This is a genomic window from Aggregatibacter sp. (genome assembly GCF_057314075.1).
Window position 1 is genome coordinate 1 of the sequence record NZ_DBHLAR010000010.1, and the last position, 57,671, is coordinate 57,671.

Below are 57,671 nucleotides of genomic sequence, written 5' to 3' on the forward strand. Positions count from 1 at the left end.
CTTGCAACCCCTTTTTTACGTTTTTTTGAAAATATTTTTTAATTGATTATTTTTTAACTTTTCTTAGATACTAAAGTGCGGTCGAAAACCAACTTATTTCCGACCGCACTTTACTTGTTAAATCTGAGTTAATTTGATTATTTACCCACTTGGCTTCCGATTAAGCCGCCTAATGCCGCGCCACCTAGCGTTGCTCCGGTTGAGCCACCAATCATGTTACCGGCAACCCCGCCTACCGCCGCACCGATAGCCGTGTTTTTCTGGGTTTTACTTAAATTACTACAAGCACTTAATGCCACCGCTAGTGTCACAATGCCTAAAAATTTAACTGTCTCTTTCATATGTAACCTCATGAGTTATAAGTTAAACAAGTAATATCTTCACGATTAATCACAAGATTAGACGCATTTTTTTCTCGAAAGTTTTACTTTTTCCTTAACGAGACTTCGCCTGCATTAAAATATTGCACACCCTTTTCTGTCATGAGACATAAATGACCTTGTGCATTAATCCCCTGTTCAATACCTGAAATAGTGCTTTTTTCGCTTATCACATTCACTTCTGTGCCTAAATAGGCATCATATTCCAGCCATTGTTGTTGCATTTCCGCATCAATGCCGTGCTGTTCAAAACGCGCTAAATAACGATAAATAGTATTGACCATTTGTATAATCAGTCTCTCACGATCAATATGTGGGAAAAATTCCGCCAACTCTGCCCAGGGTTGATCGATTTGTTTTTCTTGTCCGAGAGAAACATTCATGCCAATGCCAACAACCAAATTGAGTTTACCGTTAGGGCGATTAACAATTTCCACCAAAATACCGGCAAGTTTTCGCTCATTGACCAAAATATCATTCGGCCATTTGACTTGAAATCCGTACATGTCCAATTCAACCAACGCCTGCACAATCGCCAAGCCAATCACGGTACTTAATCCATCTAAAGGTTTACGAGGATCCAATTGCCAGTAAAAACTCATGATAATTTGCCCGGCAAAAGGGGAAATCCATTGCCGCCCACGACGGCCACGCCCGGCGGTTTGATATTCAGCCAAGCAAAGGTCCCCTTTTTGAAGGTGAGCAACATTCTCTAATAAATATTGATTGGTTGAAGAAATGACCGGTTTAACCACCACATGATAAGGCTTTAACGCCTCCGCCAGACGTTTTTCATTTAATAAAGGTAATTCGGGGATCAAATAAAGATGATCATTTTCTAACGTAAAATACAGTCCTTGTTGCTCCATCTGGCGCACTTCTGCGAATAATTCCTCTTTGCTGCAAGCTAAAAGTGCGGTCAAATTTTCCAACGAATTTTCTACATCGCTTGTCAGTAATTCTAATAATTTCGCCATAAATTTTCCTGTTTTTCAGCGTTTAAACGGTGGTTATCATACGCTAAAAACGCAAATTTTTTATCATTTTTTCTTTTCAAAGACTGGATGGATCTGTATAATCCGCTCGCAATATTTTTTCATCATTTTAACTTAAAGAGAGATATTGCAATGGCATTACGCATCTTAAAAGAAGCCCTCACATTTGACGATGTTCTTCTTGTTCCAGCTCACTCCACTGTGTTACCGAACACAGCTAACCTTTCTACTCAATTAACCTCAACGATTCGCCTAAACATTCCTATGTTGTCAGCGGCAATGGATACGGTAACCGAAACGAAATTGGCTATTTCCCTTGCACAAGAAGGCGGTATTGGCTTTATTCATAAAAATATGTCCATTGAACGCCAAGTGGATCGTGTGCGTAAAGTGAAAAAATTTGAAAGTGGTGTGGTTTCCGATCCCATTACGGTAACACCCACATTAACCATCAGCGAATTAAAAGCCATTGCACAGAAAAATGGCTTTGCCGGCTATCCGGTTGTCGATGCTGAAGGTAATTTGGTCGGTATTATCACCGGTCGTGATACCCGCTTTGTTTCAGATTTAAACAAAACCGTTGCCGATTTCATGACACCGAAGTCTCGCCTTGTCACCGCCAAAGAAGGGGCAAAACGTGAAGAGATTTTCCAATTAATGCACGAACATCGCGTAGAGAAAGTGTTAATTGTTGATGATAACTTCAAATTAAAAGGCATGATTACCTTAAAGGACTATCAAAAATCGGAACAAAAACCGAATGCCTGTAAAGACGAATTCGGCCGTTTACGTGTAGGCGCAGCGGTTGGCGCAGGCCCAGGCAACGAAGAACGGATTGATGCCTTAGTCAAAGCGGGCGTCGATGTCTTATTAATCGACTCTTCTCACGGTCACTCCGAAGGCGTATTACAACGTGTACGTGAAACACGCGCAAAATACCCGAATCTACCGATTGTTGCCGGTAACGTCGCCACTGCAGAAGGCGCGCTCGCCTTGGCGGATGCCGGTGCTAGCGCAGTCAAAGTGGGGATTGGCCCCGGCTCTATTTGTACCACCCGTATTGTCACCGGCGTGGGCGTGCCACAAATTACCGCCATTTCTGATGCGGCTGAAGCCTTAAAAGATCGCGGTATTCCGGTCATTGCCGATGGCGGTATCCGTTACTCCGGCGACATCGCGAAAGCGCTTGCGGCAGGCGCAAGCTGCGTCATGGTCGGTTCTATGTTTGCCGGTACAGAAGAAGCGCCGGGCGAAATTGAATTGTATCAAGGTCGTGCGTTCAAATCTTACCGTGGCATGGGCTCACTTGGCGCCATGGCGAAAGGCTCAAGCGACCGTTATTTCCAATCTGATAATGCGGCCGACAAATTAGTGCCGGAAGGCATTGAAGGTCGTATTCCTTATAAAGGCTTGCTCAAAGAAATCATTCACCAACAAATGGGCGGATTGCGTTCTTGCATGGGCTTAACCGGCTGCGCCACCATTGATGACTTACGCACAAAAGCCCAGTTTGTGCGTATTAGTGGTGCAGGCATTAAAGAAAGCCATGTACATGATGTCACCATCACCAAAGAAGCCCCGAATTATCGTATGAGCTAATTGGGTTTCATCTTTAACAAGAAGTGCGGTCGATTTTAAAAACGTTTTGAAAATCGACCGCACTTTTTATTTTCTCTTCTACGCCTTTTAATAAACGTAAAATATTTTTCTCAACACAAAAGCAATCGTTTGCGCAACATCCTAAAATTCACTAAAATACCGCCCTCTTATTTTCCTAACCCCAGCGTATCTAAGGATCATTTTATGGAACACGCTCAACACCAAACAGAGGAAGCGGATTTAGTCTATCGTCTCGAAGATAAACCGCCCTTTTTCAACGCACTAATTAGTGCAATTACCCATTTATTGGCCATTTTTGTGCCGATGGTCACTCCTGCTCTGATTGTCGGGGGCGCACTCAATTTACCGGTACACATGACCGCCTACTTAGTGTCCATGGCGATGGTGGCATCCGGTATCGGGACCTATATTCAAGCACATCGTTTCGGTTTTATTGGCTCGGGCATGCTTTCCATTCAATCGGTCAATTTCTCTTTTGTCAGCGTCATGATTGCCGTAGGATTAAGCATGAAAGACAATGGCATTGACGAACACACCATGATTTCAACCTTGCTTGGTATTTCTTTCGTCGGTGCTTTTTTAGTTTGTGGTGCGGCTTGGATTTTGCCTTATTTAAAACGTGTCATTACTCCAACTGTGAGCGGTGTCGTGGTATTGCTTATCGGTTTAAGTTTGATCGATATCGGTATTACCGATTTTGGTGGCGGTTTTGGAGCTAAAGGTACGGAAGCTTTTGGTTCACTACAAAACATCGGTTTAGCCGGTTTAGTGCTGGTGGTTGTGTTAATTTTTAACTGTATGCGTAACCCGTTCTTACGCATGAGCGGCATTGCCGTCGGCTTAATTGCAGGCTATATCGTTGCATTATGCTTAGGCATGGTCGATTTTTCTCCATTAAAAGATGTGGACATTTTTACCATTCCGGTGCCATTTAAGTATGGTTTTGCTTTTGACTGGTCAGCATTTTGGGTCGCCGCCATCATCTATTTATTAAGTGTATTTGAAGCGGTGGGCGACTTAACGGCAACAGCAATGGTTTCCGGTCAACCTTATGAAGGTGAAGAATTCCGCCAACGTTTACGCGGCGGCGTGTTTGCTGATGGTTTGGTGTCTGTGATTGCCACTGCCTTAGGGTCTTTACCGCTCACCACCTTTGCCCAAAATAACGGCGTCATTCAAATGACCGGCGTGGCTTCCCGTCATGTTGGGAAATTTATCGCTGCCATTTTAGTGTTATTTGGTTTATTCCCAATTGTCGGACGCGCTTTCACCACGATTCCAAGCCCTGTACTCGGTGGGGCAATGGTCTTAATGTTCGGGTTAATTGCCATCGCCGGTGTGCGAATCATCATGACTCACGGAATCAATCGCCGTGAAGCGGTCATCGCGGCCACAGCGGTAGGCGTGGGTTTAGGTGTCGCTTTTGAGCCGGAAGTGTTCAAAATGCTGCCGGATGTTTTCCGCAACGCCATTGCGGCCGGCGGGATTACGGCTGTGGTATTAAACTTAATCTTGCCAAGAGATGCGCAAGATAAAAACATTTACTTAAGCGAAAAATAACAAGGATCGCAAGAAAAGGCGGTGTAAGAAAAACACCTGTAAAAAACACCGCACTTTTTATGATCAACCTCAAAATTTCAAATTAAAGCCGTTTACAACGGCTTTATTTTTTCGCTACATTCAAGCATCTATAAAATACAACCTAAGGAGATATTATGGATTTAATTATCGGTCTAGTCGCAATTATGCTCGTTGCATATTACATCGTGAAAGGCTATTCCGCCACGGGCGTGTTAATGTTTGGCGGTTTAGTGTTATTACTACTTTCCGTGCTAATGGGGCATTCCATTTTGCCGGAAAATGTAAAAAGCACGGGGTCAACCTATTTAGACATTATTGAATATGTAAAATACTTGCTGTCTAACCGTAGCGGCGGTTTAGGCTTAATGATCATGATCTTATGCGGTTTCTCCGCTTACATGACGCATTTGGGCGCAAACGATATGGTGGTGAAACTCGTTTCTAAACCACTTAAAAATGTGCGTTCCCCTTACATTTTAATGATCTTCGCTTACTTACTTGCTTGCTTAATGTCTTTTGCCGTGTCTTCTGCAACAGGCTTAGGTGTGCTATTAATGGCGACGTTGTTCCCTGTGATGGTAAACGTGGGTATTTCCCGCGGTGCCGCGGCAGCAATCTGCGCCTCGCCGATTTCTATTATTTTATCGCCGACATCGGGCGATGTGGTGTTGTCAGCGGAAATCTCCAAAATTCCACTGAGTGAATTTGCCTTCTCTACCAGCTTGCCGGTTTCCCTCTTTGCCATTTGCGGTATCGCCATTGCTCACTTCTTCTGGCAACGTTATTTAGATCGCAAAGAAGGCGTGGTAACCACCACATTAGATGTGGCCGACATCAAAACTGATGTGCCAACGTTCTATGCTATTTTACCTTTATTACCCATTATCGGCGTATTGCTCTTCGATGGCCAATGGGGCTTACCGAAATTACACATTGTCACCATTATTATTCTTTGTTTCCTAATTACCGCATTAATCGACTTTGCCCGTAATTTCAGCGCGAAAAAAACCTTTGATAACTTAATCGTGGCTTATCGTGGTATGGCAGATGCCTTTGCAGGTGTGGTGATGTTATTGGTAGCCGCTGGTGTCTTTGCCCAAAGCTTAAGCACAATCGGTTTCATCACGAACCTCATTGACTCTGCCCAAGCGTTCGGTGGCAGCGGATTAGTCATGATGTTGGTACTCGCTGTTATTACTATTTTAGCCACCATGGCAACAGGTTCCGGCAATGCAGCCTTCTACGCTTTTGCCGAATTAATCCCGAAACTTGCCACTCAAATGGGTGCGAACCCGGCTTACTTAACCATCCCGATGTTACAAGCATCCAACCTGGGTCGTGGTTTATCACCGGTCTCCGGTGTTGTGGTTGCCGTATCCGGCATGGCAAAAATTTCACCGTTTGAAATTGTAAAACGTATGTCTGTACCAATGATCGTCGGCTTTATTTGCGTCATCATTGCCACTGAATTCTTCATTCCTGCCGTTTAATACAGCATAAAGTGCGGTCAGTTTTCAACGCGTTTTAAAACGCAGAAAAAATCCACCGCACTTTATGTGGTAAGACAATCGCTATCGTTTACGTTAGAGGGGGGAAATGGTAGAATGCGCCACCAGTTTTAGCGCGCGATACAATTTATTGTCATGACAGTGCGACCGAAATTCAATCTATCCCAGCATACATAGAAATTGTTAGAGAAAACCATGACCAACATCCACAATCATAAAATCCTCATCCTCGACTTTGGTTCCCAATACACCCAACTTATCGCCCGTCGTGTGCGTGAAATCGGTGTTTATTGCGAACTTTGGGCGTGGGATGTCACCGAACAACAAATCCGTGATTTCAATCCAACCGGGATTATTCTTTCCGGTGGCCCGGAAAGTACCACGGAAGAAAACAGCCCGCGTGCGCCGGAATATGTTTTTAACGCGGGTGTGCCGGTACTGGGCATTTGCTACGGCATGCAAACCATGGCAATGCAACTTGGCGGTTTAACCGAAACCTCTGATCACCGCGAGTTCGGCTATGCTTCCGTTTTAATGGAAAATGCCACCGCACTTTTCGCCGATCTCAATGACGGCGATAACAAATTAGATGTGTGGATGAGCCATGGCGATAAAGTCACCCGCTTGCCACAAAACTTCCAAGTGACCGGTACAACACCAACTTGTCCGATTGCCGCAATGTCTGATGAAAGCCGCCATTTCTACGGTGTGCAATTCCACCCTGAAGTTACACACACTAAAAAAGGCTTGGAATTATTAACCAATTTCGTGGTGAAGATTTGCGGTTGCGAAACCAAATGGACTGCCGAAAACATCATTGAAGACGCCGTTGCCCGCATTAAAGAGCAAGTAGGCGATGACGAAGTGATTTTAGGTTTATCCGGCGGCGTGGATTCCTCTGTGGTTGCGTTATTATTACATCGCGCCATCGGCAAAAACTTACATTGCGTATTTGTCGATAACGGGTTATTGCGTTTAAACGAAGGCGATCAAGTGATGGAAATGTTCGGCAATAAATTCGGCTTAAACATCACGCGTGTCGATGCAGAAAGTCGTTTCTTAGGCGAACTTGCCGGCGTATCGGATCCGGAAGCAAAACGTAAAATTATCGGTAAAGTGTTCGTAGATGTTTTTGATGATGAGTCGAAAAAACTTACCAACGTCAAATGGTTGGCACAAGGTACCATTTACCCTGACGTGATCGAATCTGCTGCGAGCAAAACAGGCAAAGCGCATGTGATTAAATCCCACCACAACGTAGGCGGATTGCCGGATTATATGAAACTTGGCTTAGTCGAACCATTACGTGAATTGTTCAAAGATGAAGTGCGTAAAATCGGTCTAGCTTTAGGTTTACCGGCTGAAATGATCAACCGCCACCCATTCCCTGGCCCGGGTTTAGGCGTGCGTGTATTAGGTGAAGTGAAAAAAGAATACTGCGATTTATTACGTCGTGCGGATGCCATCTTTATCGAAGAATTACGCAACAGTGGTTGGTATGAAAAAACCAGCCAAGCCTTCAGCGTGTTCTTACCGGTGAAATCTGTCGGTGTGATGGGTGACGGACGTAAATATGACTGGGTGATTTCCTTGCGCGCCGTAGAAACCATTGATTTTATGACCGCACATTGGGCACATTTGCCTTATGATTTATTAGGCAAAGTCTCCAACCGTATCATCAACGAAGTGAACGGCATTTCCCGCGTCGTGTATGATATTAGCGGAAAACCCCCAGCAACGATTGAATGGGAGTAACTTAGCAAAGAAGCCTTGAATTTTCAGGGCTTTTTTTATTTCTATAAAATGCCTTTTTCAAGGATAGAAAAACAACTGCTCCAACATCTGTCAGAAAAAATATTAAATTAAAATTAAGTAGAAATGAAACTTAGAATTGGGTGGTGAACTAAGCAGAATTGGTCTTAACAGTAAGCGGTATACTGCGTCGCATCCCTGCGGGTTTCTACCTAGTCCACCATTGACTGATGATGGTTTGTAGTTTGCGACATAAAACTGATACTAAAAGCGTTTCATACCTTCAACCCGCTTATTTCAGGAGACCAATCCTGACTTTCAAACATCTTATCTTGAAAGTGACTATATAATAAAATCGTTTTAGCAGATTGTCAATTGGAGTATCAGTTGATATTTCAGTCATTTTTTTCATTTTTCGTTTCATGCGCAAAGGCAATAAATACTTTCATTACATAGTCTTAGCTGGTGTTACCAGATGAAATGGTATGACTTTTATGAAAAAAACGCATAGAATAGCGCGTTCGATTGCACCACTACCAAAATCTTGTTAAAGTGCGGTGCAAATTTTTCACAAAATTAGGAATCACACATGAGTCAAGAATACTTAGATTTTGAATTACCCATTGCTGAACTTGAAGCAAAAATCGAATCTTTGCGTGCTATAGCAAACCAAGACAATAACATTAATCTTGATGATGAAATTGCCCGTTTACAGAAAAAAAGCATCGAATTAACCGAAAAAACCTTTGCAAATTTAGATGCATGGCAAGTATCAAAAATGTCTCGTCACCCGAATCGTCCTTATACTCTTGACTACATCGAGCATATTTTCACCGAATTTGAAGAACTTGCCGGCGACCGCGCTTTTGCTGATGATAAAGCCATTGTTGGCGGATTGGCACGTTTAGACGGCAGACCTGTAATGGTGATTGGCCACCAAAAAGGCCGTACCGTCAAAGATAAAGTAAAACGCAACTTTGGTATGCCGGCACCGGAAGGCTACCGCAAAGCATTACGCCTCATGCAAATGGCAGAGCGTTTCAAATTGCCTATTATCACCTTCATTGACACTCCGGGCGCTTACCCGGGTGTAGGCGCTGAGGAGCGCGGTCAGTCAGAAGCTATCGCTCGTAACTTACGCGAAATGTCCCTCTTAAAAGTCCCGGTGATTTGTACCGTTATCGGTGAAGGCGGTTCCGGCGGTGCGTTGGCTATCGGTGTAGGTGACAAAGTCAACATGTTGCAATACTCCACCTACTCCGTTATTTCGCCGGAAGGTTGTGCATCTATTTTGTGGAAAAGCGCCGATAAAGCCTCTACCGCAGCAGAAGTCATGGGGTTAACCGCCAATCGTTTAAAAGAGCTTGGCTTGATTGACAACATCGTGCGTGAGCCGTTAGGCGGTGCACATCGTAATTACGCTGAAATGGCGAAAAATTTGAAAAAACGTTTACTTGAAGACTTAGCTGATTTAGACGTGTTAAATCAAGAAAATCTGTTGGATCGCCGTTATCAACGCTTAATGAGCTACGGTTACGCATAGAAAAGAAAAACAAATAAAAATCCCACCGCACTTTCCGGCGTAGTCAAAAGAGAAGAAAAGGAGAAAAGGCAATGAAACACGTACTTTCAATTCAATCTCATGTGGTTTATGGCTACGCCGGCAACAAGTCGGCAACCTTCCCAATGCAATTGCACGGTATTGACGTTTGGGCGTTAAATACCGTGCAATTTTCTAATCACACCCAATATGGCAAATGGACAGGCATTGTCATTCCCAAAGAACAAATCGGTGAAATCGTACGCGGCATTGATGAAATTGGTGCCTTGAAAAAATGTGATGCGGTGGTTTCCGGTTATTTGGGTTCTGCCGAGCAAATTGACGAAATTATCAATGCAGTTCATAAAATCAAAGCCATCAATCCTCGTGCGCTTTATTTGTGCGATCCTGTAATGGGACACCCAGACAAAGGCTGTATCGTGGCAGACGGTGTGCGTGAAGGTCTGATTAACATTGTTTCAGAAGCGGATATTATTACACCGAACTTGGTAGAACTCCGTGAATTAAGCGGCTTACCCGTCGAGAATTTTGAGCAAGCACTGACTGCCGTACAAGCGATTTTGGCAAAAGGGCCGAAAAAAGTCTTGGTCAAACATTTAAGCAAAGTAGGCAAAGATGCGACACAATTTGAAATGTTGTTGGCAACCGAACAAGGCATGTGGCACCTATCCCGTCCGTTGCACCCGTTTGATCGCGAACCGGTCGGCGTAGGTGATTTAACCGCCGGTTTATTCCTCGCCAATCTACTCAATGGCAAATCGGATGTAGAAGCGTTTGAACACATGGCAAACGCCGTCAATGATGTCATGCAAACGACGTTAGAACGGAGCGAATATGAATTACAAATCATTGCCGCCCGAGATCTCATCATCCATCCGCGCAGCCACTATAAAGCACAAAAAATTGCATAACTCTCAACTTCCTCCCGTCCAACGGGAGGAAATTTTATCCGCCTATGCTTCTTGAACAATTTTCACAGCAACTCCGCCAACTTGCGCCAAACCAAACTCACTTTCTTATCGGGTTTAGCGGTGGTTTGGATTCCACCGCGCTGCTCGCTTTATTTGCAAAACTTCGTGAAAAACAACCGCACTTTCAGCTGCGCGCCATTCATATTCATCACGGATTAAGCGCCAATGCCGATGCTTGGTCAGCCCATTGCCAACAAATGTGTCGTCAATTCCATATTCCGTTACAAATTCAGCACGTGAACGTCAGCACAGAAAATGGCATCGAGGCGGGGGCCCGCCAAGCCCGTTATGAAGCCATTGCACAGCAGATTTTACCGACTGAATGGCTCGCCACAGCACATCATCAACAAGACCAAACGGAAACCTTTTTCCTTGCCCTAAAACGTGGTAGTGGCGTGCAAGGCTTAGGCGCTATGCCGTGGAAAAGCAACGTTTACGGCGTACCTATTTTTCGCCCCTTATTGAATTTTAGCCGCCAACAATTGCTGGCGTTTGTACAACAGGAAGGGCTGAGTTGGATTGAGGATGAAAGCAACGAAGATAATCAATACGATCGCAATTTCCTGCGTAACATCGTGTTGCCTGAATTGCGTCAACGCTGGGCGCATTTTGATTCGGCAGTACAACGTTCCGCGCAACATTGTTATGAACAACAGCAACTGCTTAACGAGCTGTTAGCGGAAGAATATCAAAAAAACATCGTCAAAAATGACCGCACTTTTCAGCTACAACATTTCGCCAACTATTCGCCCGTGAAACAACGAGCTTTGTTACGCTTATGGTTGCAAGATTGGGGCGTTACCCTCCCCTCTCTCGTGCAACTAGAACAAATCATTTCAGATGTTATTTTCGCGAAAGCCGATGCACAACCACAATTTCGCCTACACGATAAAATTGTCCGCCGCTATCAAAACCGTTTATTTCTCACATCGATGTTTACCGATATTTCACAGGAATATGTTGAGGCGAAATTTAATCACCCCATTTCCTTGCCGGATCATTTAGGCACCTTGTTACTGAAAAAAACACGCGAAAAAATGACCGCACTTTGGCAAGACGAAAATGGGCAAACACATCAAGAAGCGTTAAGTTTACCCTTAGTGGGAACGAAAGTTTGGATTCGATTTCGTTATTCGGGCAAGGTGAAATTAACACCAAACGGCGTAAATAAAGACATTAAAAAAGTGTGGCAACAGTTGAATGTCGCCCCTTGGCAACGACAACGCATTCCGCTCATTTTCTATGATGACAAGTTACAAAGTGCGGTGGGATTTTTCACTGTTTTTCAAGATTAAGGTAAACAAAAAGGCGCATTTTCATGCGCCTTAGTTGTCTTTATCGACTGAATTAAATCGCCCAACCGCAAGCGTAGAACGCCACTAAAACAACAGCAATCACAACGGTGCCGATATTTAAGCGTTTGAAATCACCACTCACCACACGGCCAATCACCAACGCAGCAAAGCCCAACATAATGCCGGTCACGATATTCGCCGTTAACACGATAAATACTGCGCAAATCAAGCCACTCATGGCGCCAACGAAATCATCAAAATCGAGTTTGCTGACGTTCCTTAACATCAATAATCCCACGTACATCAACGCCGGTGCTGTCGCATAGTTCGGCACCAAGAAAGCTAATGGTTGGAAGAACAGCATCAACAGGAACAATACGCCAACAACGATGGCGGTGATACCGGTTTTGCCGCCGGCAGCAGTCCCTGCGGCAGACTCGATATACACGGCTGCCGGTGCTGTGCCGAAAATACCGGAGAATAAACTACTCACGGAATCGGACGTTAACGCTTTGCCGCCGTTAATGATTTGACCGTCTTTGTCCAATAAATCCGCTTGCCCTGCCACGGCACGGATAGTACCTGTAGCATCAAATACCGCGGTCATCACTAACGCAAACACCACCGGTAAAATCGCCGGTTGCAATGCGCCCATGATGTCTAATTGCAAGAATAAAGACTCTTCACCGAAACTTGGCATTTTGAAAACTTGACCGTTAAAGGTGACATTGGGATCGAAAATTAAGCCTACAATGGTAATCGCGATAATCACCCATAAAATGCCGCCTTTCACTTGCATTTTTTCTAAGCCAATAATTAACGCCAAACCAATTAATGACATCATCACCGGAAACGCGGTGAACTCACCCAATTTTACAGGCAAACCCGCTTGGTTACTCACCACAAGCCCTACTCCGTTTGCAGCGATTAAAAGCAGGAATAAACCGATACCGATACCTGCACCGTGTGCGATACCCACCGGTAAATTACGCAAAATCCACGCGCGAATGCCTGTGGCAGAAATAAGGGTGAAGAAAACCCCCATTAAAAAGACCGCACCTAAGGCGACCGGAATACTCACTTTTTGTCCGATAACCAAGCTAAATGCCGTAAATGCCGTTAAAGAAATGGCACAGCCGATTGCCATGGGCGCATTCGCCCAAAAGCCAATTAAAATCGAGCCTAAACCAGCCACTAAACAGGTGGCAATAAACACTGACTCCGCCGGAAAACCCGCCGCACTTAACATATTCGGCACCACGATAACGGAATACACCATCGCGAGGAAAGTGGTTAAACCGGCCACAATTTCTTTGCGCACGGTAGAACCGCGTTTAGTCAACTCAAAGCGTTGTTCTAAAGCGGAGGATTGAGAAGATGACATGAAATTACCTTTTAATTTGTCTTTGAAAAAAGAGGGCGGTATTTTACCGCAATGCCAAAAGAAGTAAACGTTTGCGCAAGAAATTACTGAAAATATCCTTATTCTGTTTACACCGATTAAACACTAAAAGTCCTCTAGTTTTAACAACATAGAAATCTCGACGAAAACAATTCTCTAAAAGGAAATAACTTATTAATAAAGCTCATTTTTTGATGAAACAATCGGTGCTATACTAGCGCCAAATTTATTTTATAAATTAAGGAGAAACCCAATGACCATTTTAGTCACCGGCGGAGCGGGCTACATCGGTTCCCATACTGTCGTCGAATTATTAAATGCAGGCAAAGATGTGGTGGTATTAGACAATCTTTGCAATTCCTCACCAAAATCCTTAGAACGCGTAAAACAAATCACTGGCAAAAGCGTAAAATTTTATGAAGGCGATGTGTTAGATCGCGACTTGTTACAAAAAATCTTTGCTGAAAACAGCATTCATTCCGTCATTCACTTCGCCGGGTTAAAGGCTGTTGGCGAAAGCGTGCAAAAACCTGCTGAATACTATATGAACAACGTCACCGGCTCATTGGTTTTATTACAAGAAATGAAAAAAGCCGGCGTGTGGAATTTCGTCTTCAGTTCGTCCGCCACCGTTTACGGTGATCCTGAAATCATTCCAATTACCGAAAATTGCAAAGTAGGCGGCACTACCAATCCGTACGGCACCTCTAAATTTATGGTGGAACAAATCCTGCGCGACATCGCCAAAGCCGAACCGAAATTCAGCATGACCATTTTGCGCTATTTCAACCCGGTCGGTGCCCATGAAAGCGGTTTGATCGGGGAAGATCCGAATGGTATTCCAAACAACTTATTGCCTTACATCAGCCAAGTGGCCATTGGCAAATTGCCACGACTTTCCGTATTCGGTAGCGATTACGACACCCATGATGGCACCGGCGTGCGTGATTATATTCATGTGGTTGATTTGGCGATTGGTCACTTAAAAGCGTTAAATCGCCATCAAGATGATGCCGGCTTGCACATTTATAATTTAGGCACCGGCGTGGGCTATTCCGTCTTAGACATGGTGAAAGCCTTTGAACAAGCAAATGGCATTCAAATTCCTTATAAATTAGTGGATCGTCGTCCGGGCGACATCGCCACCTGTTATTCCGACCCAAGCCTTGCCGCCAAAGAATTAGGCTGGAAAGCTGAACGTGGTTTAGCCCGAATGATGAAAGACACCTGGAATTGGCAAAAAAATAATCCGAAAGGCTATAGAGATTAAGTGTCATGCACGAACTCGCTTTGTGTCAAAACATCATTGAAATTGTTGAGCAGCAATGCAAACAACACAATGTCAACAAAGTCACCGATCTCTGGTTGGAGGTCGGTGCCCTTTCATGCATTGAACCCAGTGCATTAGCATTTGGTTTCGAAATGGCCGCCAAAGGTACGCCGGCGGAAAATTGCAAGCTTCATTTAATGCCTATTCCCGCTAAAGCCTGGTGTTGGGATTGCAAACAATCCGTTGAAATTCAAGCCAATAACAGCACGTGCCCCCATTGCGGCAGCGTGCATTTACAACGCCAAAGCGGCGATGAACTTCGCATTAAAGAGATTGCCGTTGAATAAAATTGCCCTGAAATCATGATGACAGAACAACCGATTAAGCCCTCTCTCGCCACCCAAATTTTCAGTCGCAATATGCTGATTTGTGTCTTTACCGGTTTCAGCTCCGGTTTGCCACTTTTCGTGCTGCTGCAAATGTTGCCGATTTGGTTGTCGGATAACGGTATTAGTGTGCAAACCATTGGCGCATTTACCTTAGTCACGCTGCCCTACACGCTCAAATTTTTGTGGGCGCCCTTGCTGGATCGCTATTTTCCTCGATTTCTCGGTCGCCGTCGCAGTTGGCTTGCCATTTCCCAACTTTTGCTTCTGCTGAGTCTTTACCTGATCGGTTTATACGATCCGAAAGAACAAATGCAAATGGTCATTTTTCTTGCAACGTTCATCGCCTTTATGTCCGCCACCCAAGACATTGTATTGGATGCTTATCGACGGGAAATTTTGCGTGATAACGAATTGGGTTTGGGCAATACCATTCACATTAATGCCTACCGAATTGCCGGGTTGATTCCGGGCGGACTGTCATTGTATCTCGCCACGTTCCTGCCATGGAAAACGGTGTTTTTATTGACCGCACTTTTCATGCTGTGTGGTCTGTTTATGACCTTCTTTTTAAGTCGCGAACCACAAATTCAAATTCATCAAAACAAGCAACCGTTCTATCAAGCTTTTACCATTCCGCTACAAGAATTTTTCCGGCGTAAAGGCGTTTATACCGGTCTCGGCTTTATCGCGTTTCTGTTTCTATATAAATTCGGTGATGCCCTCGCCACGACGTTACAAAGTAAATTCATCGTGGACATGGGCTTTAGCAAAACAGACATTGCCTTAGTGGTAAAAAGTACAGCATTGTGGTCGAGCATTATTGCCGGCATGGCAGGCGGCATTATGATGTTACGCCTCGGCATTAATCGCGCCCTTTGGGTCTTTGGTTTTATTCAACTGATTACTATCGGCGGGTTTATTTGGCTTGCCGGATTTGATTATTTCCACGTTGTCGATAACGCTGCGCGCTTAAAACTTGGCATTGTGATTTGTGGCGAATATATTGGCGTGGGGCTTGGTACCGCAGCGTTTGTTGCCTTTATGGCTCGGGAAACCAACCCGCTTTACACCGCCACTCAACTGGCGTTGTTTACCAGCCTTGCCGCCTTACCGAGCAAAGGGCTCGGTGCGCTTTCAGGCGAAATCGTTGCCGCAGTGGGCTACTACCATTTCTTCTGGATTTGCTTATTTTTAGCCATCCCGGGCATGCTCTGTTTATGCTGGGTCGCCCCCTGGAATGAAAAAGTCCCTGCCCCGAATGCTGGCAATTGACATTTTTAGGGAATTAAGCAACCATACGCCACGATTAATAAAACATTTTCAAAACAGACCGCACTTTCTTCCCGAAATAGGAAAAGTGCGGTGGTTTTTTCAGTTATTTTTCATTTAAAAAAGAGGACAACATGAAAATTATTCTATTAGGCGCACCGGGCGCAGGAAAAGGCACACAAGCACAATTCATCATGAATAAATTTGCCATCCCACAAATTTCCACGGGCGACATGTTACGCTCTGCGATCAAAGCCGGCACCGAATTAGGCAAACAAGCCAAAACCTTAATGGACGCCGGTCAATTAGTGCCGGATGATTTAATTATTTCCTTAGTGAAAGAACGCGTAGCCCAACCTGACTGTGCCAAAGGTTTCTTACTTGACGGTTTCCCACGTACCATTCCACAAGCTGACGCATTGAAATCTGCCGGCATCGCCATTGATTATGTGTTGGAATTTGATGTACCGGATGAAGTGATCGTAGAACGCATGAGCGGTCGTCGTGTACACCAACCTTCCGGCCGTTCTTACCACATCGTTTATAACCCACCGAAAGTGGAAGGCAAAGATGATGTGACCGGCGAAGATTTGATTATCCGTGCCGATGACAAACCGGAAACCGTGTTAGACCGCTTAAAAGTGTATCACAACACCACCAAACCATTAGTAGATTACTACCAAGCAGAAGCCAAAGCCGGCAACACGCAATATTTCCGCTTAGACGGCACTCAAAAAGTAGAAGATGTCAGCAAAGCATTAGATAAAATCTTAGGGTAATTACCCATAACAACAAAAAAGCCATTCTATTTCAGAATGGCTTTTTTATTATGTTCCGATTAACTCGGGATTAACGGTTTATTACCATTGGTAAAGCGCGCCGGCACCAACACCGTAATTACCACGGCTATTGGTAGAAACGCTGGCTTTAAACACCCAGTTTTCATTAGGGGTAACACCGGACACACCAAGAGAAACTGCAGATTGACCACCATAGAAACCGGTGCCCACACCCACACCGATTGCGCCGGCTTTCGTGGATTGAGGAACAGATGCGTGAGCAATCGCACTCGCAACGCCACCTCTCAAGTCTTTATTTAAGAGATTTACATTGCCACGCAATTCATTGATGGAATTGTTATTAGCCGCTAATTGAGTGTTAATCGCCGCAATATTATTCGCGTTGGTCTGAATGTTAGCTGTGTTAGCCGTAATCTTACCCGTGTTAGCCGTAATATTAGCTGTATTAGCCGTAATCTTACCCGTGTTAGCAGCAATATTAGCTGTATTAGTCGCAATATTACCCGTGTTAGTCGCAATATTGGTTTTGTTGGTTGCGATATCGGCTTTATTAGTTGCAATATCGGTTTTGTTTTTCTCAACTTTACCGTCTAAAGATTTCAATTGAGCCACGTTCACTGCATCAGTATCTTTTGTACCCGCAGCAACGCTGGTGATTTGACGGGTGATATTGTTGTCAACGTCACCAACAGAAACCGCAGCATGTGAAGCTTTCCAAGCTGCACTTGTCTCAGTTGTAGCAGCTTGAGTTGACGGATCATATCCTACAACCTCTTTATTAACAGTCGCTTTAGAATATGAACCTAATGCAACGCCATTTTCTACATCAGCGCCTGAATATGCCCCGACAGATACAGTAAAATTTTTAGTTGCTCCAGTACCCGCTGTAGATGCCAAACCAATACCTACAGCCCCTACGCCTGTAGCTTTAGCATTTGAACCTACAGCAACAGAATAAGCGCCTGTTGCTTGGGTGGATACCCCAACAGCAGTTGTAGCTAGCCCTGTAGCATTAGCTTGATTACCAAGAGCCGAAGCATTAGCTCCATTAGAACTAGCTCCATAACCGAGTGAGGTAGCACCATTGCCTTTTGCAACCGTGTCAACACCTACTGAAGTAGCTCCACCAACTGAAACATCAGTATTATTTTCATTAGCTCTAGCATTGAGACCAACAGCAATATCTTTTGAGAGACCTGTCTTAGCCGCTTCAGTTCCAGAACTAGAACTAATAAAAACATCTGCTGCATTAGCAAGCGTAGAAACACCCAATGCAGAAAGAAGTACGACCGCTGCCGTAGATAATTTCATGCTTGTATTTTTATTTAACTTACTTACATTTTTCATAATAGGTACCATAAAGTTAAAAAATAGACTAGTTATCATCAATGATAAGAAATGCACCTTTGCACTTCGCTTAAAATTTTAGCATAAAAATTAAACTTTTTTACTCCATTTGATATTTTATGCATATTAAATTTATGCTTCTCATTGCAATTAAAAGAAGTAAAAATGGCACAAAAAGAAGACGGTCTTTTCAATAGCGCTCATTTTCAGAATGAGGCATGTATTAGAAAATATGCTCCAAGAGTAACCGCAACTCGCTAAAATGGATAAAAGAAAAGTGCGGTCAAAATCCACCGCACTTTTGCTTCTAAAACTCAGAAATCACGTTCAAAATCCGCCTCTCCGACACCTGATACTTCGTCCCTAACTGCTGAGCAAACAAACTCACCCGCAGTTCCTCAATCATATAACGAATCTCCGCTACTTCATCCGAAATCGGTTTGGATTTCGGGAGTTTGGCAAGAAGTTGTTGGTAGGCTTGTTGCACTTGTTCCACGCGTAACATGGCGGCGCGATCGCGATTCACATCTTGAGCGAGTTTATCCATGCGTTTGTCGATGGCTTGCAGATAGCGGAGTAAATCCGGCAGACGGGCGTAGCCGCTTTTTTGCACGAAACCTTGATAAATCAAACCGGCAATTTGGCTTTTTATATCGGACAGGGCAAATGCCATGGTGAAATCCATCTTGCCTTTAAGGCGTTGGTTGAGCTGGTGTGTGAGCGTGAGGATCTGCTCCACTTTTTGTGCAATATCCACGGTGACTTCATTAACGTTTTCACGTACAAAATCCCGTAGCTTATCAAAGTCTTCTTGATTCCACACAAAGCCGCCGAAATCGGCAATGAGTTTATCCACAGCACAGGCAATGCAGTCGTCAATCAAATCCAACACGCGCCCAAACGGCGTAAAATATAGCCCCAATTTGGCTTTATTCGGCAATTTTTCATGCAAATATTTAATCGGTGACGGCACGTTAAGCAACAACAAGCGACGCAGACCTTGTTGCATTGCCACCGCTTGTTCAAATTCCGTTTCAAACAGTTTAATGCCCACCGCGTCTTTTTCATCCACAATGGCAGGAAAGGCTTTCACACTGAAACCGCGCTGTTTTTGTTCGTAACATTGCGGCAGCTCGGCGAAACTCCAAATGTGCAGTCCGCTTTGTTCAATGCCATCGTCCGCCACGGCGGAAATGCTTTCTTGCACACGATCTTTTAAGCTAAATTTCAGCTCATCCAAATTCATGGATTCAGCGATTTTCTTGCCATTTTCATCCACCACGCGGAAGGTAATTTTCAAATGACTCGGGATTTGTTCCCAATGCCAATGTTCCGCTTCTACGGTGACACCCGTCATGCGACGCAATTCATAAATCAACGTATCCAACAACGGCTTTTCTAACGGCACGGCGCGCCCTAAAAAGGCTTGCGCATAATTGGGTGCAGGCACGAAATTACGGCGATAGGATTTAGGCAGAGACTTAATCAGCGCAATCACCAGTTCTTCCCGTAAGCCCGGGATTTGCCAATCAAAGCCCGTCATTTCCACTTGGTTGAGCAACGGCAACGGAATATGCACGGTCACACCGTCTGCATCGGTGCCCGGTTCAAATTGATAAGTTAATTTGAGTTTTAAATTGCCTTGATGCCAGAAATTTGGGAAATCCAGCTTGCTCACCTGCTCCGCATCATCGTTAATCAGAAATGAGCGTTCAAAATTAAGTAGTTCGGGATTTTGTTTTTCCGCCTTTTTCCACCAAGTATCAAAATGTTTTTGGGAGACGACTTCCGTGCCGATACGCTGATCGTAAAACTCAAATAAGGTTCGCTCGTCCACCAAAATATCGCGGCGACGGCTTTTGTGTTCCAATTCTTCAACTTCACGAATCAGCTGCTGATTTTGCTTGAAGAATTTATGTTTGGTGTTCCAATCCCCTTCCACCAAGGCGGATTGAATAAAGATTTCACGGCTCACCCTTGGGTCAATAGCGCCATAATTTACCGGTCTTGCTGCCACAATCGGCACGCCATACAGGCTCACTTTTTCATCGGCAATCACCGCTCCGCGAGATTTCGACCAACGTGGCTCGGAATAAGATTTTTTCGTTAAGTGTTCGGCAAGCGGCTCAATCCATTCCGGCTCTATTTCCGCCACCATACGCCCCCAAAGTTTGGAGGTCTCGACAAGCTCCGCCGCCATCACCCATTTCGATTGTTTTTTGAAAAGCACGGAATTAGGGAAAATCGCAAAATGCGCATTGCGGGCACCGAGATATTGTTGTTTTTCCGCTTCTTTTAAGCCGATATGCGACAACAAACCGCTTAAAAGTGCGGTGTGAATTTGCTGATATTCAGCTTTTTCCGAATTAATCGGCAAACCCATTTCACGCACGGCAAGGCGAATTTGTTGATAAATATCCTGCCATTCGCGAATGCGCAAATAATTTAAAAAATCTTTTTGGCACTGGCGACGGAATTGGTTTTTCGTCAATGCCTTTTGCTGTTCTTGCACATAATGCCAAAGATTTAAGAATGCCAAGAAGTCCGATTTTTTATCGACAAAGCGACGATGTTTTTCATCGGAAGCCTGTTGTTTTTCGGTTGGGCGCTCACGCGGATCTTGAATGGATAACGCTGAGACAATAATCATCACCTCATAAACGCTGTCAAACTCAACCGCACTTAGAAGCATTTTGGCAAGGCGCGGATCGACAGGGAGTTGGGCTAGTTGGCGACCGATTGGGGTGAGTTCCCAACCTTGTTTTTTCTCTGTCGATTCGATGGCGCACGTTTCATAACGTGTGCCGTTTTTATTCGCTGAAACATCCTTGGCACGCGTTGGGAAACGCGCGCCATCATGTTTATACGATTTAATTTTCTTAGGTTGAATCGCACCCAACTCTTCCAATAACTTCACGCCATCTTGAATATGCCGTTTATCCGGCGCATCGACAAAAGGGAACGCTTCAATGTCGTCCAACCCCAACGCGGTCATTTGCAAAATGACGGAAGCCAAATTGGTGCGCAAGATTTCCGGATCGGTAAACTCCGGGCGATTGTTAAAATCCTCTTCCGAATAAAGGCGAATACAAATGCCTTCGCTCACCCGTCCGCAACGCCCTTTCCGCTGATTAGCAGAGGCCTGTGAAATCGGCTCAATCGGCAAGCGTTGCACTTTGGTGCGATAACTATAACGAGAAATACGCGCGGTGCCGGGGTCAATCACATATTTAATGCCCGGCACGGTAAGCGAGGTTTCCGCCACGTTGGTGGCTAACACAATGCGATTTAATCCGCTCGGATGGAAAATTTTATTTTGTTCTTGCGCAGAAAGACGGGCAAAGAGCGGTAGGATTTCCGTGTGTTTTAAATTTTGTTTTTGCAAGGCTTCGGCGGTGTCGCGAATTTCCCGTTCACCGTTCATAAAGATCAAAATATCGCCACGACCTTCCGCTTGCAGCTCATCCACGGCATTGAGAATGCCTTGTAGCTGATCTTGATCGTCTTCTTCCGCAACAGGGCGATAACGCACTTCTACGGGATACGTTCTGCCCGAGACTTCGATAATCGGCGCATTGTTGAAATGTTTGGAAAAACGTTCCACATCAATGGTGGCCGAGGTGATAATGACTTTTAAGTCCGGACGGCGTGGCAGCAGCTGTTTCAAATAACCGAGAATAAAATCGTTGTTCAAGCTACGTTCGTGTGCTTCATCAATAATCAGGCAGGAATATTGATTGAGGAAACGATCCGTTTGAATTTCCGCCAACAAAATCCCGTCCGTCATCAACTTGATTTGGGTGTTATCGCTAATCTGATCGTTAAAACGAACTTTATACCCCACTAAATCGCCAAGTTCTGTTTGTAATTCTTCCGCGATTCGAGCCGCTACCGAACGGGCGGCAATGCGGCGTGGTTGGGTGTGTCCGATGGTACCAAGATGACCTAATCCGAGTTCCAAACACATTTTCGGCAACTGGGTGGTTTTCCCCGAACCGGTTTCCCCCGCGACCACAATGACCTGATGTTCAGAAAGGAGTTTTTCAATTTCTGCTTTGCGTTGGCTCACCGGCAGGCTTTCCGCAAAAACGATCGGATTTTTGACCGCACTTTTACGGCTTTCTACACGTAATCTTGCTTGTTCAATTTGCTGTTCGATTTCCTCAGCAACGGCTTGCTGCGCTTCTTGGTTTTTAATTTTTCCGATGCCATGAATGCGGGCGGATAAACGGCGTTTATCCACCAACATGATGTCAATTAATTGAGAAAAAAGGGATTGTTGTAGCGGAGTTAATTCGTGTTTTACAGTTTTGTTCTTCATACCGATTTACTTTTAAAACTACCGTAAGCCAAGCAAAGCCAGCCGATTAAAAAGAGTGTGCCGCCAACGGGCGTAATCCAGACTAAAAATTTACCGGCGCCGAAAGCAAGGGCGTATAAGCTGCCACTGAATAATAAAATCCCCAATGACCATGCACGCATCGCGAATTGTGCAAATTTCGCCTCATGCCAAAGGGATAAAGCAATCACCAGAACAGCAAGCGTATGGAAGATTTGATATTTTAAGCCGGTATCCATCCAGGCGAGGGCTTTCTCGTCTAAAACATGACTTAACCCATGGGCGGCAAACGCACCAAGAGCCACACAGAAAAAACCGCTCAAGGCGGCAATCAATAACCATTTGTTTTTCATTTAAAATTTTCCTATTAATACGGCTAAAATACCGGCGGCGATAAGCGGCCCAACAGGGATACCTCCCAGAAAAGAGACACCGATAATAGTACCGATGACCAAGCCTGTCACTAAGACAGGTTGTTCCCCCATCAGCGGAACGCCTTTGCCTGCAAGCCACGCGACCAATACACCCACCGCAATGGCAACAAACATTTTCCAACTGACAAACGCCGATAAGCCCGGGAGCTGAATTTTGCCGGAAACCAACGGGCTTAAAACGCCAATGGTTAAAATCACGATACCAACGTGCAAGCCGTATTTTTCCAAATAAGGAATATATTGAGCGAGAAACGTTTGCTGCATGATTAGTAACACAGCGGCGGAAATGGTGATGGCGCTATTGTGACTTAAAATGCCGAGCAAAATTAACACCACCAAAAGTAACGCAATCATATTGAATTGAAGCGACATATTGATCCTAAAGTGCGGTAAGAATTTGCGGAGAATTATAGCATAAGCCATCAAGCTTGCCCTGAGGCAGACAACAAAAAACCGCACCCGGGAGAACCAAAGTGCGGTTGTATTGAAAAACGTTTTTACGCTTGCGGATGTCTTGCAGCGACTTCTTCTAATAAGGTTTTAAGCTCACCTTGTTGGAACATTTCCAATACGATGTCACAACCACCGACAAGTTCGCCTTCTACCCATAATTGTGGGAATGTCGGCCAATTGGCGTAAGCCGGTAACTCGGCACGAATATCCGGATGTTGCAAAATATCTACATAACCGAAGGGGACGCCACAGTTAATTAAGGCTTCCACCGCACGCGCAGAGAAACCGCAAGAAGGGAATTTTGGCGAGCCTTTCATATAAATCAGAATTGGGTTTTCGCTAATCTGTTTTTTGATTTTATCTAACGTTTCCATAATGTTCCTTGTATTCATTGAATGAGAAAACGCACGCATTGTATCACAAACCCAAGTTGCTACAAATAAAAGGCGAATGTTTTCACTGCGTTATTTACCAGCTTCCGCCGGCACCACCGCCGTCAAAACCACCTCCACCGAATCCGCCACCGGAACCACCGCCGAAACCACCTCCGCCAAAGCCACTACCGAAACCACCGTCATCTCTGCCGTTACGATGACGATCTGACATGGATTTTCGCAAGACATCATTCAGCACATGATTATTGGTTGGCGAGACATAAGGTCGGCGACTGTTTATTTCCGCCATCACGACAATCAAAATAAACAGCGTGAGTATGATAAAGGGCACAACATCCCCGAAATCATTCTCTTCTTCCACTTGTGCCGCAAATTCGCCTTTGGTGGCAGCAATAATGTAATCCAAACCGTTATCAATGCCTTGGGCATATTGCTCGTTGCGGAAATAAGGGCGAATTTGGTTACGAATAATTTGTGATGCAAGGGCATCGGTCAACACGCCTTGCAACCCTTGTCCCACCGCAATGAACAATTTGCGATCCTCTTTGGCGATAAGCAACAACACACCGTTATTCAGATTTTTCCGCCCGATCCCCCATTTATCGCCCAATTCAAAGGCATATTGAGAAACCTCATATTCACCGGTCGTTGGCACAATCACCACCGCAATTTGCGAACTGGTTTCTTTGCCATAGGCTGCTAACTTCGCTTCTAATGCGTCCAACTCTTTTGCTGATAACGTTTTCGTGTAGTCATTCACATAACGGAAAGGCTTTGGAGAATCGGGGAAGGTAACAGCAGAAACTGCCGTTGCCATAAAAATACCGAGAAAAATGACCGCACTTTTTAAGCTCAATAAACCCAATACGCGCTTAATCATGAATGATCACCTCGTTATCCAGTTCATTTTGATCGTCTGGTTGAACCGGAAAATGCCGAATCAACTGCTCACCGATTTGCTGCATTGAAACCAAAATACCTTCCGTATATTGCTTTTGTTTAAAATGCGTAATCATGCGGGCACATTCTGTTTGCCAAAAGTCATCACCCACATACTGGTGAATACCGAGGTCCCCGATAATCGCGCATTGACGATCATCATAGGCAATATAAATCAACACGCCATTACGCGCCTCTGTTTGGTGCATTTCAAGTTGTGAAAAAACGACTAAAGCACGTTGGTAAGCAGAAAGTGCGGTCGGTTTTGATGGTATTTTTCGTTCGATAAAAATCCGAAACTCGGCGGAGGTTTGTCGCTCAAGGCGGGTAATCGCCGCCTCGAGCTGTTTTTTATCTATCGGGATTTTTGCAAATAATGGCATGGCGCCACCTTGTTGTCCGTTTAGTTAAAATTCACTGTCGGCGCATTTTCAGCACCAGCAACAGATTTGAAATAAGGTTTTTCTTTGAAACCCAAAATCATCGCCACCACTTTGGTTGGGAAAGTACGAATTTTTTGGTTGTATTCACGCGCTGCTTCATTGAATTTATTACGCGCGACGTTAATGCGATTTTCGGTGCCTTCTAATTGTGCTTGTAAGTTCATAAAGCCTTCGTTTGCACGCAATTCAGGATAATTCTCTACGCTGACCAATAAACGAGACAAGGCTGAACCTACTTCATTTTGGCTTTGTTGGAATTGGGTTAATTGTTCTTCCGTTAAATTAGACGGATCTATTTTGGTTTGCGTTGCTTTGGCACGCGCTTCAACAACACCGGTCAAGGTTTCTTTTTCAAAGTTTGCCTGGCCTTTTACGGTATTCACTAAATTCGGGATCAAATCAGAACGACGTTGATAAGTCGATTCTACATTTGCCCACACAGAATTAATTTGTTCTTCCGCGGCAACCAAGCCGTTATAACTTGGAATTAAGGTCATGGCCGCAACAACGGCAACAATAATCAGAACAAGCCATTTTTTCATTTTTTTCCCTTACAATCATTAAACTTAGCTAAAAAACAAAAGACCTAAACATAGGTTTAGGTCTTTTTTATCTTTATCTGAAAATAATTAACAAAATGCTAATTATTTAGTACCGCTAACTGCGATTTCTACGCGACGGTCATCAGCTAAGCAAGCGATAAGCGCTTTACGGCCTTTAACTGCGTCACATTTGTTACCAGTAACCGGGTTTGCTTTACCGTAACCGGTTGCAGAAATAGCGTTTTGAGAAACACCTTTAGCAACTAAGTAGTTAGCTACAGTTTCAGCACGTTTTTGAGATAATTTTTGGTTGTAAGCGTCAGAACCGATACGGTCTGTGTAACCTGCAACTTTAACGTTTGCACCTTTAACTTGTGCGATTTCGCCGTAGATACCATCTAACACGCCTTGTGCTTGTGGTTTTAAGTCAGCTTTGCCGAATGCGAAAGTTACATCAGAGTTTAAGTTGAAAGTTTTGTTTACAACTTCAGGCGCGACAACTGGTGCACCTTGACCGAAACGGTAAGATAAACCTAAAGATACAGAGCCGATATCTGGAGAGTAACGAACATCTGAGTCAACACCAGCTTTTCTTTGAGCTTTGCCTAAATTACCTACACGGCTCACCCATTGATATTCAGCACGTAATGCTAATTCAGGAAGAATTGCATACTCAACACCTGCTGCGAATACCGGAGATACTTTTAAGTTGTGGTATTTCTCAACATCATTACCAGCGCCAAGTTTATAATCGCTACGGATTAATGCTGCACCAACACGACCATATACATCTAAGTCTGCTAATACCGGGTAGCTACCTTTAAGTGCTAAAGTAGTTCCGTGTGCAGTGTGTCTAAAATCTTGTTCACCGTTGGTTTTAGCTTTAGCACGACCGAAATATTCGTAACCCGCTTCAACAGCTAAGTTATCAGTGATTTGATAACCACCGAACACACCGTAAGCTTCAGAATTACGGCTAACTGTTTGACCTGGTTCATCTTTAAATTGGTTAAGACCGTGATGTACAGATGCCCAACCAGCTTTTGCGCCGGCATAGAAAGTGTCAGCTTGTGGAGCTGCTTGTGCTACTGTTGCTGCTGCTAAACCAGCGATAGCTAATGCGATTGCAGTTTTTTTCATTTTGATGATCCTCTTTAATTTAGTCATCTATTTTAAAACAAGTATCAGCTGATATAGCTGAAAACCGACACAAGAACTTGTGTCACCTTCATCTTAAACCGTTTACCTCTAAAAGTGAAATTTTTTACAATTTCCAGCTTAAGATGTTGTTTCAAATAGGATTGAAGTTTTCCTATTTCTTTTGATGAGAAATATCCAACTCCCCTCAAAAGTTGCGGCATTATCCTACTGAAATAACATAAAATCAAACAAATAGACTTCTTTTTGCTTAAATTTTAAGCAATTAAACATTCTTTTTGTCTATTTTGCAACCCCATCTCAGTATTTCTTCAATAAATTTAATATTTATCAAATGATTTTCTATGTTAAACTTTGGCTACTTTTTACTCCACCTAATCCCAAACAAACATTAACCAATATAGAGTGGTGCAACATGCTACCCCGCTTAACAAAAATCCCTCAACTTTCTCCATTAGTCAGTGATTATTTAGATGCGCTCCGATTGCAACATTTTGAAGGGGACATTGCCTCAAACTATGCTGATCGTCTTAGCCTCGCCACCGACAACAGCGTTTACCAACAGCTTCCGCAAGCGATTTTATTTCCGAAAAGCATTGCCGATGTGGTTCGTCTAACAAAACTCGCACAACAGGAAAAATACATTTCGCTGACGTTTACACCACGTGGTGGCGGCACCGGTACGAACGGGCAATCCATTAATAACAACATTATTGTTGATCTCTCTCGCCACATGACAAAGATTTTAGAACTCAACGTAAAAGAACGTTGGGTGCGCGTGCAAGCCGGCGTGGTGAAAGATCAGCTTAATCAATTTCTAAAGCCGCACGGTTTATTTTTCTCGCCGGAGCTCTCCACCAGTAACCGCGCCACCTTAGGCGGGATGATCAATACCGATGCATCTGGACAAGGATCTTTACAATACGGGAAAACCTCCGACCACGTGCTCGGTTTACGCGCCGTACTCATCAATGGCGAAATTTTAGAGACAAGTGCGGTCAAATCTGACGACGTTTTTCGCTATACAGAAGAAAGCTCTCTCTCTGCCAACGTGAAAAAAATCCATCAAGCGATTTTTCAACGTTGCAAAGACAACCGCGCACAAATTCTGAATGATTTACCCCAATTGAACCGTTTTCTGACCGGTTACGATTTAAAAAACGTGTTTAACGATGATTTAAGCGAATTCAATTTAACCCGCATTTTGACAGGTTCTGAAGGCTCACTTGCTTTTATTTGCGAAGCCACGTTGGATTTAATGCCGCTGCCACAACATCGCACATTAATTAACATTAAATACAATTCTTTTGATGCGGCATTGCGCAACGCGCCTTTTATGGTTAAAGCCAATGCACTTTCCGTAGAAACCGTGGATTCCAAAGTGCTGAATTTGGCTAAACAAGACATTATTTGGCACTCTGTCAAAGAACTGTTAACAGAAGACGCACAACATCCGATTCTTGGCTTAAATATTGTGGAATATGCCGGCAATAATCAGGCATTAATTGAAAAACAAGTGGCGCAGTTATGTGCACAATTGGATCAAAAAATTGCCGAAGGTAAAGATCATATTATCGGTTATCAAGTTTGCGATCATTTGCCGTCCATTGAACGTATTTATGCCATGCGGAAAAAAGCCGTAGGGTTACTTGGCAATGCAAAAGGCGCAGCAAAACCGATTCCTTTTGTGGAAGACACTTGTGTGCCGCCAGAAAATTTGGCGGATTACATTACCGAGTTTCGCGCTTTATTAGACAGCCATCATCTGCAATACGGCATGTTCGGCCATGTGGACGCAGGCGTGTTGCATGTTCGTCCTGCGTTGGATTTATGCGATCAAGCGCAAGTGAAATTATTCAAACAGATTTCCGACGAGGTGGCAGAACTCACCCGCAAATACGGCGGTTTAATTTGGGGGGAACATGGCAAAGGAATGCGTTCGCAATACGGCGAAAAATTCTTTACCCCCGAATTATGGCGTGAATTACGTTACATCAAATTCTTATTTGACCCACAAAATCGCCTCAATCCTGGGAAAATCTGCACGCCATTAAACAGCGAACAAGAACTTTATTCTATTTTATCGCCAATGCGAGCCGACCTCGATCGCCAAATTCCCGTTCAAATGAAAGAAGAATTTATCGGCGCCATGAATTGTAACGGTAACGGGCTATGCTTTAACTTTGATGTCCACAGCACCATGTGTCCGTCAATGAAAGTGAGTAAAAATCGCGTTTTTTCACCGAAAGGCCGCGCTGCCATGGTGCGTGAATGGTTGCGTTTATTAGCGAACGAGCAAGTTACCCCGGCGCAATTGGATTTCAAACAGTCCACGGTAAAACTCACGGATATTGTGCATAAAATCCAAAACAGCTATCAAAAACGCCGTGGCGAATACGATTTTTCCCATGAAGTGAAAGCGGCAATGGATACTTGTCTGGCGTGTAAAGCTTGCGCCAGCCAATGCCCGATTAAAATCGACGTGCCGAGCTTCCGCGCGAAGTTCTTCCATTTTTACCACCAGCGTTATCTGCGCCCGATCAAAGATTATGTGGTGTCCAATGTGGAATACGTTGCGCCGCTAATGGCGAAACAAGCGAAGCTCTTCAATTATTTTACCGCGACTAAATTTAGTCAAAAAGTGGCAGAAAAATGTTTGGGCATGACGGATTTACCGTTACTCTCGACACCCAATCTGCAACAACAACTCATTCAACTTGGTCATCAAAACGCCTCATTAGCGCAATTAGAAAGTTTAAGTGCGGTGGAAAAACAACGTGTTTTGCTTATCGTACAAGATCCATTCACTTCTTATTATGATGCCAAAGTCGTTGCCGATTTTGTGGCGTTAACCCAAAAACTGGGCTTTAAGCCGGTAGTATTGCCATTTAAACCGAACGGCAAAGCACAACACATTAAGGGCTTTTTAACCCGTTTTGCAAAAACCGCAAAAAATCAGGCGGACTTCCTTAATCGTATAGCAAAACTGGGAATGCCTTTGGTCGGTGTGGATCCCGCCATTGTGTTGTCTTATCGAGATGAATATCAAGAAATTCTCGGTGCCGAACGCGGTGATTTCCACGTCCTCACAGCACACGAATGGCTGAAACAACAGCTGGATAACGGCACCTTGCTATTCGCGCAAAACACCGAAAAAAACGACCGCACTTTTGAGCCACATCAATGGTATTTATTCCCGCATTGTACGGAAATGACTGCGATGCCGAACAGCGCCAAAGAATGGCAACATATTTTTGCTGCCTTCGCCCAGCAGTTACACGTTGAAAGCGTAGGTTGTTGCGGAATGGCCGGGACATTCGGACATGAAACCCAGCATATCGATATGTCAAAAGCCATTTATGAAGCCTCATGGGAGAAGAAGTTGCAACATAAAGATCCGAACTTCTGCTTAGCCACCGGTTATTCCTGTCGTAGCCAAGTGAAGCGTTTTGCCCATTATCAGCCGAAACACCCTGTACAAGCCTTATTAACTTTATTGAAATAACAACACCATGAGCATTTGGAAAAAACACCTCACGCTACAACAACTAAATGACTTCTGCCAACACTGTGCCGTGGCACATTTAGGCATAGAATTTACCGCACAGGGCGATGATTGGCTGGAAGCCCGTATGCCGGTGGATCACCGCACTACTCAACCCATGGGATTTTTACACGGCGGCATTTCCGCAGCCCTTGCGGAAACCGTTGCTTCCACTGCCGGTTTTTGCTGTGTAGAAGAAAATCAGGCTGTCGTTGGTTTAGAGATCAATGCGAGCCATTTACGCCCGGTAAAACAAGGCTATGTTTGCGCTAAATCAAGCCCAATTCGTTTAGGCAAAAACGTTCAAGTTTGGCAAATTGACATTCGGGACGAGCAAGATAAACTATGCTGCGTTTCACGTTTAACTCTTTCTATTATTACACATGACTAATTTAAAAATCGGCGTCATTCTTGCCAATTTAGGTACGCCGGACTCACCAAGTCCTAAGGATATTTCCCGTTATTTGTGGCAATTTTTAACCGATCCCCGCGTGGTCGATTTGCCACGTTATAAATGGTATCCGTTGCTTAAAGCCATTATTTTGCCGTTACGTTCTAAACGCGTCGCCAAAAATTACCGTTCCATTTGGACCGAACAAGGTTCTCCGTTAATGATGTACACCGAACAACAAAAACAGGGCTTAATCGACTTTTTCCGACAACAGCAACTGGATGTGGAAATTGAAATCGGTATGACTTATGGCAATCCGTCCATGCCAAGTGCGGTGCAAAAATTAATAGATAAAAAAGTGGATCATATCATCGTACTCCCGCTCTATCCGCAATACAGCAGCAGTACAACCGGTGCCGTCTTCGATGCTTTTGCCGAGGCATTAAAACAACAACGCGGCATTGTGCCCTTTGATTTTATTCATTCTTATCCGCTCAACCAGCATTACATTTCCGCGCTGATTGATTCTTGCAAAGCACGGTTAAGCGAAGATGAGTTTTTACTGTTCTCCTTTCACGGCATTCCGTTGCGTTATGAAAACACCGGTGATTACTACCGCACTCATTGCCAACAAACTGCAGCGGCAGTGGCACAAGGGCTAGGCTTAAATGAAAAACAATGGGGCTTAACCTTCCAATCCCGTTTTGGTAAAGAAGAATGGTTACAGCCTTATACCGATGAGTTTTTGTCTAATGCTGCAGCACAGGGCATTAAGAAAGTGGCGGTGATTTGCCCAGGCTTTGCCGTGGATTGTTTAGAAACCTTGGAAGAAATTGCTGAGGAAAATAAAGACTATTTCATCACTAACGGTGGTGAAAGTTATCAATACATTCCGGCACTGAACGCTTCTCCGGCACATATCGAAACTTTAGGCAGATTAGTGATCAATCAAATGGCGAAAATGAAATGCAACAACTGCACTTCACCAAACATTGCCATTATTCCAACCATTACGGTGCCAACGTCAAACAACCTTAGCAGCCGTTGTCATTAAAAGAAAAAAGTGCGGTGGATTTTTGAGGTGTTAAAAACACTTGGAAAAACCACCGCACTTTTATTTTCAGGGCATTTGATGGCGCACGCTTCACAGCATGTGCCGATAATCCGTTGATATAAAAAGGCGAGCGTTAGGAAACGCGCGCCATCAAAAAAAACATGGTGAGCTTGACGAGTATCAAAATCGCACAGGGCGTTATTTATAAAATGCTGTCCTACCCATTAGACAACAAGCTCATACCTGATTAATTCGCTTTCCACTCGCCGTTCACAACGGTACCAATGACGTGGTAATCGCTCGTGAAGACCGCAAGGTTAGCGACCTTGCCTGCTTCAACGGAACCCAAACGGTCATCGACACCGATGGCGCGTGCCGGATAAAGGTTACTCATACGAATCGCTTCGGCAAGTGGAATCTCAACATATTCCACTGCATTTTTGATGGATTCCATCATGGTGATAGACGCCCCTGCGATGGTGCCGTTGCCGTCATAGCAACGTCCTTCTTTCACATAAATGGTTTTACCCACGAAGGTGAACGTTTCTAATTCAGGACCTGCGCCGGCTGCGGCGAGGGAGTCGGTAACGATACAAAGTTTGTCGCCTTTCACTTTTTTATCCAAACGCACATTGCCGAAATTCACATGCACGCCGTCCACGATAATGCCGGTGTAAACGTCAGAATCCAACACGGCACCAACCACGCCCATGGCGCGTCCAGAGCTAATGGGCGACATAGCATTGTGTAAGTGCGTGGCAAAAGTGGCACCTTTGTGGAAAGCTGCTTTTGCTACTTCATAACTGGCGTTTGAATGGCCGACTGACACAACAATGCCACTTTTCACAAAATCAGGCGTGTAGTTGATGGTCGGGTTTTCCGCGGCAATAGTGAGTTTCGTGATCACATCGGCGTTTTCACACAAGAAATCTTTCATTTCAGGTGAAATTTCACGGATATATTCCGGACGGTGTACGCCTTTTTTCTCTATGCTCAAATACGGCCCTTCAATATGCAAACCCAATGCTTGGTTTTTATGCTTATTCAAATAGTCACGCATAATTTTCACCGCACTTTTAATGCCCTCATCCGGCGCCGTAATAAAGGTTGGCAAAAAGCTGGTACAGCCGGATTTCAGGTTAGTCGCTTGCATGATTTCTAAGGTTTCTACACTGGTTTGGTCGTTGAACATCACGCCACCACAGCCGTTTAATTGCAAGTCAATAAAACCGGCAGTGAGGTTATGCCCTTGTAAATCAAGGGTCTTAATACCACTTTCCAATTCGCTTTGTGGAATCACTGCTTCAATGGTTTCGCCGTTAATCACCACGGCATAATCCCGTAGGATTTCGTATTTTGTGTAAATAACACAATTAATTAATGCATATTTCATTATCGTACCTTAAAAAAATAATCTAAAAATTCACCGCACTTTTGCGCTAAACATTACAACACGCTGTGAATGGCGTGACTTTCCAAGTCGGTGAAATATTTCACGGTTTTTACTTTCAGTTCTTGCAATGCCGGCTCATCACACACCAACACAAAATGGCGATGTAATTGCAAGGCGCTCACTGTCCACATGTGATTCACAGCCCCTTCAACCGCGGCTTGTACGGCTAACGCTTTCCCATGACCGGTGGCTAAAATCATCACTTCTTCTGCGTCTAATAACGTGCCGACACCAATGGTTAAAGCATATTTCGGCACTTTATTGACATCATTATCAAAAAAGCGGGAATTGGCGATGATCGTATCCGGTGTTAAGGTTTTAATACGAGTACGGGAGCTTAATGAAGACGCCGGTTCGTTGAAGGCAATATGTCCATCTACGCCAACGCCGCCCATAAATAAATGAATTTTGCCGTAGGATTGGATTTTTTCTTCGTAACGACGACATTCTGCATCATGATCGTCCGTATTGCCGTCTAAAATATTGATGTTTTGCGGCTGAATATCAATGTGATTGAAAAAATTGTTGTGCATGAAGCTGTGATAGCTTTCCGGATGTTCTTTCGGAAGCCCCACATATTCATCCATGTTGAATGTGACCACATGTTTAAAACTCACTTCACCGGCTTGGTTTAAGCGGATCAGTTCTTGGTAAGTTTTAAGTGGTGTTCCGCCGGTAGGTAAACCCAATACAAACGGGCGTTCTGCGGTGGGATGAAAACGATTGATTCTGTCGACAATATGACGTGCAGCCCAACGGCTAACTTGTTGTTCGTTATGTAGAGGGATGAGGCGCATAATAAACTTCCTTTAGGGCGACCGCACTTTACAATCATTTTGTCGAGGCAGGCATTATGCCTGTCCCATTTATGTCATAAAGCGCATTTAGGACAGGCATAACGCCTGTCCCTACACCAGAAAAGTGCGGTCTCTTTTTCCATTAAATTAGAGATATTTCGCTTTTAATTCTTTTGCTTTGGCTAATTGTGCTTCGGTCGCTTTTGCCGTCATGGGTTCACGACAATAACCGGCATCCACACCTTCCAATTTCAACAATTCTTTAATGGTTAAATACAAGCCATTTGCTAAGATACCTTCGATTAAATCATTGGTCACATGTTGAATTTCACGCGCTTCAGCCAGTTTGCCTTGTTTAGTCAAGTCAAAGATTTGTCTTGCACGAACACCGTTCACGTTAAATGTACTGCCGATAGCACCATCCACACCTAAAGCCACCGCCGGCAGCATCATTTCATCGAAGCCCGCCCAAATTAAGTGGTTTGGATAGGCTTTTTGTAAACGTTCTAATAAATAGAAATCACCTGCTGTGAATTTCACGCCAAGCACTTTCGGGTTTTTGTAAAGTTCACCGAATTGTTCCACGCCCATATTCACACCGGTTAAAAACGGAATGGAGTACACGATCATGTTATTGCCGGTTTCCGCAATGATGGTGTCATAGTAGTGTTTGATTTCAGGGAAGCTGAATTTGTAGTAGAACGGGGTGACCGCAGAAAGACAGTCATAGCCTAATTCGGTGGCGTATTTACCTAATTCCACCGCTTCGTGTAAATTCACGCTACCCACTTGGGCGATTAACGCCACTTGGTCTTTCGCTTCATCTTTTGCAATACGGAAGATTTGTTTTTTCTCTTCGGTAGAAAGCATGAAGTTTTCACCGGTGGATCCGCCGACATACAAACCATTAACTTTCATTTTGTCGATATTGTGGCGAATAATTTGGCGTAAGCCTTTTTCATTAATAGAGCCATCTTCGTTAAATGACACTAATAACGCACTGAAAATACCTTTTAAATCACGCATTGTTATCTCCTGTTTAGTATTTAATACGCTGTTCTAAAATCACATTAAGGGTTTTCTCTTTGGTCTTGATCGCTTTATCTTGCTCTGCTTGCACCAACAACGCATAAATTAAATCAAGAACGAATAATTGGGCAGTCTTGGTTCCGATTGAATCCCCTTGTAACTTACCTTGTTTATTGCCGTTGACCAACACAAAATCGGCATGTTCAGTCAAAGGCGAACGCATGCTGTGAGTCAATGCCACGGTGATTGCACCATTCTCTTTGGCAATTTTTAAGGCATGCGCGGTTTCTTGCGAATAGCCGGAATGGCTGATGCCAATCGCCACATCATTGCGTTGTAACAATGCTGCTTGCATATACATAAAGTGATTGTTACCGCTGGCATCGACCGGAATGCCGATGCGCATAAATTTATTTTTAGCATCTTCTGCTGTTACACCAGAGGTGCCAACGCCGAAGATAAAAACGCGATTCGCACGTCGAATGAAACTTACCACTAACTCCAGCTGATTTAGATCCAGCAAATCAATGGTTTCATCCATCACTGTATTAATCACAGACTGCAATTTACGGGCAATTTTCACCGGATCATCATCTGCTGTGACTTCCGTATCCAATAAGCTGTTATCTTTGCCTCCTTGCGTTTTCGCAACCTCAATAGAAAACGCTAATTTAAAATCGCTAAACCCACGAAAGCCTAAAGTACGACAAAAACGCACGAAGGTGGCCTCACCCACATCTAAGTAAGAAGCCAGTTCAGCCAAAGAGTGTCGCATGACGATATCCGGCGAGCGATTAATGGCGTCTGCGATTTTCTTCTCCGTTTTCGTTAAACTCTGGTACAAAGAGCTAATGGTATTCAGTACACTGCCGTTTTTTGCCATAAATGCTCCTAACAATTAATTTGAGTAAGTGCCCATGCGGCTGCGCCGATCAGTCCGGCATCTTGCCCTAATTGTGCAGCCCCTAGCGGACAACGGTAAATTTCCGGCATTTGCGCCAAATACTGTTTCACCAAAGGCAAATAGCCCTCAGCCAACCCAACGCTACCGCCAATGACCACCTGTTGCACGTCCATACCAATCACCAAATCCGCCACTAAATTGGCAATCGCGTTGGCTGAACGAGACACAAGTGCGGTGGCTTTTTCATCCATTTTTCTAAAACGGGCAAACGCTTCTTTGGGATCGCAAGGATCGTCCCATTGTTTGGAAACCGCTTCAATAGCGCGCCCTGAGGCAATGGCTTCCACGCAACCGATGCGACCACAACCGCACACCGGGCCATTGGGATCGGCGACAGTATGCCCAATATGACCGGCAATGCCGTTTGGTTCAGTGAGTAATTGACGGTTTAAAATTAATCCGCCACCAACACCGGTCGAGACAGTGATAAACGCAAAGTTTTGCAGATGCTTTTTATCTTGCCGTTGATATTCCGCATATGTCGCGGCTTGCGCATCATTTAATAAATACACGGGCTTTGAGGTATGCTGAGAAAGGCTTTGTTTTAAGGGGAAATACGCCAGTCCACCTAAATTTTTCGGATTAAGTGCGGTCAATATTCCTTTATTGATGATGCCTGTAGAGGCAACCGCAACATAATCAAATTGCCCCGCATAATCCGAAAGTAATTTTGCGAACGTTTGATGCATTGCCTCCGCCACATTTTGTTGTGGTGTGTGGATTTGTTGTCGTTGCGTCACTTGAGTGCCTGACACAATGGCTGAGGCGATTTTCGTTCCACCAATATCTAAGGCTAAACAACGCATCATTTTTTCCTCTTGATTATTTATTCGCAGATTTGACCGCACTTGAGAACCAGCTCACAATATGTTCTAAACGCGTTAAGGCTGAACCGACCGTCACAAAATCCGCACCGATTTCAATGGCTTTTCTCGCTAATTCCGGTGTGTTGTAACGGCCTTCTGCCATCACTTTGCAGCCTGCCGCTTTTAAATCTTTCACTAATTGATAGTCCGGTTCCTCCGGTACAGTGCCACCTGTGTAGCCTGACATGGTGCTGCCCACAATATCAAAGCCAAGTTTTTGGCAATACAGCCCTTCTTCTAAGTTAGAGCAATCCGCCATGGCAAGGCAGCCCATTTCATGAATTTTTTTGACCGCACTTTCAATGTCAACAGGACGCGGACGCTGTGTGCCATCCACGGCAATAATATCCGCACCGGCATGCGCTAAATCTTCAATGTCTTGTAAAAACGGCGTGATACGCACCGGACTGTCCGGCAAATCGCGTTTTACAATACCGATAATCGGTACATTAACGGTCGGTCGCGTGGCTTTCAAGTTATCCACGCCTTCAATACGCAGTCCAGCCGCCCCACCGATAACAGAAGCCTGCGCCATCGCAGCAACGATTTCCGGCTTATCCATCGGGCCATCATCAACCGGTTGGCAGGACGCAATCAAGCCATTTTGAATTTGGGCAAAAACCGCTTGGTGGGATAATTTGTGTTGAGTGAATGACATAAAAACTCCTCTTAATTTGCGGCTGCATTTGGCAGTCATTCTTGTCGCTAGGCATTATATGATAACAACACTTCATTTTAAAATATCTTTTTGAAGTGTTTTTCCAATGATGTGATCTACCTCTCATTTCTGAAATAAAACTTCAGAATCTATTTGAAAATGATTTTTTTACTTTAGAATGGAATCAAGTTGTAATCTAACTAGGTGTTTAACATCAATTAACTGACCATGACAGGAGTGTAACTTATGAAACTCGCTAAACTTTTTCTCGCCACCGCCATTGCACTAGGTGTCACGTCTGCTGCTCACGCCGCAGAGTACGATTTAAAATTCGGTATGAACGCCGGCACATCATCTAATGAATACAAAGCCGCTGAAATGTTTGCCAAAGAAGTGAAAGAAAAATCTAACGGCAAAATTGAAATTTCTCTTTATCCAAGTTCACAATTGGGTGACGACCGCGCCATGTTAAAACAACTCAAAGACGGTGCGTTAGACTTCACGTTTGCGGAATCCGCCCGTTTCCAATTGTTCTATCCTGAAGCCGCGGTATTTGCGTTACCTTACGTCATCAGTGACTACAGCGTGGCACAAAAAGCCTTATTCGACACCGCATTTGGTAAAGACTTAATCCAAAAAATGAATAAAGAATTAGGCTTAACATTATTGTCCCAAGCCTATAACGGTACACGCCAAACCACCTCTAACCGTGCCATCAACAGCATTGCTGACATGAAGGGCTTAAAATTACGCGTACCAAACGCGGCAACTAACTTGGCGTACGCAAAATATGTGGGTGCCGCTCCAACACCAATGGCATTCTCCGAAGTGTATTTAGCATTACAAACCAATTCCGTTGACGGTCAAGAAAACCCGTTGGCAACGGTTCAAGCACAAAAATTCTATGAAGTGCAAAAATACTTGGCAATGACCAACCACATTTTGAATGACCAACTTTATTTGGTGAGTAACGAAACCTTTGCAGACTTGCCGGCTGACTTACAAAAAGTCGTCAAAGATGCGGCTCAAAAAGCAGCAGAATACCACACCAAATTATTCGTTGACGGTGAAAAAGACTTAGTCGCTTTCTTTGAAAAACAAGGTGTCACCGTGACCCATCCGGATCTTGCGCCATTCAAAGAAGCCATGAAACCTTTCTATGCTGACTTTGTAAAACAAACCGGTGCAAAAGGCGAAGAAGCCCTCAAACAAATTCAAGCTATCAGCAAATAATACGCTTATTCGTGTGCCTGTTTCGGCAGGCACGCTTTTTCTCTCCTTTATTATTCAACGGAGTTGAATATGAAAATCTTTAATAAACTCGAAGAATGGATCGGTGGGGCATTATTCCTCGTGATATTCTGCATTCTTGTTTTGCAAATTCTGTTCAGACAAGCTTTCCACTCTCCACTCATTTGGAGTGAAGAACTTGCCAAATTGCTGTTCGTTTATGTCGGTATGCTCGGCATTAGCGTTGCCGTCAGAAAACAAGAGCACGTTTATATCGACTTCTTGACTAACTTAATGCCACCGGCAGTCAAAAAAATCACCAACACATTCGTACAAATCGTGATTTTCCTTGGGGTGATTTTCTTTATCCACTTTGGTATCAAAACCTATTTAGGTGCCAGCTTCCCGATTGATGCGTTAGGCGGTATTTCTGAAAAATGGATCTATGCCTCCTTACCAATCATTGCCGTATTAATGCTCGTTCGCTTCTTCCAAGCGCAAGCAGACAACTTCAAACAAAACAAAAGTTATTTGCCGGCAACCTTCTTTATCGTAAGTGCGGTCATTTTATTGGGCATTTTATTTGTTGCCCCTGACTGGTACAAAGTCTTCCGCGTTACCGACTATGTCAAGTTAGGCGCAAATGCCGTTTATGTAGCATTGCTTTTCTGGTTAGTGATCATGTTCTTGGGCGTACCGGTGGGCTGGTCATTATTTATCACGACCCTACTTTACTTCTCCATGACCCGTTGGAATGTGGTCAATGCAGCTTCTGATAAACTCACCATGAGTTTAAATAGCTTCCCGCTCCTTGCTGTGCCGTTCTATATTCTCACCGGCATTCTAATGAATACCGGCGGTATCACCGAACGTATCTTTAACTTCGCCAAAGCCTTACTTGGCCACTACACCGGCGGTATGGGGCACGTTAACATCGGTGCCAGCTTGTTATTCTCCGGGATGTCCGGTTCTGCACTTGCCGATGCAGGTGGATTAGGTCAATTAGAAATCAAAGCTATGCGTGATGCCGGCTATGATGATGACATCTGCGGCGGTATTACGGCAGCGTCTTGTATCATCGGCCCGTTAGTTCCGCCAAGCATTGCTATGATCATTTACGGTGTTATCGCCAATGAATCTATTGCAAAACTCTTTATTGCCGGCTTTGTGCCGGGCGTGTTGGTCACCATCGCCTTAATGGCAATGAACTACTATGTTTCCAAAAAACGAGGCTATCCAAGAACACCAAAAGCTTCTCGTGAAGAACTTTGCTCTTCATTCAAAAAAGCATTCTGGGCAATTTTAACCCCAATATTGATTATCGGTGGGATCTTCTCCGGTTTATTCAGCCCGACAGAATCTGCGGTGGTTGCTGCAACTTATTCTGTGATTATCGGTAAATTCGTCTATAAAGAATTAACCTTGAAAATGCTATTCAACAGCTGCGTAGAAGCCATGTCCATTACCGGTGTTGTGGCATTAATGATTATGACCGTCACCTTCTTTGGCGACATGATCGCCCGCGAACAAGTAGCAATGCGTATTGCCGATGTCTTCGTTGCGGTGGCGGATTCTCCATTAATGGTATTAGTCATGATCAATGCCTTGTTATTGTTCCTCGGTATGTTCATTGATGCCTTGGCATTGCAGTTCTTGGTATTGCCAATGCTCATTCCAATCGCGATGCAATTTGGGATCGATCTTGTGTTCTTCGGCGTTATGACAACCTTGAACATGATGATCGGCATCTTAACCCCACCGATGGGAATGGCGTTATTCGTGGTCGCACGTGTGGGTAACATGTCCGTGTCCACCGTGACGAAAGGTGTATTGCCGTTCTTAATCCCGATTTTCGTGACCTTGATGTTAATTACCATCTTCCCAAGTATCATCACATTCATCCCGAATTTGTTAATACCTTAGGACACTAAAAGTGCGGTTGCAAAACGCAGTAAATTTGAACCGCACTTTCTTACCCTACACATAAAAGACCTATTCTGCCGTTGACGAATAGCCCAAATCACTCCAAACGAGGTTTATTATGAGATTTCAAAAAACAACATTCGCCACCCTCTTCTTGGCGGCAACCACTTTTGCGGTAACCGCGCACGCTGCCGCTTACCCTAATTTACCGGTGGGCATTAAAAGCGGTGCCGGTGCGTTAATTGGCGATACTGTTTATGTCGGCTTAGGTACAGGCGGCGATAAATTCTATGCATTAGATTTAAAAACCCCGAACGCCCAATGGAAAGAAATCGCTACATTCCCGGGTGGCGACCGTAACCAACCGGTGGCAGCGGCCGTTGACGGCAAATTGTATGTCTTCGGCGGATTACAAAAAAATGAAAAAGGCGAATTGCAGTTAGTCAACGATGCCTACAGCTATAACCCGGCTGATAATACTTGGAGCAAATTACCCACCCGCTCACCGCGCGGTTTAGTCGGTTCAAGTGGCGCATCACACGGTGATAAAGTATATATCGTGGGCGGTTCTAACTTGTCTATTTTCAACGGTTTCTTCCAAGACACTGTTTCAGCAGGGGAAGACAAAGCGAAAAAAGACGAAATCACCAAAGCGTATTTTGAACAACGTCCGGAAGACTATTTCTTCACAACCGAATTGTTAAGCTATGAGCCATCTACCAATAAATGGCGCAACGAAGGTCGCTTACCCTTCTCCGGTCGCGCCGGTGCAGCATTCACTATTCAAGGCAATGATTTAGTTGTCGTGAATGGGGAAATCAAACCGGGCTTGCGTACGGCAGAAACTCACGTCGGTACATTCACTAACAACGGCGTGCAATGGAAAAACCTGCCTGATTTACCGGCTCCAAAAGGTCAAAGCCAAGATGGTTTGGCGGGAGCAATGGCAGGTTATAGCCACGGTCATTACTTAGTCACCGGTGGTGCGAACTTCCCGGGTTCCGTCAAACAATTTAAAGAAGGAAAACTTCACGCTCACCAAGGCTTAAGCAAAGCATGGCATAAAGATATTTATACGTTAAACAACGGCAAATGGAACATCATTGGCGAATTGCCGGCAGGCATTGGTTACGGTGTTGCCGTGTCTTATGACAACAAAGTATTGCTCATTGGTGGGGAAACCGATGGTGGCAAAGCCTTAACCTCTGTTCAAAGCATGAGCTATGACGGCAAACAATTAAAAGTAGAATAATCTTCTTTGGGTTTCAAATTAACGGATTAAGCGTGCTTGATCCGTTATTTTGTTTTTAAGTTAAGCATCGTGCCAACAGATTCGTGATAGCTCTCACAAATACGAAAGTTTTCATTTGAAAAGCGAAATCCTCTCGCGCTATGCTACGCAGACCCTAAAAATTATTTTATGAATCAAAAAATTAAAGGAGTTCTTATGAGTATTCTCAGTTATGCCCAAAAAATCGGGCAAGCCTTAATGGTGCCGGTGGCCGTATTGCCGGCCGCCGCCGTACTAATGGGGATCGGCTATTGGCTAGACCCGGACGGTTGGGGGGCGAATAGCCAACTTGCAGCCTTGCTCATCAAATCCGGTGCTGCCATCATCGACAACATGGGCTTATTATTTGCCGTGGGCGTGGCTTTCGGTTTATCCAAAGATAAACACGGTTCAGCCGCCCTTTCCGGTTTGGTGGGTTACTATGTTGTAACCACCCTACTCGCACCGGGTGGCGTGGCTCAATTACAACATATCGATCCAAGCCAAGTGCCTGCCGCTTTCGGTAAAATCAATAACCAATTTATCGGGATCTTAATCGGTGTGCTTTCTGCCGAACTTTACAACCGTTTCTATCAAGTAGAGTTGCCAAAAGCCCTGTCCTTCTTCAGCGGAAAACGTTTAGTCCCAATCGTGGTCTCTTTCGCCATGATTGCGCTTTCTTTCATTCTGCTTTACGTATGGCCTTATATCTTCAACGCATTAGTTTCTTTCGGTGAATCCATCAAAGATTTAGGCGCTGTGGGAGCGGGTATTTACGGTTTCTTCAATCGTCTATTAATTCCGGTTGGCTTACACCACGCGTTAAACTCTGTATTCTGGTTTGACGTTGCCGGCATTAACGATATTCCGAATTTCTTAGGTGGCGCAAAATCCATCGCTGAAGGCACGGCTACGGTAGGTGTCACCGGTATGTACCAAGCCGGTTTCTTCCCTGTCATGATGTTCGGTTTACCGGGTGCTGCATTGGCGATTTACCAATGTGCAAAACCAAGCCAAAAAGTAAAAGTTGCTTCCATCATGTTGGCGGGTGCATTTGCTTCCTTCTTCACCGGTATCACCGAACCGCTTGAATTCTCCTTCATGTTCGTGGCACCGATTCTTTATGTGTTACACGCATTATTAACCGGTATTTCCGTGTTTATCGCAGCGAGCATGCACTGGATTGCGGGCTTCGGCTTCAGCGCAGGTTTAGTGGATATGGCGTTGTCCTCACGCAACCCATTAGCCGTTGACTGGTACATGTTATTGGTACAAGGCTTAGTCTTCTTCACCATTTACTACATCGTTTTCCGCTTTGCTATCCAAGCCTTCAACTTAAAAACCATCGGTCGTACCGAAGAAGCTGAAGAGCCAAAAGAAGAACAAAGCGAACACAATCACTCTCGTGAAGAAAGAGCGGTTAAATTTATCGATGCTTTAGGCGGTGCCGATAACCTAAAAACCGTTGACGCTTGTATCACTCGCTTACGTTTAACCTTATCGGATCGTAGCAAAATTGACGAAGCACAACTTAAATCCCTTGGCTCCAAAGGCAACGTCAAACTCGGCAACGACGGGTTACAAGTTATCCTTGGCCCAGAGGCAGAATTCGTTGCTGAGGCAATTAAAGGACAATTGAAGTAATTTCAAATACCACAAAAATCCGTAAACACAAAAAAGCCACTTTGGAGTCAAAGTGGCTTTTTTATATGTTTCAATTAACCATTAACGCAACTGTTTGTTCTCTTCCGTTTCCGGTTCTAAATCGAGTTTTTCCATCAATAAACGGTCGCCGTCTTCTTCCGGGTTGCCGGTGACGAGCAGCTTGTCGCCGTAGAAAATCGAGTTAGCCCCCGCCATGAAACACATTGCTTGCATTTCTTCGCTCATGCCTTGGCGGCCGGCGGATAGGCGGACGTAACTGTTTGGCATGGTAATACGTGCTACGGCAATGGTGCGCACAAATTCTGTCCAATCTAGTTCTTCTGCATCGGCAAGCGGTGTGCCTTCGATTTTCACTAATTGGTTGATAGGCACAGATTCCGGTTGAGGATCCAAATTCGCCAGGCTGGCGATGAGTCCTGCGCGTTCTTTGCGGGTTTCATTCATGCCCACAATCCCGCCACAACACACTTTCAAGCCGGCTTTGCGCACTTTACCTAAGGTACTGATACGATCGTCAAAACGGCGTGTACCAATCACTTCGCTGTAATGTTCCGGTGCAGTGTCTAAGTTGTGATTGTAGTAATCCAAGCCCGCGTCTTTTAATTCTTCTGCCATGCCATCTTGTAATAAACCGAAAGTACCGCAAGTTTCCATACCGAGAGATTTCACCGCTTTGATAATTTCTGTCACTTTTGCGATGTCTTTCGGTTTTGGCCCGCGCCATGCGGCGCCCATACAGAAACGACCAGCACCACGCGCTTTGGCGATTTTGGCTTTTGCCACGATGTCTTCCACGTTTAACAATTCTTGATTTTGCACGCCCGTTTGATAACGCGCTGATTGCGGACAATACCCACAATCCTCCGGACAACCACCGGTTTTAATCGACATTAAAGTAGAAAGCTGAATCGCGCGTGGATTGAAATTTTTGCGATGGATTTGTGCCGCGCGATAAACTAAATCTAAAAAGGGCGTTTCAAATAGGGCTTCTACTTTGCACACCGACCAATATTCTGCGGTTGGGTGCGGTGTGATGGAGTAAATTTGTAAGGTACTAGTTGACATAGGTCTCCTTAAGTAAAACAAAGTAAATAAAAAGTGCGGTGCATTTTAAGCGCATTTTTCTTGCTGGCTTATCCGACCATTTTCAATACGAAGCATACGATCCACTTTGCCCGTCAGCTCTGACGGTTGATGGGTCACAAGCAACAATGTTAGGTTTTTACTGTGGCAAAGCTCATCAATCAAATTGAGCATGTCCATTCTCAATTCAGGATCGAGCGCAGAAAACGGTTCGTCCAACAATAAAATCGGTTTATCACGCAACAAACAACGCGCCAATGCGACCCGTTGTTTTTGTCCGCCCGACAAACTGTTTGGCAGACGGGATAAAAAGGAGGTTAATCCTACCGCATCAGCAACCTGTTCGATCTGATCTTGCTCAAGTGCGGTCAATTTTAAGCTTGTTTTTAAGCCCAATGCCAAATTTTGTTGCACGGTTAAATGCGGAAATAAATTGTTCTCTTGAAACAACATGGACACAGGTCGCTCATACGGCGCGCTACGGGTATGGTTTTCACCGTTTAACCAAATATTGCCTTGTGTCGGCAATACGAAACCGGCAATTAAATTGAACAACGTACTTTTACCCGCACCGCTTGGACCAATAATGGCAATACGCTCCCCTTCTGCCACCTGCAAGTCAAATGTCATTGGCAGGGTATCATCCGCTAAAAATACGTTATCTAAGCGAATCATGTTGTTCCTTTTGATTTTCAATTAAGGCGAAAATAGCGCCGCATAATAACAGCAAAATACCGGCAGTGACAGCGGCTTCTTGGTAACGATAACTGCCTAATTGTTGATATAACAAATGGGGCAATGAGGTGAATTCTTGGTTGCCGAACAACGCAATCGCCGTGAAATCCCCCAAGGAAAGCGCAAATGCCAAGGCAAGTGCATAGTTTATCGGTGTACGAAGTGTATGCCATTCAATCAGACGAAAACGTTGCCAGCCGACAATCCCAAGGGAATTACACAAACGTTCGTAATACAACATATTGTTGTTGAATGGCTCAGTCAAAATGCGCAGTACGAAAGGCATAGCACTCAAGGCGTTACAGGCAACGACAATGGCAAATAAATGGGCATTGCTAAAATCCACGTCACGCAACAATAAAAATAATCCCATCGCCAACACCAAAATGGGAATCGCTAAAATCACCATGCCGGCATTGAGAATAAATTGCGCTGTTTTTACATAATACAGCCATTGCAAACGGCGTGAGAGTAACAACAATGCCACCGCCATGAGCAACGCCAGTAAAGCGGACGCAGGCGCAATAGTTAAAGAGTAGATTAAGGCTTTCCACAGTTGCGGATTGTGCCACGCCGTCAGCCATTTTCCGGATGTCAGTGCGCTAAACAAAATATTTAACAACGGCGACAACATAAAACACACAAAAACACCGAGCAAAAAAACATGGAAAAATTTGACCGCACTTTTCGATGGGCTCAGCCAACGATACGGGCTACTTAACGTGGTTTGTGAAGTGTTATTGAACAGACTGCTAAACGTAAATAGCAACAAACAAAACATAAACTGCAACAAGGCAAACACTGCCGCTTTCGGCAAATCAAATTCAAATAAAATCGCCTGATAAATCGCCGTTTCTAGCGTGGTATATTGCGGCCCACCACCTAAGGTGAGCACCACCGTAAAACTGGTAAAACAGAGCATAAAAATCAAGCTGAAAGTCGGCAACATCTGGCGACGCAGTGCATGCCATTCCACCAATCGCACAAAACGCCAACCACGAATATTCAGTTGTGCCGCCAACTGATGCTGTTCATAAGGAATGCTTTCCAAACTTTGTAAAAACAGTTTGGTTGCCAGCGGAATGTTAAAAAAAAGATGCGCAATTAAAATCCCTGACAAGCCGTAAATGCTGCCCGTCCAAGTGCGGTCAAAAAAATGCAAGATTTGTGCAATCCAACCGGAGGCACCATAAATGCCAATTAAGCCGAAAATCGCCACCAACACCGGCAACACAAAAGTGAGTGACATGATTTTCAGCAAAAAGGATTTGCCGACAAATTCCACATAATAAAAAGCACGAGCGAGTAGCACACCGAAGAACAGGGATAACAACGCAGAAAGTAACGCTTGCCCGAAGCTAAACGCAATAACGTGATGCAAATAGCGATCGGCAAAGAACTGTTGCCACTGAAATTCAGTGCCCTGCGCCAACACGGCATGCATGGCAAAGCCATAAAGCAACGAAATCAGCAAAATAACGCTAACTCCGCCCACATAATGACGCGGGCGGAATTGCGGGCTAGAAAAAAATAAGCGGGTAAACAATGAACGAGACAACCAAAACATCGTTCAACTTATTTAGTTAATGTGGTTTGCCATTGATTAATCCAACTCCGCAACGTTTCTGGGCTAATATTGGAGGTATTCAAAAAAGACTGCTTCAACACAGTTTCTTTTAGGGCATCAAAGTGCGGTTCAACCGGCGCTTGGATCACCGGGAACATCACGTTTGCCGTGACAATCGGCTTTTGCGCTTCCGGTGTCAGTAAAAAATCCATGAAATGATCAGCACATTGATTTTTATGCTCTGCGATTCGCGCTGCCAATTCTACTTGCATCACATTGCCTTCAGCAAACGTGGTTGCCGCATAATTCTCTTTATTTTCAAATAATTGATGGTATAACGGCGAAGTGGTGTAACTTAATACGACATCTGCCTCCCCTTTCAAGAATGCGCCGTAAGTGTCAGACCAGCCCTTGCCCACCGTAACTGTGTGTTTGGCAAGTTGTTGCCAGGCTTGCGCCACTTGGTCTGCCGGATAAACCGTATTCATCCACACTAACAACCCCCGTCCCACGCTGCTGGTGCGCGGATCTTGATAGATCACACGTAAATCTTCACGCTCTACCAATTCTTTTAGGCTTTTCGGTGGATTTTTCACTTTATTTTTGTCATAGACAAAGGCGTATGTGCCGAAATCGTAAGGCAAGAACGTGTTATCCGTCCATTGATTTGGCAAAGAAAGTTGGCTTAAGTCGATGCTATTTGAATCAAATAATTGGCTTTTTTTCGCTTCATCCAATACAAAATTATCCAAGCCTAACACGATATCCGCTTTGGTTTTATGCCCTTCCAGACGCACGCGGTTAAACAACGTGCCGCCGCTTTCAAATGGCATATAATTCACCTTGCAAAGTGGGAATTGCTGTTCAAATGCTTGTTTTATTTTCGGGCCGGCGCCCCAATCAGACGTAAAAGAATCGTAAGTATAAATATTCACGGTTTCTTCATAATGATTCGCCAATGCGGTGCCGGCGCATAAAGAAAGTGCGGTCAAAATTAACGTTGTTTTTTTCATGTGTCTGTTCCTCAGTCTAAATTACATTTTATTTTGATAAGCCCAATGATTAGTTGGCCCATGTCCATGACCGATATTTAACGGATGGCTGATTGCCGCCGTAATGTAGTCTTTTGCGGTTTTAATCGCCTGTTCCACGGAAACGCCTTTGGCAAGCTCCGCCGTCATACAAGCGGAGAACGTGCAACCCGTACCATGGGTTTGCGCTGTCGCATAACGTGGACTTTCTAAAGTAAATTGCACATCAGGGGTAAAAACCCAATCGCGACATACCGCACTTTGTGAATGCGCGCTGTGTCCGCCTTTAATCACCACCGTTTTCACACCTCGTTCCTGTAAAATTTTCGCCGCGTGTTGCGCCGTTTGATCGTCCATGACCTCCACGCCTGTCAGAGCCTTGGCTTCCGGCAAGTTCGGCGTAATCACATCTGCTAACGGCAATAAAAATGTATTCAAAGAATCGACCGCACTTTGTTGCAACAACGGCGCACCGCCTTTGGCGATCATAACAGGATCTAACACCAACGTACCGAAGTGATACTGATTTAATGCCTCAGCGACACATTCGATAATCTCTGCTGTGCCTAACATACCGATTTTAAAGGCGCTAATCGTGAAATCATCAGCAATCGCTTTCAGCTGGCTTTGAATAGTTTGAAGGGGGATGGCGTGAATATCAAAGACGCCTAAGGTGTTTTGCGCCGTGACGGCCGTAATCACCGAAGTACCAAACACACCTCGCATTTGAAATGTTTTTAAATCTGCCTGAATTCCGGCGCCACCACCGCTATCTGACCCAGCAATGGTCAACGCTTGCGCGACTTTACTCATAACGTCCTCCGCCATTTACCGGCACAGAACGACAAAACTCATATTGCATCATTGTTCCTTTTTTAATGAAAAAAGATAATCAGCAATAATGACGAATGAAGAAGATGTGGAGAAAAAGAAAGGAAGTATGATTTTCTCGTTAGTTTCCTACGTCAGTATTAACTGTATCAGGTTCACGGGTATGATCTCAGCACAAAGCACCCCGACTAATAACGAGATTCAGTCTATCTATTTTGCTGAGGAAGGGCAAGGAGATTGTAATATATCGACACATAGTCGTCCGAAGTTGGCTGTTTCTCCCCTGAAATTTCCCCTATTTCATGCTAAAGTTTATGCACCATTTTTCATAAGGATTCACTATGTCTTTTGTTGCTCAATTTGCCGATAAACTCCGTTCTCTCGCCGAGGTTTTAATTCACTCTTTTCCGGAAAAATTCGATTCCACCTTGTTTGAACAAATCGAACAACAAAGAGAAGATCCCACAACGAATATCGGGCAAATGGCGGTGGCGGTGGCGATGTCGGATTTTGTGGCGGAGGCGTGGCAGAAACAGCCTGCGTTTTTAGCAAAATGTTGGGAAAAACTACCGCACTTTGAGGACTGTGACCAGTACGCCGAGCGGTTGGACGAGGTGTTACAGCATGTGCAAACGGAAGAACAGTTTTATCGAGAATTACGTCTGTTTCGCGCCCGTGAAATGGTGAAGCTGAGTGTTTGCCAAAGTCTCAATTTTGCCACGGTGGAACAGGTTTTTATTCGCTTGTCACAACTGGCGGAAAGTCTGATTATTGGTGCGCGCGATTGGCTTTATGTGCGGGCTTGTGAAGAAATGGGTACACCGATGGATGCGCAGGGCAACGCGCAGCAGTTATATATTCTCGGCATGGGTAAACTGGGCGGTTTTGAACTGAATTTTTCTTCCGACATTGATTTGATTTTTACTTATCCAAGCCAAGGGGAAACCGTGGGGGCGCGCCGAAGCGTAGATAATGCGAAGTTTTTCACCCGTTTGGGGCAACGCTTGATTAACGCGTTGGATCAATACACTGCCGATGGCTTTGTGTACCGCACGGATATGCGTTTACGTCCCTTTGGCGACAGCGGCGCGCTGGCACTCAGTTTTAACGCCATGGAACAGTATTATCAGGATCAAGGACGCGATTGGGAACGTTACGCCATGATCAAAGGTCGCATTTTAGGTGCGCAATCAACGGATCCGAATGTTGCCGTTTTACAGAATTTATTGCGCCCATTTGTGTATCGTCGCTACATTGATTTCAGTGTAATTCACGCGTTGCGTGAGATGAAACAAAAAATCGAACGCGAAGTGCGCCGCCGTAACCTCACAGATAACATCAAATTGGGCGCGGGTGGCATTCGTGAAATTGAGTTTATCGTGCAGGTTTTCCAGTTAATTCGCGGTGGGCGGGAAATTGCCTTGCAGCAGCACGAATTGCTGAATTTATTGCCGGAACTGAGCAGGCTGAATTTGATTTCCATCGAACAGGAATCCGATTTGCGCCATGCCTATTTATTTCTACGTCGCGCGGAAAATGTGCTGCAAGCCATCAAAGATCAACAAACCCAACAACTGCCCGAGAATGAATGGGATCGTCTACGTTTAATCTTCGCCTGCGCGGAATTTACCCAATGGGGTGCGCAACAAAAAAGTGTTTCCGTCACCTACCCGATTCACGATTGGGCGAGTTTTCTCACCGTGTTACAAGAACATCAGCGCAAAGTGCGGTCGGTTTTTCAGTCATTAATTGGCGATGAGCAAGAAGAAAATACGTCGGAAAATGCGTGGGAAGACTTCCTCGAAACGGATTTTGACGAACAAGAATTGCTCGGCATTTTGCAACAAAACGGCGTGCCGGAGACGGAACAAGATGCAGTGTTGGATCGCCTGTTGCAATTCCGCAACGAACTGCCTCGTTATGCCATTGGTGTGCGCGGGCGGGCAGTGCTAAATCGCTTAATGCCAAACCTGTTACAACAAGTTTTACACACGCCCAACAGCCCTGTTTTACTGCCACGAATTTTGACGATTATTGAAAAAATCCTCACGCGTACCACTTACCTCGAGCTATTAGCAGAAAATCCGCAAGCCTTGACGCAGCTTATCGAACTTTGCGCCCAATCAAAATTTATTGCGGAACAAGTGGCGTGCCATCCGATTTTGCTCGATGAATTGCTCGATCAAAAATCCCTGCGAAATCCACCGCACTTTACCGAGTATGCCTCCGAATTACAGCAATATTTATTGCGCCTGCCGCAAGATGACGAAGAACAATTTATCGACGGCTTGCGCCAGTTTAAGCACGCTGCCCTGCTCCGCATTGCCGCGGCCGATATTCTCGGCGTGTTGCCGGTGATGAAAGTGAGCGATCATCTCACCTATTTGGCTGAGGCGATTATCGGCGCGGTGGTCAATTTGGCGTGGCAACAAATCGCCGTGCGTTTTGGGGTGCCCGAACATTTGGCAGAAGGAGAGAAAAACTTCCTCGTGGTAGGCTACGGCAAATTGGGCGGCATTGAATTAGGCTATAAATCGGACTTAGATCTCGTCTTCCTATACGATCCCGCTAGCAACAGTCAAACCGTTGGCGGCAAAAAAGTCATCGACAGCAACCAATTTTATTTACGTTTAGCCCAAAAAATCGTCAGTATTTTCAGCATGAATACCAGCGCCGGGATTTTATATGACGTGGATATGCGCCTACGCCCATCCGGTGATGCCGGGTTGCTTGGTTGCTCTTTCGCCGCCTTTGAAAACTATCAACTAAACGAAGCCTGGACCTGGGAAAAACAAGCCTTGGTGCGTAGCCGTGCAGTGTTCGGTGAACAGAAACTCCGAGACGAATTTGAAACCATTCGCCACAACGTGCTTTCTGCCCCGCGTGACGTAGTTCAACTGAAACAGGATGTCAGCGAAATGCGGGAAAAAATGTATGAACATTTGGCAAAACATGATGACGCCCAATTCAACATTAAAACCGACCAAGGCGGCATCACGGACATTGAATTTATCGCACAATATTTGGTGTTGGCGCATTCGCCGCAACAGCCCGCACTCACCCGTTGGTCAGACAATGTGCGGATTTTTGAGATCATGGCGGAATACGGCGTAATTTCTGACGCCGACAGCGAACGCTTAAAACAATGTTATGTCGATCTGCGCAACCGTATTCACCATTTGAATTTACTCGGTTTACCCTCTGTGGTGGATGCGTCAGAATTTTGCGCAGAACGGGCGTTTGTGCGGGAGATGTGGGCGCGCTTGTTCCATTAAAGTGCGGTTATTTTTGACTGAATTTTTCATGAGTTAAAAACGTGAATTTCTTGCGAAAATAAAAAAATTCACGTTTTCGCCTTTTCATACTGAAAATATTTTTTCATTTCTCCTATTTTCTGCTATGTTGACTACCTTTTTTCACTACTCGTACTTTTAATTTTAAGGATTTTTTATGCACGCATTGCTTAAATTTACCCAATTTGTCAGTAAAACTTTTGCTCTTTGGGTACTACTTTTCGCTCTTCTCGCCTTTCTCTCGCCGGAAACCTTCTTATGGCTCCGCCAATATATTCCTTACTTGCTCGGTATTGTGATGTTTGGCATGGGGATTACGCTCACTTTCAATGATTTCAGTGAAGTTGCAAAACATCCGAAAGCCGTCATTGTCGGTGTCGTCGGACAATTTGTAATCATGCCATCCATTGCATTTGTCCTCGCAAAAGCATTGAACCTGCCGGACGATTTGGCCGCTGGTGTGATTCTCGTCGGCGCCTGCCCGGGAGGGACTTCTTCTAACGTAATGACCTATTTAGCCCGTGGTAATACCGCACTTTCCGTGGCTTGCACCACCATTTCCACCTTATTAGCGCCATTATTAACACCGGTGATTTTCTATGTGTTGGCCAGCCAATGGATCGAAATTAACGCGACGGCGATGTTCGTTTCTGTATTAGAAATGGTGCTTTTCCCAATTTTCTTAGGCTTGGTGATTCGTGCCTTGTTCAAAAAACAAATGTCACAAATCAGCCAAACCATGCCTTTGGTTTCCGTCGTTGCGATTGTCTTAATTCTTGCAGCTGTGGTTGCCGGAAGCAAAGACAAAATCATCGACTCCGGCTTATTGATTTTCGGTGTGGTTGTGTTGCACAACTGTTTGGGTTACCTCATCGGCTTTATGGCTGCCAAATTACTCAAATTAAATAACTATGACAGTAAAGCCATCGCCATTGAAGTAGGTATGCAAAACTCCGGTTTAGGCGCAGCACTTGCCACTGCGCATTTGAACCCAATCGCTGCCGTACCAAGCGCTGTGTTCAGCTTCTGGCACAACGTTTCCGGCCCAATTTTGGCGAACTACTTCTCCACCTTGAAAAATGGTAATGAAGAAGAAAACAAGTAAATAAAAACACCTAGAAAAAAGACCGCACTTTAATCCCTTACAGTGCGGTCTTCTTTTTAACGTTTTTTAAACGAATTAATGTTCTCGGGTTTTGAAGAATGTTACGTTCGGATAACGTTCTTGCGCAAGATTGAGATTCACCATCGTTGGAGCGATATAAGTGAGGTTATCGCCACCGTCTAACGCCAAGTTTTGTTCATTTTTACGTTTAAACTCTTCAAATTTTTTCGCGTCGCCACATTCCACCCAACGCGCCGTTGCCACGTTGACGGTTTCGTAAATGGCTTCTACGTTGTATTCGGATTTCAAACGCGAAACGACCACATCAAACTGCAACACACCCACCGCACCCACGATTAAATCGTTATTCAGTAACGGACGGAAAACCTGCACGGCGCCTTCCTCGGAAAGCTGTACCAAGCCTTTTAATAATTGTTTTTGCTTAAGTGGATCTTTCAAACGAATACGGCGGAATAATTCCGGTGCAAAGTTTGGAATGCCCGTGAATTTTAACTCTTCTCCTTGGGTAAAGGTATCGCCGATTTGAATCGTGCCGTGATTATGCAAGCCGATAATGTCGCCGGCATAGGCTTCTTCCGCATGCGCACGGTCGCCCGCCATAAAAGTTAAGGCATCAGAAATGACTACCTCTTTGCCGATACGCACATGTTTGAGTTTCATGCCTTTTTCGTATTTTCCGGACACGACGCGTAAGAAGGCAACACGGTCGCGGTGTTTTGGATCCATATTGGCTTGAATTTTAAACACGAAACCACTGAATTTTTCTTCGTCAGCAGACACTTTACGCGTATCTGCCTGACGGGCTTGCGGTGCAGGCGCCCATTCGGTTAAGCCGTCAAGGAAATGATCTACACCAAAATTCCCTAACGCCGTACCGAAAAAGACCGGTGTCAGTTCGCCGTTTAGGAATAAATCTAAGTCAAATTCATTGCTGGCGCCTTTTACCAGTTCTAATTCATCACGTAATTGTTGTGCCAAATCGTCACCTACGGCGTTATCCAATTCCGGATTATTCAAGCCTTTCACAATGCGCACTTCTTGAATAGTATGCCCTTGCCCTGTTTGATAGAGATAGGTTTCGTCTTTATATAAGTGATACACGCCTTTAAACAATTTGCCGCAGCCGATAGGCCAAGTAATCGGTGCGCAGTGAATTTTCAACACGCTTTCAACTTCGTCCAACAATTCCATCGGATCACGAATATCACGGTCAAGTTTGTTCATAAACGTGATGATCGGCGTGTCGCGCAAACGGGTAACTTCCATTAATTTAATGGTACGTTCCTCAACCCCTTTGGCGGAGTCAATGACCATCAAGCAGCTGTCCACTGCTGTTAAAGTGCGGTAAGTATCTTCAGAGAAATCCTCATGCCCCGGAGTATCCAGCAGGTTGACCAAACAATCGTTGTATGGGAATTGCATCACGGAAGTGGTAATGGAAATCCCACGTTGTTTTTCCATTTCCATCCAGTCGGATTTCGCATGTTGCGCAGAACCTTTGCCTTTCACCGAACCGGCTTTTTGAATGGCGTTACCATAAAGCAAAACCTTTTCGGTAATCGTGGTTTTCCCCGCATCGGGGTGAGAAATAATCGCAAAAGTGCGGCGTTTATTAACTTGTTCTTGTGGGTATGTCATCTGTGCTGTCTGTATTATTTGATAAAGAAATAAAGAAACCGCCTTAAATGACGGTCCTAAAATGTGTGGCGCAACTATATGCTTTTTAGCCCATTTTTTCAAGTTTGAGCATCATGAATGCGAGCATGTTGCGACAAAGTCGCGGTACATTTTGGGCATATTTTGATACGTCATAAAACATCCTTTTTTCTGACCGCACTTTTTTCTCTTACTACAACATGAAGTCAACATCAATAAAAATCCCAAAAAATGCAAACGTTTGCGTGAAAAGTGCGGTACAATACGCGCCATGATTTTTACGCAGATAAAAAGGGAATGAAATGACACAACTCAGTCTTAAAAAAATCTATTCCGGCAAAGTGCGGGATTTGTATGAAATTGATGACAAACGAATGTTGATGGTCGCCAGTGACAGATTGTCGGCGTTCGATGTGATTTTAGATGATCCGATTCCGCGTAAAGGCGAAATCCTGACACAAATTTCTAACTTTTGGTTTAACAAACTGGCGCATATTATGCCGAATCATTTTACCGGCGACAGCGTTTACGATGTGTTGCCCAAAGCAGAAGCCGATTTAGTGAAAGATCGCGCCGTGGTTTGCAAACGCTTAACCCCGATTAAAATCGAATCTATCGTGCGCGGTTATTTAACCGGCAGCGGCCTGAAAGATTACAAACAAACCGGTACCATTTGCGGTTTAGTCTTACCAAAAGGGTTGGTAGAAGCCAGCAAATTGCCTGAACCGATTTTCACGCCATCCAGCAAAGAAGAAATCGGCAATCACGATATTAATATTAGCTATGCCGAGTGCGAAAACTTAATCGGCAAAGATTTAGCAGCGCAAGTGAAAGAAAAAGCCATCGCCCTTTATACCGAAGCGGCGAAATATGCCTTAACCAAAGGTATCATTATTTGTGACACCAAATTTGAATTCGGCTTGGATGAAAACGGCACACTAACCTTGATGGATGAGGTATTAACACCTGATTCCAGCCGTTTCTGGTCGGTAGAAACCTATAAAGAAGACACAAACCCGCCGTCTTTTGATAAACAATTTATCCGTGACTGGTTGGAAAACAGCGGTTGGAATAAACAGCCACCGGCACCGAAAGTGCCGTCGGATGTCATTCAGAAGACCGTAGATAAATACCAAGAAGCCTTGGATTTATTAACAAAATAACACTTAAAGGAATTCCCGCTATGCATTAGAATAGTGGGAATTTTTGTAACCGGATAGGAGTAATATGAGGTCGGTCGCCATTGTCGGGTTAGGTTGGCTAGGTTTGCCACTGGCGCGACATTTAAAAAATCTAGGCTGGGAAGTGAAAGGCACAAAACGCACGCACGATGGTGTAGAACAAATGCGTTTAATGCGTTTGGAAGCCTATCATTTGGAACTTACCCCTGAAATTAATGCGGATCCTGATGATATCAGTGCGTTGCTCGATGTGGATTCGCTGATCATTAATATTCCACCAAGCCAATATTTTTTCGATCTCAATCAATATGTCGAAGGCGTACAAAATCTGGTTAACGAAGCCTTATTACAAGGCGTAAACCACATTATCTTTATTAGTTCCGTCTCCGTTTTTCCTGATATTTCCGCCCATTTTGATGAATCCGTCACACCACAACCAAGCAGTAACATTGGTCGCGCCTTAGTTGAAATTGAAAACGGCTTGGCAAAAATGCAAGACATCGATTGCGATATTATTCGTTTTGCCGGTTTAGTCGGCAACGATCGCCACCCTGTTTATTCTCTTGCCGGAAAACAAGCACTCAAGTGCGGTCATTCTCCCGTGAATTTAGTCCATCTAGACGATTGCGCACGCGCCATTCAATTATTGTTAGAAACCCCGGGCGGCTACCGTTTATATCATTTGGCCGCGCCAATACACCCTACACGAGAAGCCTATTATCAATATGCGGCGGAAAAATACGGGCTAGAACCTCCGCACTTTATTAACTCAGACCAAGATCCGCAGCGCATTATCATGGCGGAAAAAATTTGTCATGAATTAGAATTTGTTTACCAATATCCGGATCCGAATTTAATGCTGACAACAGAAGAATAAAAGTGCGGTTGTTTTTCGAAATGTTTTTACAACGCCGTTTTATTAACCCCATTAACCCAAACAAACACAGATAAGGAAAGAAAATATGTCAAATACCATTTTGCAACACTTACCCAAAGGTGAAAAAGTCGGTATCGCCTTTTCCGGCGGCTTAGACACCAGCGCGGCACTGCTTTGGATGCGTCAACACGGCGCCATTCCTTGCGCTTACACCGCGAACCTTGGCCAACCGGATGAAGAGGATTACGAGGCTATTCCACGCAAAGCCAAAGAATATGGCGCAGAAATGGCCCGCTTAATCGACTGCCGCACGCAATTAGCCCAAGAAGGCATTGCGGCGATCCAATGCGGTGCGTTTCACGTGACGACAGGTGGTTTGACTTATTTCAACACTACTCCATTAGGCCGTGCGGTGACCGGCACCATGTTGGTCTCCGCCATGAAAGAAGATGATGTCAATATTTGGGGGGACGGCAGTACTTACAAAGGCAACGACATCGAACGTTTCTATCGTTACGGCTTAATGACCAACCCAAATTTAAAAATTTATAAACCTTGGTTGGATCAAAAATTCATCGATGAATTGGGCGGCCGTTTTGAGATG

General features: G+C 44.6%; 47 protein-coding genes and 1 riboswitch (1 of these 48 running past the window's edge). Of the genes, 23 read left to right on the forward strand and 24 right to left on the reverse strand.

Annotation, left to right across the window (positions count from 1 at the left end):
* Window positions 1-137: 137 nt before the first annotated feature.
* Together ACO5E4_RS07135 and birA are read right to left on the reverse strand one after the other, a co-directional pair.
* Window positions 138-341: a glycine zipper 2TM domain-containing protein gene (locus tag ACO5E4_RS07135; protein ID WP_006718567.1), complete on the reverse strand. Its 204-nt coding sequence runs from the start codon at window positions 339-341 to the stop codon at window positions 138-140.
* An 83-nt stretch (window positions 342-424) separates the two neighbouring features.
* A complete protein-coding gene (gene birA / locus ACO5E4_RS07140; RefSeq protein WP_485862557.1) occupies window positions 425-1,357 on the reverse strand; it encodes a bifunctional biotin--[acetyl-CoA-carboxylase] ligase/biotin operon repressor BirA in 933 nt (310 codons plus the stop codon).
* Between the two features lie 150 nt (window positions 1,358-1,507).
* On the opposite strand from birA, the gene guaB reads away from it, so the two are divergent.
* From guaB to tilS, 7 genes are all read left to right on the forward strand, one after another.
* Window positions 1,508-2,974: an IMP dehydrogenase gene (guaB, locus tag ACO5E4_RS07145; RefSeq protein ID WP_485862558.1), complete on the forward strand. Its 1,467-nt coding sequence runs from the start codon at window positions 1,508-1,510 to the stop codon at window positions 2,972-2,974.
* A gap of 204 nt (window positions 2,975-3,178) precedes the next feature.
* A complete protein-coding gene (locus tag ACO5E4_RS07150) occupies window positions 3,179-4,555 on the forward strand; it encodes a nucleobase:cation symporter-2 family protein (protein WP_485862559.1) in 1,377 nt (458 codons plus the stop codon).
* Between the two features lie 155 nt (window positions 4,556-4,710).
* Window positions 4,711-6,066, forward strand: coding sequence for an anaerobic C4-dicarboxylate transporter DcuC (gene dcuC, locus ACO5E4_RS07155; RefSeq protein WP_485862560.1), 1,356 nt, complete (start codon window positions 4,711-4,713; stop codon window positions 6,064-6,066).
* A gap of 213 nt (window positions 6,067-6,279) precedes the next feature.
* On the forward strand, window positions 6,280-7,839 hold the full coding sequence (gene guaA, locus ACO5E4_RS07160; RefSeq protein ID WP_485862561.1) for a glutamine-hydrolyzing GMP synthase: 1,560 nt from the start codon (window positions 6,280-6,282) through the stop codon (window positions 7,837-7,839).
* Window positions 7,840-8,425: 586 nt separating this feature from the next.
* Complete coding sequence (gene accA, locus ACO5E4_RS07165; protein ID WP_454905744.1) at window positions 8,426-9,379, forward strand: acetyl-CoA carboxylase carboxyl transferase subunit alpha; 954 nt, start codon at window positions 8,426-8,428, stop codon at window positions 9,377-9,379.
* A 71-nt stretch (window positions 9,380-9,450) separates the two neighbouring features.
* Complete coding sequence (gene pdxY, locus ACO5E4_RS07170; RefSeq protein WP_485862562.1) at window positions 9,451-10,308, forward strand: pyridoxal kinase PdxY; 858 nt, start codon at window positions 9,451-9,453, stop codon at window positions 10,306-10,308.
* 44 nt (window positions 10,309-10,352) lie between these two features.
* Entirely contained in the window at window positions 10,353-11,663 is a 1,311-nt protein-coding gene (gene tilS, locus ACO5E4_RS07175; RefSeq protein ID WP_485862563.1) for a tRNA lysidine(34) synthetase TilS, read from the forward strand.
* A 52-nt stretch (window positions 11,664-11,715) separates the two neighbouring features.
* Here the strand turns inward: tilS and ACO5E4_RS07180 are convergent, their stop codons facing one another.
* Entirely contained in the window at window positions 11,716-13,047 is a 1,332-nt protein-coding gene (locus ACO5E4_RS07180) for an NCS2 family permease (RefSeq protein WP_485862564.1), read from the reverse strand.
* 271 nt (window positions 13,048-13,318) lie between these two features.
* On the opposite strand from ACO5E4_RS07180, the gene galE reads away from it, so the two are divergent.
* The 4 genes from galE (at window position 13,319) to adk (ending at window position 16,772) form a co-directional block, all read left to right on the forward strand.
* Window positions 13,319-14,335, forward strand: a complete 1,017-nt coding sequence (galE, locus tag ACO5E4_RS07185; RefSeq protein ID WP_485862565.1) for a UDP-glucose 4-epimerase GalE — start codon at window positions 13,319-13,321, stop codon at window positions 14,333-14,335.
* A gap of 5 nt (window positions 14,336-14,340) precedes the next feature.
* The gene (hypA, locus tag ACO5E4_RS07190; protein ID WP_485862566.1) at window positions 14,341-14,682 is read left to right on the forward strand and encodes a hydrogenase maturation nickel metallochaperone HypA; all 342 of its coding nucleotides are present in this window, start codon (window positions 14,341-14,343) and stop codon (window positions 14,680-14,682) included.
* A 15-nt stretch (window positions 14,683-14,697) separates the two neighbouring features.
* The gene (locus ACO5E4_RS07195) at window positions 14,698-15,996 is read left to right on the forward strand and encodes an AmpG family muropeptide MFS transporter (RefSeq protein ID WP_485862567.1); all 1,299 of its coding nucleotides are present in this window, start codon (window positions 14,698-14,700) and stop codon (window positions 15,994-15,996) included.
* A 131-nt stretch (window positions 15,997-16,127) separates the two neighbouring features.
* Window positions 16,128-16,772 (forward strand): adenylate kinase, encoded by a 645-nt coding sequence (gene adk / locus ACO5E4_RS07200; RefSeq protein ID WP_048750318.1) that lies wholly within the window; start codon window positions 16,128-16,130, stop codon window positions 16,770-16,772.
* An 81-nt stretch (window positions 16,773-16,853) separates the two neighbouring features.
* Here the strand turns inward: adk and ACO5E4_RS07205 are convergent, their stop codons facing one another.
* The 9 genes from ACO5E4_RS07205 to ompA all read right to left on the reverse strand — a co-directional run bounded on the left by ACO5E4_RS07205 (window position 16,854) and on the right by ompA (window position 26,825).
* A complete protein-coding gene (locus ACO5E4_RS07205) occupies window positions 16,854-18,140 on the reverse strand; it encodes a YadA family autotransporter adhesin (protein WP_485862568.1) in 1,287 nt (428 codons plus the stop codon).
* Between the two features lie 307 nt (window positions 18,141-18,447).
* Entirely contained in the window at window positions 18,448-22,461 is a 4,014-nt protein-coding gene (hrpA, locus tag ACO5E4_RS07210) for an ATP-dependent RNA helicase HrpA (protein ID WP_485862569.1), read from the reverse strand.
* Complete coding sequence (locus tag ACO5E4_RS07215; RefSeq protein ID WP_454906841.1) at window positions 22,458-22,832, reverse strand: DUF423 domain-containing protein; 375 nt, start codon at window positions 22,830-22,832, stop codon at window positions 22,458-22,460. Before ACO5E4_RS07215 ends, hrpA begins: the two co-directional genes overlap by 4 nt.
* Window positions 22,833-23,285: a DUF441 domain-containing protein gene (locus ACO5E4_RS07220; protein ID WP_485862570.1), complete on the reverse strand. Its 453-nt coding sequence runs from the start codon at window positions 23,283-23,285 to the stop codon at window positions 22,833-22,835.
* 125 nt (window positions 23,286-23,410) lie between these two features.
* A complete protein-coding gene (gene grxD / locus ACO5E4_RS07225; RefSeq protein ID WP_485862571.1) occupies window positions 23,411-23,740 on the reverse strand; it encodes a Grx4 family monothiol glutaredoxin in 330 nt (109 codons plus the stop codon).
* Between the two features lie 94 nt (window positions 23,741-23,834).
* Window positions 23,835-24,641: a TPM domain-containing protein gene (locus tag ACO5E4_RS07230; protein WP_485862572.1), complete on the reverse strand. Its 807-nt coding sequence runs from the start codon at window positions 24,639-24,641 to the stop codon at window positions 23,835-23,837.
* Window positions 24,634-25,083 (reverse strand): TPM domain-containing protein, encoded by a 450-nt coding sequence (locus ACO5E4_RS07235; protein ID WP_485862573.1) that lies wholly within the window; start codon window positions 25,081-25,083, stop codon window positions 24,634-24,636. The genes ACO5E4_RS07230 and ACO5E4_RS07235 overlap by 8 nt, the downstream gene beginning before the upstream one ends.
* 20 nt (window positions 25,084-25,103) lie before the next feature.
* A complete protein-coding gene (locus ACO5E4_RS07240; protein WP_485862574.1) occupies window positions 25,104-25,685 on the reverse strand; it encodes a LemA family protein in 582 nt (193 codons plus the stop codon).
* A gap of 102 nt (window positions 25,686-25,787) precedes the next feature.
* Window positions 25,788-26,825 (reverse strand): porin OmpA, encoded by a 1,038-nt coding sequence (gene ompA, locus ACO5E4_RS07245; protein ID WP_485862575.1) that lies wholly within the window; start codon window positions 26,823-26,825, stop codon window positions 25,788-25,790.
* A 433-nt stretch (window positions 26,826-27,258) separates the two neighbouring features.
* On the opposite strand from ompA, the gene ydiJ reads away from it, so the two are divergent.
* From ydiJ to hemH, 3 genes are read left to right on the forward strand one after another with little or no spacing between them, the layout of a single operon-like run.
* Entirely contained in the window at window positions 27,259-30,348 is a 3,090-nt protein-coding gene (gene ydiJ, locus ACO5E4_RS07250; protein WP_485862576.1) for a D-2-hydroxyglutarate dehydrogenase YdiJ, read from the forward strand.
* 7 nt (window positions 30,349-30,355) lie between these two features.
* Window positions 30,356-30,778: a hotdog fold thioesterase gene (locus ACO5E4_RS07255; protein ID WP_485862577.1), complete on the forward strand. Its 423-nt coding sequence runs from the start codon at window positions 30,356-30,358 to the stop codon at window positions 30,776-30,778.
* Window positions 30,771-31,832 (forward strand): ferrochelatase, encoded by a 1,062-nt coding sequence (gene hemH, locus ACO5E4_RS07260; protein WP_485862578.1) that lies wholly within the window; start codon window positions 30,771-30,773, stop codon window positions 31,830-31,832. The genes ACO5E4_RS07255 and hemH overlap by 8 nt, the downstream gene beginning before the upstream one ends.
* Before the next feature lie 247 nt (window positions 31,833-32,079).
* Here the strand turns inward: hemH and nagA are convergent, their stop codons facing one another.
* The 6 genes from nagA to ACO5E4_RS07290 form a co-directional block, all read right to left on the reverse strand.
* Window positions 32,080-33,225, reverse strand: a complete 1,146-nt coding sequence (gene nagA, locus ACO5E4_RS07265) for an N-acetylglucosamine-6-phosphate deacetylase (RefSeq protein ID WP_485862579.1) — start codon at window positions 33,223-33,225, stop codon at window positions 32,080-32,082.
* Window positions 33,226-33,278: 53 nt separating this feature from the next.
* Window positions 33,279-34,082, reverse strand: a complete 804-nt coding sequence (gene nagB / locus ACO5E4_RS07270) for a glucosamine-6-phosphate deaminase (RefSeq protein ID WP_485862580.1) — start codon at window positions 34,080-34,082, stop codon at window positions 33,279-33,281.
* 147 nt (window positions 34,083-34,229) lie between these two features.
* Window positions 34,230-35,108 carry an N-acetylneuraminate lyase gene (gene nanA / locus ACO5E4_RS07275; protein WP_021615789.1) on the reverse strand — a complete coding sequence of 293 codons (879 nt, stop codon included), beginning with the start codon at window positions 35,106-35,108 and terminating at the stop codon, window positions 34,230-34,232.
* Between the two features lie 13 nt (window positions 35,109-35,121).
* A complete protein-coding gene (locus tag ACO5E4_RS07280) occupies window positions 35,122-35,994 on the reverse strand; it encodes a MurR/RpiR family transcriptional regulator (protein ID WP_485862581.1) in 873 nt (290 codons plus the stop codon).
* Between the two features lie 8 nt (window positions 35,995-36,002).
* Window positions 36,003-36,881, reverse strand: a complete 879-nt coding sequence (locus ACO5E4_RS07285; RefSeq protein ID WP_485862599.1) for an N-acetylmannosamine kinase — start codon at window positions 36,879-36,881, stop codon at window positions 36,003-36,005.
* Window positions 36,882-36,897: 16 nt separating this feature from the next.
* Window positions 36,898-37,599 (reverse strand): N-acetylmannosamine-6-phosphate 2-epimerase, encoded by a 702-nt coding sequence (locus tag ACO5E4_RS07290; RefSeq protein ID WP_485862582.1) that lies wholly within the window; start codon window positions 37,597-37,599, stop codon window positions 36,898-36,900.
* A gap of 246 nt (window positions 37,600-37,845) precedes the next feature.
* On the opposite strand from ACO5E4_RS07290, the gene ACO5E4_RS07295 reads away from it, so the two are divergent.
* From ACO5E4_RS07295 to nagE, 4 genes are all read left to right on the forward strand, one after another.
* Entirely contained in the window at window positions 37,846-38,832 is a 987-nt protein-coding gene (locus ACO5E4_RS07295; protein WP_485862583.1) for a sialic acid TRAP transporter substrate-binding protein SiaP, read from the forward strand.
* A 69-nt stretch (window positions 38,833-38,901) separates the two neighbouring features.
* Window positions 38,902-40,752 (forward strand): TRAP transporter large permease subunit, encoded by a 1,851-nt coding sequence (locus tag ACO5E4_RS07300; RefSeq protein WP_485862584.1) that lies wholly within the window; start codon window positions 38,902-38,904, stop codon window positions 40,750-40,752.
* 118 nt (window positions 40,753-40,870) lie between these two features.
* Window positions 40,871-42,004, forward strand: a complete 1,134-nt coding sequence (locus ACO5E4_RS07305) for an N-acetylneuraminate epimerase (RefSeq protein ID WP_485862585.1) — start codon at window positions 40,871-40,873, stop codon at window positions 42,002-42,004.
* 195 nt (window positions 42,005-42,199) lie between these two features.
* Entirely contained in the window at window positions 42,200-43,666 is a 1,467-nt protein-coding gene (gene nagE, locus ACO5E4_RS07310; protein ID WP_485862586.1) for an N-acetylglucosamine-specific PTS transporter subunit IIBC, read from the forward strand.
* An 81-nt stretch (window positions 43,667-43,747) separates the two neighbouring features.
* Here the strand turns inward: nagE and bioB are convergent, their stop codons facing one another.
* From bioB to thiD, 5 genes are read right to left on the reverse strand one after another with little or no spacing between them, the layout of a single operon-like run.
* Window positions 43,748-44,752: a biotin synthase BioB gene (gene bioB / locus ACO5E4_RS07315; protein ID WP_485862587.1), complete on the reverse strand. Its 1,005-nt coding sequence runs from the start codon at window positions 44,750-44,752 to the stop codon at window positions 43,748-43,750.
* Between the two features lie 45 nt (window positions 44,753-44,797).
* On the reverse strand, window positions 44,798-45,445 hold the full coding sequence (gene thiQ, locus ACO5E4_RS07320; protein WP_314953685.1) for a thiamine ABC transporter ATP-binding protein: 648 nt from the start codon (window positions 45,443-45,445) through the stop codon (window positions 44,798-44,800).
* Window positions 45,429-47,072 carry a thiamine/thiamine pyrophosphate ABC transporter permease ThiP gene (gene thiP, locus ACO5E4_RS07325; protein WP_485862588.1) on the reverse strand — a complete coding sequence of 548 codons (1,644 nt, stop codon included), beginning with the start codon at window positions 47,070-47,072 and terminating at the stop codon, window positions 45,429-45,431. Before thiP ends, thiQ begins: the two co-directional genes overlap by 17 nt.
* A gap of 8 nt (window positions 47,073-47,080) precedes the next feature.
* Window positions 47,081-48,085 carry a thiamine ABC transporter substrate binding subunit gene (gene thiB / locus ACO5E4_RS07330; RefSeq protein ID WP_485862589.1) on the reverse strand — a complete coding sequence of 335 codons (1,005 nt, stop codon included), beginning with the start codon at window positions 48,083-48,085 and terminating at the stop codon, window positions 47,081-47,083.
* Between the two features lie 21 nt (window positions 48,086-48,106).
* Complete coding sequence (gene thiD, locus ACO5E4_RS07335; protein WP_485862590.1) at window positions 48,107-48,916, reverse strand: bifunctional hydroxymethylpyrimidine kinase/phosphomethylpyrimidine kinase; 810 nt, start codon at window positions 48,914-48,916, stop codon at window positions 48,107-48,109.
* Between the two features lie 127 nt (window positions 48,917-49,043).
* Window positions 49,044-49,131: riboswitch (TPP riboswitch) on the reverse strand.
* 144 nt (window positions 49,132-49,275) lie between these two features.
* Between thiD and glnE the strand changes: the two genes are divergently transcribed.
* Together glnE and ACO5E4_RS07345 are read left to right on the forward strand one after the other, a co-directional pair.
* Window positions 49,276-52,209: a bifunctional [glutamate--ammonia ligase]-adenylyl-L-tyrosine phosphorylase/[glutamate--ammonia-ligase] adenylyltransferase gene (gene glnE / locus ACO5E4_RS07340; RefSeq protein ID WP_485862591.1), complete on the forward strand. Its 2,934-nt coding sequence runs from the start codon at window positions 49,276-49,278 to the stop codon at window positions 52,207-52,209.
* 175 nt (window positions 52,210-52,384) lie between these two features.
* Window positions 52,385-53,332 carry a bile acid:sodium symporter gene (locus ACO5E4_RS07345; protein ID WP_314953695.1) on the forward strand — a complete coding sequence of 316 codons (948 nt, stop codon included), beginning with the start codon at window positions 52,385-52,387 and terminating at the stop codon, window positions 53,330-53,332.
* A 75-nt stretch (window positions 53,333-53,407) separates the two neighbouring features.
* Here ACO5E4_RS07345 and prfC read toward each other — a convergent pair whose 3' ends face one another.
* Window positions 53,408-54,991 carry a peptide chain release factor 3 gene (gene prfC, locus ACO5E4_RS07350; protein ID WP_485862592.1) on the reverse strand — a complete coding sequence of 528 codons (1,584 nt, stop codon included), beginning with the start codon at window positions 54,989-54,991 and terminating at the stop codon, window positions 53,408-53,410.
* A gap of 320 nt (window positions 54,992-55,311) precedes the next feature.
* On the opposite strand from prfC, the gene ACO5E4_RS07355 reads away from it, so the two are divergent.
* The 3 genes from ACO5E4_RS07355 to argG form a co-directional block, all read left to right on the forward strand.
* Window positions 55,312-56,172 carry a phosphoribosylaminoimidazolesuccinocarboxamide synthase gene (locus ACO5E4_RS07355; protein ID WP_485862593.1) on the forward strand — a complete coding sequence of 287 codons (861 nt, stop codon included), beginning with the start codon at window positions 55,312-55,314 and terminating at the stop codon, window positions 56,170-56,172.
* Window positions 56,173-56,236: 64 nt separating this feature from the next.
* Window positions 56,237-57,067 carry an SDR family oxidoreductase gene (locus ACO5E4_RS07360; RefSeq protein WP_485862594.1) on the forward strand — a complete coding sequence of 277 codons (831 nt, stop codon included), beginning with the start codon at window positions 56,237-56,239 and terminating at the stop codon, window positions 57,065-57,067.
* 85 nt (window positions 57,068-57,152) lie between these two features.
* On the forward strand, window positions 57,153-57,671 hold the start of the coding sequence (argG, locus tag ACO5E4_RS07365; protein ID WP_006718777.1) for an argininosuccinate synthase. 819 nt of this gene lie beyond the right edge of the window; 519 of the gene's 1,338 nt are visible here — the first part of the coding sequence; the start codon lies at window positions 57,153-57,155; its stop codon lies beyond the right edge, outside the window.

Coding starts and splice junctions, on each gene's coding strand:
- ACO5E4_RS07135 (WP_006718567.1), bottom strand. CDS start 341: ATGAAAGAGACAGTTAAATTTTTAGGCATTGTGACACTAGCGGTGGCA.
- birA (WP_485862557.1), bottom strand. CDS start 1,357: ATGGCGAAATTATTAGAATTACTGACAAGCGATGTAGAAAATTCGTTG.
- guaB (WP_485862558.1), top strand. CDS start 1,508: ATGGCATTACGCATCTTAAAAGAAGCCCTCACATTTGACGATGTTCTT.
- ACO5E4_RS07150 (WP_485862559.1), top strand. CDS start 3,179: ATGGAACACGCTCAACACCAAACAGAGGAAGCGGATTTAGTCTATCGT.
- dcuC (WP_485862560.1), top strand. CDS start 4,711: ATGGATTTAATTATCGGTCTAGTCGCAATTATGCTCGTTGCATATTAC.
- guaA (WP_485862561.1), top strand. CDS start 6,280: ATGACCAACATCCACAATCATAAAATCCTCATCCTCGACTTTGGTTCC.
- accA (WP_454905744.1), top strand. CDS start 8,426: ATGAGTCAAGAATACTTAGATTTTGAATTACCCATTGCTGAACTTGAA.
- pdxY (WP_485862562.1), top strand. CDS start 9,451: ATGAAACACGTACTTTCAATTCAATCTCATGTGGTTTATGGCTACGCC.
- tilS (WP_485862563.1), top strand. CDS start 10,353: ATGCTTCTTGAACAATTTTCACAGCAACTCCGCCAACTTGCGCCAAAC.
- ACO5E4_RS07180 (WP_485862564.1), bottom strand. CDS start 13,047: ATGTCATCTTCTCAATCCTCCGCTTTAGAACAACGCTTTGAGTTGACT.
- galE (WP_485862565.1), top strand. CDS start 13,319: ATGACCATTTTAGTCACCGGCGGAGCGGGCTACATCGGTTCCCATACT.
- hypA (WP_485862566.1), top strand. CDS start 14,341: ATGCACGAACTCGCTTTGTGTCAAAACATCATTGAAATTGTTGAGCAG.
- ACO5E4_RS07195 (WP_485862567.1), top strand. CDS start 14,698: ATGATGACAGAACAACCGATTAAGCCCTCTCTCGCCACCCAAATTTTC.
- adk (WP_048750318.1), top strand. CDS start 16,128: ATGAAAATTATTCTATTAGGCGCACCGGGCGCAGGAAAAGGCACACAA.
- ACO5E4_RS07205 (WP_485862568.1), bottom strand. CDS start 18,140: ATGAAAAATGTAAGTAAGTTAAATAAAAATACAAGCATGAAATTATCT.
- hrpA (WP_485862569.1), bottom strand. CDS start 22,461: ATGAAGAACAAAACTGTAAAACACGAATTAACTCCGCTACAACAATCC.
- ACO5E4_RS07215 (WP_454906841.1), bottom strand. CDS start 22,832: ATGAAAAACAAATGGTTATTGATTGCCGCCTTGAGCGGTTTTTTCTGT.
- ACO5E4_RS07220 (WP_485862570.1), bottom strand. CDS start 23,285: ATGTCGCTTCAATTCAATATGATTGCGTTACTTTTGGTGGTGTTAATT.
- grxD (WP_485862571.1), bottom strand. CDS start 23,740: ATGGAAACGTTAGATAAAATCAAAAAACAGATTAGCGAAAACCCAATT.
- ACO5E4_RS07230 (WP_485862572.1), bottom strand. CDS start 24,641: ATGATTAAGCGCGTATTGGGTTTATTGAGCTTAAAAAGTGCGGTCATT.
- ACO5E4_RS07235 (WP_485862573.1), bottom strand. CDS start 25,083: ATGCCATTATTTGCAAAAATCCCGATAGATAAAAAACAGCTCGAGGCG.
- ACO5E4_RS07240 (WP_485862574.1), bottom strand. CDS start 25,685: ATGAAAAAATGGCTTGTTCTGATTATTGTTGCCGTTGTTGCGGCCATG.
- ompA (WP_485862575.1), bottom strand. CDS start 26,825: ATGAAAAAAACTGCAATCGCATTAGCTATCGCTGGTTTAGCAGCAGCA.
- ydiJ (WP_485862576.1), top strand. CDS start 27,259: ATGCTACCCCGCTTAACAAAAATCCCTCAACTTTCTCCATTAGTCAGT.
- ACO5E4_RS07255 (WP_485862577.1), top strand. CDS start 30,356: ATGAGCATTTGGAAAAAACACCTCACGCTACAACAACTAAATGACTTC.
- hemH (WP_485862578.1), top strand. CDS start 30,771: ATGACTAATTTAAAAATCGGCGTCATTCTTGCCAATTTAGGTACGCCG.
- nagA (WP_485862579.1), bottom strand. CDS start 33,225: ATGAAATATGCATTAATTAATTGTGTTATTTACACAAAATACGAAATC.
- nagB (WP_485862580.1), bottom strand. CDS start 34,082: ATGCGCCTCATCCCTCTACATAACGAACAACAAGTTAGCCGTTGGGCT.
- nanA (WP_021615789.1), bottom strand. CDS start 35,108: ATGCGTGATTTAAAAGGTATTTTCAGTGCGTTATTAGTGTCATTTAAC.
- ACO5E4_RS07280 (WP_485862581.1), bottom strand. CDS start 35,994: ATGGCAAAAAACGGCAGTGTACTGAATACCATTAGCTCTTTGTACCAG.
- ACO5E4_RS07285 (WP_485862599.1), bottom strand. CDS start 36,881: ATGCGTTGTTTAGCCTTAGATATTGGTGGAACGAAAATCGCCTCAGCC.
- ACO5E4_RS07290 (WP_485862582.1), bottom strand. CDS start 37,599: ATGTCATTCACTCAACACAAATTATCCCACCAAGCGGTTTTTGCCCAA.
- ACO5E4_RS07295 (WP_485862583.1), top strand. CDS start 37,846: ATGAAACTCGCTAAACTTTTTCTCGCCACCGCCATTGCACTAGGTGTC.
- ACO5E4_RS07300 (WP_485862584.1), top strand. CDS start 38,902: ATGAAAATCTTTAATAAACTCGAAGAATGGATCGGTGGGGCATTATTC.
- ACO5E4_RS07305 (WP_485862585.1), top strand. CDS start 40,871: ATGAGATTTCAAAAAACAACATTCGCCACCCTCTTCTTGGCGGCAACC.
- nagE (WP_485862586.1), top strand. CDS start 42,200: ATGAGTATTCTCAGTTATGCCCAAAAAATCGGGCAAGCCTTAATGGTG.
- bioB (WP_485862587.1), bottom strand. CDS start 44,752: ATGTCAACTAGTACCTTACAAATTTACTCCATCACACCGCACCCAACC.
- thiQ (WP_314953685.1), bottom strand. CDS start 45,445: ATGATTCGCTTAGATAACGTATTTTTAGCGGATGATACCCTGCCAATG.
- thiP (WP_485862588.1), bottom strand. CDS start 47,072: ATGTTTTGGTTGTCTCGTTCATTGTTTACCCGCTTATTTTTTTCTAGC.
- thiB (WP_485862589.1), bottom strand. CDS start 48,085: ATGAAAAAAACAACGTTAATTTTGACCGCACTTTCTTTATGCGCCGGC.
- thiD (WP_485862590.1), bottom strand. CDS start 48,916: ATGAGTAAAGTCGCGCAAGCGTTGACCATTGCTGGGTCAGATAGCGGT.
- glnE (WP_485862591.1), top strand. CDS start 49,276: ATGTCTTTTGTTGCTCAATTTGCCGATAAACTCCGTTCTCTCGCCGAG.
- ACO5E4_RS07345 (WP_314953695.1), top strand. CDS start 52,385: ATGCACGCATTGCTTAAATTTACCCAATTTGTCAGTAAAACTTTTGCT.
- prfC (WP_485862592.1), bottom strand. CDS start 54,991: ATGACATACCCACAAGAACAAGTTAATAAACGCCGCACTTTTGCGATT.
- ACO5E4_RS07355 (WP_485862593.1), top strand. CDS start 55,312: ATGACACAACTCAGTCTTAAAAAAATCTATTCCGGCAAAGTGCGGGAT.
- ACO5E4_RS07360 (WP_485862594.1), top strand. CDS start 56,237: ATGAGGTCGGTCGCCATTGTCGGGTTAGGTTGGCTAGGTTTGCCACTG.